This window comes from Spirillospora sp. CA-142024 (assembly GCF_050942325.1).
In the GTDB taxonomy this organism is placed as follows: Bacteria; Actinomycetota; Actinomycetes; order Streptosporangiales; family Streptosporangiaceae; genus Spirillospora.
This window is the reverse complement of record NZ_CP192077.1, coordinates 9,177,853-9,230,589: the sequence shown is the minus strand read 5'-3', so window position 1 is coordinate 9,230,589 and position 52,737 is coordinate 9,177,853. Positions and strand designations below refer to the sequence as shown.

The following is a 52,737-nucleotide window of genomic DNA, read 5'->3' as shown; positions in this document are numbered from 1 at the left end:
CAGGAGTCGACGATCACCTACTCGGACGGGTCGACGCTCGCGCGGATCGGCACGCACCGCGAGGACATCGCGCTGAACAAGGTGCCGAAGCACGTCCAGAACGCGGTGCTCGCCGCCGAGGACCGCAACTTCTGGAGCGAGCCGGGCGTTTCGCCCGCCGGCATCGCCGGCGCGATGTACCGGGCCGCGACCGGCGGGGAGGTCGCGGGCGCCTCGACGATCACCCAGCAGCTGGCCCGGAACTACTGGGCGAACCTCAGCCAGGACCGCACGGTCAGCCGCAAGTTCAAGGAAATCCTCATCTCCATCCGGATGGGCAAGGAGATGGAGAAGTCCAAGGTCTTGGAGCTCTACCTCAACACCGTCCCCTTCGGACGCCACGCGTACGGCATCCAGGCGGCGTCCCGCGCCTACTTCCACAAGCCCGTGACCGAGATCGACGAGTCGCAGGCCGCGATGCTCGCCGCGATGATCCAGCGGCCGGGCTACTTCGCCACCTACGGCCCGGCGTCCAACCCCGCCAAGCAGGCACTGATCAACCGCTGGAACTACGTCCTCGACGGGATGGTCGAGAAGGGCTGGCTCGACCAGGGCAAGCGCGCGCAGGCGAAGTTCCCGCAGACGCAGAAGAACTGGAGCGACGCCCCGGACGACCCGAACGCCGGCTACCTGCAGGACCGGGTGATCAACGAGCTGAAGACGCTCGGCATCGACGAGACGATGCTGGAGACCGGCGGCCTGAAGATCACGACCACCTTCGACAAGAACCTGCAGGACTACACCAACAAGGCCGTCAACCAGATCCGGAAGCAGAACGGGCTCCGCAGCGACATCCAGTTCGGGCTCGCCGCGGTCGACCCGAGGACCGGCGGGGTGGTGGCCGCCTACGGCGGCCCGAGCTACAAGAAGCAGCAGTTCGACAACTCCTTCCAGGGCAAGGTGCAGCCCGGTTCGTCGTTCAAGCCGATCGTCCTCGCCACCGCGCTCGACCAGGGCATCAGCCTGCAGACCACGATGGACGGCAGCTACAAGCGCAACATCGGCGGCGCGACCTTCACCAACGACAGCCGCTCCGAGAACGGGGTCTACAACCTCAAGCAGATGACGGCGATGTCGATCAACACCGCGTACGTGGACCTGGGCCAGAAGGTTCAGCTGGGCAACGTCGTGGACATGGCCGAGAAGATGGGCATCCCGAAGGGCACCCAGGACCTCAAGGACGACATCACGTCGCTCCCGCTGGGCGTCATCGACGCGAGCGCCGTGACGATGGCGTCGGTCTACTCGACCTTCGCCGCGGGGGGCAAGCACCGGCAGGCCCACGTGATCGCCAAGATCACCGACAACAAGGGCCGCGACGTCGTGAACAACCAGAACAAGGCGCTGGAGAAGCTGCCCTACGAGAAGCCCACGACGGCGTTCTCCGAGGGCGTCGCGGCGGACGCCACCGCCGCGATGCGGGCGGTCGTCACCTCCGGTACCGGTACCCGCGCCAGCCTCGGCGCCCGTCCCGTCGCCGGTAAGACCGGTACCACGGACGAGAACAAGTCCGCCTGGTTCGTCGGCTACACGCCGGAGCTCGCGACGTCGGCGGCGATGTGGCGGCAGGACAAGAACGGCAACCGCAAGTCGCTGATCGGCGTCGGCAACTACAGCCAGGTCTACGGGGGTACGGTGCCGGCCGAGCTCTTCAAGACCTTCATGCTGAAGGCGCTGGAGAACAAGGAGATCTCGCAGTTCCCGCCGGCGGTCAACGGCGGCCAGGTCGCCCCGTGGGCGAAGCCCAAGCCGACGCCGACCACGTCCGCGTCTCCGAAGCCGAGCACCACGCCGACCTGCCAGCCGGGCCAGAACCAGAACCAGAACCAGAACCAGAATCAGAATCAGCCGAACTGCCAGCCGCAGTCGCCGAACCCGACGGACACGCCGACGATCACGCCGCCGAACCAGGGCGTGCCCTGCGACCAGTACAACATGCCGCTCGGCTGCAATCCCGACCTTCCCCCGCAAGGCGACAAGAGCTGGTGGTGTGCAAAGCCCGAGCACAGGACCGACCCTGCCTGCCGGAAGGAAAACCAGAACAACCCGACCACCCAGTAGCGGCCTCTCCGTGACGGGACGGCCCGGAGCCTGCGGCGGCTCCGGGCCGTCCCTTCTTGATCAGAGTGCCGTTCGGGCGAATAGTCTTGCTGTCCATGTCGTCGTCTACTGAGAGGCTCGCGATGTCCGCCGACCGCCCCCCGGCGGACGGACCAGGCCGGCTGATTCGGCTCGCGCCGGTGCTGACGGGCCTCACCGCCCTGGTGTGCCTGCTCGGCTGGTTGCAGAAACAGCCGTGCGCGTCGGTCCGGTTCGACTTCCTCAAGACGACGTCGAGCGCCTGCTACACCGACATCTATCCGCTCTACTACGTGCGCGGGCTGAGCGACGGGAAGGTGCCGTACTTCGACTCGTTCACCGGCTCCGACATCCACTACGTCGAGTACCCGGTGCTGAGCGGCGGCTTCATGCAACTGGTCGCGTGGCTGGTCAAGCCGTTCGGGGTGGACGGGCGCGGGCTCGCCTTCTACAACGTCACCGTGCTGCTCCTCGCCGTTCTCGCGGTCGTCGCCGTCCTCGCCACGGCCTACGCGGCCGGACGGCGGTCGCTGCGCACCGGCCTGATGGTGGCGCTGTCCCCCGCGCTGCTCCTCACCGCCTACATCAACTGGGATCTGCTCGCGGTGGCGCTGTCGGCGCTGGCGCTGGCCGCCTGGTCGGCGCGGCGCCCGGCGCTCGCGGGCGGGCTGCTCGGCCTGGCGATCGCGGCGAAATTCTATCCGCTGCTGTTCCTCGGCCCGCTCGTCCTGCTGTGCGTCCGCGCGGGGCAGTGGCGCGCCATGGGGCGGATGCTCGCGGGCACCGCCGCCGGCTGGCTGCTCGTCAACGTCCCCGTGATGGCCTTCGCGTGGGACGGCTGGAAGGAGTTCTACACCTTCAGCCAGAAACGCGGCATCGACTGGGGTTCGATCTTCTTCGTCCTGCAGGACCACGGGCTGGAGAAGCCCTCGTCCGACACCGATCTGCTGAACCTCATCGGCACGGGGACGTTCCTCGTCCTCGCCGCGGGGATCGCCGTCCTCGCGCTCACCGCGCCGCGCCGGCCGCGCCTGCCGCAGCTGATGTTCCTGGTGCTGGTCGCGTTCATGCTGCCGAACAAGGTCTGGTCGCCGCAGTACGTGCTGTGGCTGCTGCCGCTCGCGGTGCTGGCGCGCCCGAAGCTGCCCGCGTTCGTCGTCTGGCAGCTCGGCGAGATCGCCTATTTCTTCGGCATCTGGTGGTTCCTGCTGTCGGTGTCGGGCCAGACGCCGGGCGCCGACCTGTCCGCGACGGTGTCGGCGGTGGTGAACCTGGACGCTCCGGAAGGCGGGATCAGCCAGGACGTCTACACCCTGGCGCTGCTCGCCCGGTTCGTGACCGTCCTGATGCTGGCCGCGCTGGTGGTGTTGGACATCCTGCGTCCGTCCATGGACCTCGTCCGGTCGGACGGGGTCGACGACCCGGCGGGCGGCGTCCTCGACGGGGCGGCCGACGTGGTGTCACTGCGCCGCTGGCGCGGCGCCCACCACGTCGGCGTCCCCTTGGCGTCCTAGTCGCGCAGTGCCTCGATGAACCATTCGAACGACGGGGTCATCGTGGGCCAGACAGGCCAGCCGTTGATGGTGGCGATCAGCTGCCAGTACCGTTCCGCGCGCCGGTCGGTACCGATCTCGGTCCGCCTCCGCAGCTCACGCCGGAACCCGGCGTCATACGTGGCGCCGAACGCCTCCGCGTAGGCGGCCACCAGCTCGTCGACGATGGGACGGGCCGCGTCCGAACGCGGCTCGATCCCGTCCGCGATCGCCGCCGCGATCTTCTCGCCCGTCAACCGGCCGAGTCGCTCCGGGTCCTCGGGGTAGGCGCCCTTCTCGATGTCGGCGGCCTGGTACTCGGCCATCCGCCGCACCGCCGCCCGGAAGTCCGGCTCGCCGACCAGCTCGGCCAGCTCGACCCAGGCGTCGACCTGCTCGGGTTCGGGGTCGTCGGGCAGTTCCGGCAGCGCGGACCGCATCTTCGCCTCGAAGTCGGGGTTCAGGTCGAGTCCGGCGAACGACTCGTCGATGAAGTCGGTGATGATCCGGCGCCGCTCCTCGTCGGACAGCCGGGCGAGCTTGTTCATGATTTCGATCTCCTCGGGACTGGATCCACGTTTCGCCACCGCCCGGAGCACGGCCCGGCGCAGCCGGAGCGTGCGGATCTGCACGTCCAGCGCCTCCGCGTGCGCCGCCGCGACGTCCCCGACGCCGACCTCCCGGTCCAGCACCCGCTGGACGGTGCCGAGGTCGACGCCGAGGTCCCGCAGCGTCCGCACCAGATCGAGGCGCGCGACGGCGTCCGCGTCGTACAGCCGGTAACCGGCCTCGGTGCGGCAGGTGGGCGGCACGACACCCTCGTCGGAGTAGAACCGGATCGTCCGGACCGAGAGCCCGGTGCGCCGCGCCAGTTCGCCGATCGTGTACAAGGTGTCGCCGTCCATGTCCCCCACCCTGCGGCCTCCAGCCACTGGAGACTCAACCCCGGATCCGCACACCGGGACCAGGTAAGCATGGCGGAGGCCCGTCCCGGCGGGACGGGCCTCCGGTGCGGGGCGGGTTCAGCCCTCGTGGGCGGGGTCGGCGACGCTCGGGGTCGTGCCGTCGCGGCGGGCGCGGCGGACGTCCTGCACGAACTCGCGGGAGAACATCGCGGACAGGGTGGCGACGCCGCCGCGGTGGACGCGGATCTCCCCGTGCCGGATCTCGCCGGTGATCCGGACCCGGCGGCCGCCGCCGTTCTCACCCGTCCAGTCCTTGACGCGGCCGCGGCCGGTGTAGCGCAGGTCCCAGTGCTCGATCTCGGCGTCCTGCGGGACGAGCAGCTTCACCATCGAGTGGTCGAGGTCGACCGCGATCTCGATGTCGCCGTCCGGGATCCGCGGCGAGCGCAGGTCCAGGACGACCATGCCGCGGCGGGCGCGCACCTCGAAGAGGCGGCCGGTCGTCCAGTGGCCGAGCTTCTTGATGTTCTCGTAGTGGGCGTGCACGCGGGTCGTGGTCTCGGCGGTGGTGGGCGTGGTGTCCATCTCTGTGTTCCTTTCGGAATCGGGCAACTACCTCGCTCCGAGAGTTGCTCGTCTTATGAGTATCTCTCTAAACGAGAGAATAGGAAACGGCGAGAGACGTTGTCAAGACCTTTCGGAGGCGGCGCGGATCGGGGCTGGTCAGCGCGTCGATGGCGGGATGAGCCGGGCCGCTGTGCGACGATCGCGGACGCGGCGCCGCAGGCCCTGGCCAGAATCTGCCGATATCAGGGGATTTCGCGGTGAGTGCCGGGGAAATGCTCGCGGCGGACGGGGCCGGTCGCCCCGGGACCCCGCGGACCGCGGGGACGCAGGAACTGCGGGGAGATGACGTGGACGCGAACCAAGCACTGACCGAGCTGCTCGCGGGACGGCTGGAGCCGGGCGTCTACCAGTGGCGGACGCCGCCCGTGCCGGGCGCGGTCGGCGACACGAGCTGGACGGAGCGCGCCGAGGAGGCCGGCTGGCGCGGGTTCCATCTCGACGGCCGCCGGGCCCGGGACGGCCGTTCGTTCCTGTGGCTGTGCGCCGGCGTCTTCGAGCTGCCCGACGGGGCGGGCGCGGACTGGGACGATCTCGGCGAGTGCCTGAAGGACCTGTCGTGGACGCCCGCGAAGAACGGCTACGTGGTGCTCTACGAGTCGTGGGCGGAACTCGCCGACGCGGACCCGGGGTCGCTGCGCGCCGTCCTGGACGTGTTCGCCGGCGCGGTGAAGGCCTGGCGGGACACCCCCACCCCCATGACGGTGCTGATGTCGAGCGTGGGCGTGGAGGTGGCGGGCGTCCCCCGGCTCGCCTGAAGGGGCGGCGGCCCGGCCGGTAAGGGGCGGCCTGGCCGGCCCCGGATCAGTAGGTGGTGGAACCGCTGCTCGCGGCGAACATCGCGATGCCCAGGATGTAGAAGAGCAGGATGAGCAGCCAGCCGGCGGAGATCAGGTAACCGAGGATCAGGCCGGTGACGGCCATCCCGTGACCGCCCTCGCCCGTCCGCTTGATCTGGCCCAGCGACACGTGCCCGAAGATGACCGCCAGAATGGACGTGATACCGCAGGCGAAGAAGCCGATGAGCCCGCACACCAGCGACGCCGTGGCCATGCCGTTGGTCGGGCGGGCGACCGGCATCGAGGGCCCGCCGTAGTAGTGGTGCTGGACCGCCGGGGGCTGGGAGTACTGCTGGGCGTAGGGGTCCTGCGAGCCGTAGCCGTAGGGGTCGTAAGGGGGCTGTGCCATGTGCTTCCCGATCGGTTCGCGCGCCCGCCGCCGGAGAGAACACGCGTGCGCTGAGGGCTGGGTTCCGGATTATGCCAGTGTGACGTGACCTTCGGATTTTGTCGTCAGGCCAGGGCTACGCGGTTTCTAAATCCACGCCCGGTTAGATGCCGGACCGCTCGCCGGGGTTCCCGGACACCGGCGATGATCGCCGACTCCGCGCCGTCAGAGCTTCGCACGCAACCACGAGATGTCGTCGGCCTGCCCAGCCGCGGGCGTCTCCACCACGACCGGGGCGCCCGCCGCCCGGACCACGGCCAGGATCAGCTCCGGGTCGATGCTGCCGCCGCCCAGGTTGGCGTGCCGGTCGGCGCCCGATCCGAACGCGTCCCGGCTGTCGTTGCAGTGCACCAGGTCGACGCGGCCCGTGACGGCCTTGATCCGGTCGACGGCGTCGACGAGCTCCTCCCCCGCCGCGTGCGCGTGGCAGGTGTCGAGGCAGAAACCGAGCTTGGAGTCCAGCCCCGGGACACCGGACAGCACCTCCCACAGCCGAGCGATCCGGTCGAACCTGCGCGCCATGGCGTTCCCGCCGCCCGCGGTGTTCTCGATGTAGACCGGAATCGGACACTCGATGCGTTCGAACACCTTGCGCCAGTTCTCGAAGCCGGTCTCCGGGTCGTCGTCCTTCAGCACGTGCCCGCCGTGGACGATCAGCGCCTTCGCGCCGATGGACGCGGCCGCCTCCAACTGCTGGGTGAGGTTCTTGCGGCTCGGGATCCGGATGCGGTTGTTCGACGTCGCCACGTTGATCGTGTACGGGGCGTGCACATACACGTCCACGCCGGAACCCTCCAGCGCCTCGACGCCCTCCGGCAGGACGGGCTTCTTCCAGCCCTGCGGATCGCCCAGGAAGAACTGGACGACGTCGGCGCCGATCGCGCGGGCGTTGTCGAGCGGGTTGTTCTGATCGACATGGGCTCCGATGCGCATGCCCACGAGCCTAGCCGCGCCCTACGACACCCGCGCGCACGTCAGAGCGAGAAGCCGCCGTTGCTCAGCGCGAAGCCGCCGCCGACGAACGCGGCGATCATGCCGATCACGTTCAGCCAGCGTTCGTTCGTCGTCGCGGAGATCATCTGGGAGTACAGCGCGAGCGGCAGGCCGACCGCGCCGAGGACCGCCCCGACGAAGTGGGTCGACGGAATCCAGCCCAGGATCAGCGCGGCGATCCCGATCGTGACCGCGGCCACCGCGAGCACGTCCTGCAACCGGTGCGGCTCGGCCTCGGCTTGGGCGCGGGTGGCGGGCTGACGCGCGCCGGTCGCCTCCTGCGGCATCGGGCTCCTCCTCCAGGTCGTGGCTCCCGCGCCTGGGGCACACGGTGAACGCGGGACCGGACGGACCATGCGGGTAAAGGAATGCCCAGCCGAGGCGAAGATCAACCGGCGCGGGGGTGCGGAAATGTCGGCGGCACCCGGTACTGTCGAACATGGATTCGAGAACACCGGCTCGGGTCCGAGGAGGTGCACCACCGTGACGAAAGCGGAGTTGGGGCTCATCGGTGACGCGGAGCTCGTCGAGGAGCTGACGCTGCTGACGACCCAGACCGCCCGCATGCGCGCCCGCATGGCCGACATCATGGCCGAACTGGAACGCCGGCGCTGTTCCCGTCCCGCCCAGCAACGTGCGAGACGCTGACCCCGGTCGGCCGCCGCAGGGCGCGGTACGGGCGGGCCTCCCTGCGGGAATGGGCCTGTGCGCTGCCGAGTGTTGGTAGCCTGTACCGGTCTCGCGGCAGGTGCGCCCGGCGATCCGGGGTCCGGCGCCGCCGCGGGAGACGCAAGAGCCCTCCTGTCACGGAGAGACCGTGACCGCATCAGTCCAGAGGAGGTAGGGACACAGCATGCGTCGTTACGAACTCATGGCCATTCTCGACCCCGCCGTCGACGAGCGCACCGCGAACGCCGCGCTCGACCCGTTCCTGAAGGTCGTCAAGGACGACGGCGGCAGCGTGGAGAAGGTCGACGTCTGGGGCCGCCGGCGCCTGGCGTACGACATCCAGAAGAAGTCCGAAGGCATCTACGCGGTGGTCGACCTGTCGGCTGAGCCTGCCACGGTCAAGGAGCTCGACCGGCAGCTCAACCTGAGCGAGTCGATCCTCCGTACCAAGGTCATCCGCCCCGAGGTCCACTGAGCCTGGCTCAGCCCTCTCAGCAGCCGGAGCGAGCCCCATGGCAGGCGACACCGTAATCACGATCGTCGGGAACCTCGTCGAGGACCCGAATCTGCGCTTCACGCCGAGCGGCCAGGCGGTCGCGTCCTTCCGCATCGCCTCGACCCCGCGGTTCTTCGACCGCCAGGCGGGCGACTGGAAGGACGGCGAGGCGCTGTTCCTGACCTGCAACGTCTGGCGGCAGGCCGCCGAGAACGTGGCCGAGACCCTGCAGCGCGGCATGCGGGTGATCGTGCAGGGACGCCTCAAGCAGCGCTCCTACGAGACCCGCGAGGGTGAGAAGCGCACCGTCTTCGAGGTCGAGGTCGACGAGGTCGGCCCGTCGCTGCGCAACGCCACCGCCAAGGTCAACAAGACCCAGCGGCAGGGCGGCAGTGGCGGCGGCTTCGGCGGCGGTGGCGGCCAAGGCGGTGGCGGCCAAGGCGGTGGCGGCCAAGGCGGTGGCGGCTTCGGCGGCGGTGGTCAGGGCGGCGGTTTCGGCGGCGGCAACCAGCAGGGCGGCGGCTTCGGCGGCGGCCAGCAGGGCGGCGCCCCGGCCGACGACCCCTGGGCCACCGGCGGTGGCGGCGGCGGAGGCGGAGGCTTCTCCGACGACCCGCCGTTCTAGACCGGCCGCCCCGGCGCGACCCGAGCAAGATCCAGTACACGTCCATTCCCGCGTGAGCGGGGCTCTCCCAAAGGAGCACCACGATGGCGAAGCCACCTCCCCGCAAGCCGAAGAAGAAGGTTTGCGTTTTCTGCCAGGAGAAGATCTCCTACGTCGACTACAAGGACACGGGCCTGCTGCGGAAGTTCATCTCCGACCGCGGCAAGATCCGTGCCCGGCGGGTGACCGGCAACTGCACCCAGCACCAGCGGGACGTCGCCACGGCGATCAAGAACGCCCGCGAGATGGCGCTGCTGCCGTACACCAGCACCGCGCGCTGAGGCAGGGGGAAAGATCATGAAGCTCATCCTGACCCAGCAGGTCTCCGGGCTCGGCGAGCCCGGTGACGTCATCGAGGTCCGCGACGGCTACGGCCGCAACTACCTCGTCCCCCGCGGATTCGCGATCAAGTGGACCCGGGGCGCCGAGAAGGAGATCGACTCCATCAAGAAGGCGCGTTCGGCCCGCGAGATCGCGACCGTCGAGCACGCCAAGGAGGTCGCCGACCGGCTCGGCGGCCTGCGCGTCACGCTGCGCACCCGCACCGGCAGCAACGGCCGCCTCTTCGGCGCCGTGACGGCCGCCGACATCGCCGAGGCGGTCAAGGCCGCCGACGGCCCCGACCTGGACCGCCGCCGCATCGAGATCGGCAACCCGATCAAGACCGTCGGCACCCACCGGGTCAGCGTGCGCCTGCACAGCGACGTCAACGCGACGATCGACGTCAACGTCCTCGAAGCCTGACACCCCGCTCCACCCAACGACCCCCGCACCCATCAGGGCGCGGGGGTCGTTGGTGTTTTGTCGCGCCGGTTCGCCTGGTGGCTCGCTGTGATTCGCACTTTTGGGGGGTGGTCGTGACGGTTGTTGGGGACTGAGCCGGGGGTGTTGCGGCTGTTCGGGCGTGTGTTGGGTGTTCTGCCAGCGGCTGTTTTGGCATTGATTACGGCCTCTTGTGGTGCGGAGGGGGCGGGTTCGGTGGTGTTTCTTGTGAAACGTCCGTGAATCGCCGTGTGTTTGAGAGATCAACTTTGCGGCGATTACGTTCCGTGATCACAGTGTCGCGGGACGAAGGGGGACGGTGGTGATCGCGCATTCGGGGGAGGGCGCGGACGACCGGGAACGGACGGGCAGGCTCGTGACGCGCCGGTCGGTCATCGGCGGTGTGGTGGGGGCCGGGATGCTGGAGATGCTGTCCTGGGGGGCGTTCCACCAGAATGAGGCCATGGCGGACGAGCTTCCCGCCGGGCCGCATCACGGGGCCGGCGACCGCGTCATGTTCACGGCCGAAGCCCCGCACGTGTACACGCGGGCGCAGTGGAACGCCAGGGCGCCCAGGCGTCCGGCCAAGGTCCGCAATCGGGCACCGGACCACATCATCGTGCACCACACGGCGACGGCGAACTCCAATGACCGTTCGCTCGCCCACGCGTTCGCCCTTTCTCGGGCGATCCAGAACATCCACATGAGAAAGAACCACTGGGACGACACCGGCCAGCAGCTGACCATCAGCCGGGGCGGCATCGTGATGGAGGGCCGCAACCGGAGCCTGAGGGCCATCCGCGCCGGCGACCTGGTGGTGGGAGCGCAGGTCCTGCACCACAACCAGCACACGATCGGCATCGAGAACGAGGGCACCTACACGTCCAGGGCGGTGCCGGGCAGCCTGTGGAGGTCGCTGACGGAGGTGTGCGTCTGGCTCTGCCGGATGTACAACCTCGACCCGGCCAGCGCCATCGTCGGGCACCGCGACTACAACAACACCTCGTGCCCCGGCGACGCCCTCTATGCGCGGCTGCCCGCGCTCAGAAGGTCGGTCGCCGACCGCATGGAGAGTGCCCCGAGTCCGCAGCCGAGCCCGAGCACCGGCGACAACGGCGACGATTCGTGGCTGCCGTTGTTCCCGTCGCTGGGCGACCTGGGCTGACCGCCGTCCGGTGGGGGCGCCGCCTCGTCCGGTTCAGGTCTCGGGGGTGGTGTAGCGGGTGCGGCGGCGTGCGATCTCGGGGTCGATGCCCTCGACGAGAGACCAGATGCCCGCCACCCGTTCCACCAGCGTCTCCGGGGGCAGCCCGGCGAGGCCTTCCGCCGCCAGGTCGTCGATCGCCTGCGTCAGCCGGGCCATCCGCTCGCCGTGTGTGGAACACATGTTCGAATCGTAGCGGGTGTGGCGAGCGTTGCGGGTGCGTTTCGCGACGCTCAATGAGAGGGCACGCGGGCAGGGCCGAACCAGCGCGTCAGGACCTCGTCGAGCGGGACCGGGTCGTCGGACGTCCACGCGACGAAACCGTCCGGCCGCAGGAGGATCTACGCGCCCGGAGCCAGGTCGCATGAACCGATGACGGTGTCGAGGCGGCCTCCCCATCCGCCGGCCGCCCCGTCGCGGGTGGCGATGAGCAGGGCGCGCCCTGAGCGCTGGAGTGCGGCGAGCCGCGGCTCCTCTCCGGTGGGAAGCCGGACGGTCAGGTCCGGTGGGTAGCAGCGTCCGACGAGGTCCTGCGCGGAGCCGAGGTCCTACCGGATGTCCGCGCCCGAGATCATTCCGGTCAGGTGGCGGTTCGCGCCGTCGTGGTGGAGCAGGAGGGAGAAGATCTCGCGGAGCGCGTCCACGTGGGCCCGGGCCACATCAGCGCGACCTGCGCGTGGGTGTTGTCCAGGACGCGCTCGGCGACCGGGTGCCGCTCCCGGGTGTAGGTGTCGAGCCTGCTGGACGAGGTCGGCTGGACGGGCTCAGCCTGCGCCGGCTCGCCAGGGAGTTGAACGTCCAGACAGCGGCGCTCTACCGGCACTTCGCGAACAAGCAGGAACTCCTCGACTGGCTCGCGGGCAGGGCGTGAGGCATGCGGGACGGACTCCGGGCCCACCGAGATGCGGTGCTCCTGACAGCCGGGTCTCGTCCCACAGCGGACCGGGCGTCCGCCATAGGGGGAATGCTGCAGGCCCTATGCGACGCGGGTTTCACCCCAGGCGAGGCCCTGCTCAACATCCTTGTCGTCACCGACTATGTCAGCGGGACCGTCCTCGAAGAACAGGCCGGACACTTCCGCGAGGACGACGCCGTCGAGCGGCTGGAGGGCGGCCCCGGCGGTGACGGCGTCTTCGCGGCGGCGATCGCCGAGGTCCAGGGGCGCGAGGACGCCTTCGAGTACGGGCTGGGACTCCTCATCGACGGAATGCGCGCCCGCCTGGCCGCCCGGTCCTAGCGGACGGCGCCGGTGACCATCCAGCGGTCGCCGCGGGCGCGAAGGCTCAGGGTGAGCATGCGTGTCAGCATCCACAGCCCGATCGCGACCCAGAGCCCGATCAGGCCCGCGTCCGTCCGGAAGAGCACGATGGCCGCGGGCAGGAAGACCGCCGTCGCTACAAGCGTCGTCACGGCGAGATAGGGGCCGTCCCCTGCGCCGATCAGGATGCCGTCCAGGACGAACACGACGCCTGCCACTGGCTGGAGCACGGCGACCAGAACGAGCGAGGCGAGCAGCATGTGCCTCACGTCGACGTCCTGCGTGAACAGCCCCGGCAGCCATGGACGGGCCACAAGGATCACCAGCCCGAAGACCACGCCGCAGCCGATCCCCCACCCCACCATCCGCCGGGTGACGGCCCGCGTGCCCGTGACGTCGGACGCGCCCAGATACCGGCCGGTGATGGCCTGCCCGGCGATCGCGATGGCGTCGAGCGCGAAGGCGAGCAACGTCCAGATCTGGAAGCCGACCTGGTACGCGGCGATCTCCGCGTCCCCCATCCGCGCCGCGATCGACGTCCCGACGATCAGGACGACGCGCAGCGCCGCCGTCCGGATGATCAACCCGACGCCGGCCGTGGCGGACGCCCTCACCCCGTCCAGGTCGGGGCGTACCGAGGCCCCGTGGCGCCGGGCCGCCCGGAGGACGACGGCCACGTAGACCGCCGCACTGCCCGTCTGCGCGAGCACGGTGCCCCACGCCGACCCGGCGATCCCCCACCCGAGACCGATCACGAACAGCACGTTGAGCAGCAGGTTCAGCGAGAAACCGCCGATCGAGACGACGAGCGGCGTCCGCGTGTCCTGCAGCCCGCGGAGCACACCCGTCCCGGCCAGGACGACCAGCATCGACGGGATCCCGAGCAGGCTGATCCTGAGGTACGTCTCGGCGTACGGCGCCACGACCGCGGATGCGCCGAACGCGTCCACGATCCAGGGGACCAGCGGCAGGCCGGCCACGATCAGCGCGGCCCCGATGGCGACCGCGAGCCAAATGCCGTCGATGCCCTGCCTGATCGCCCCCCGGAGATCGCCCGCACCGACCTGCCGGGCCACCCCGGCCGTCGTCCCGTATGCGAGGAAGACGCACAGGTAGACGAGCGTGGTCAGGGCCTGGCCGGCGACCCCGAGGCCACCCAGCGGCGCGGTGCCGAGGTGCCCGACGATGGCCGAGTCCGACAGCAGGAAGAGGGGTTCGGCGACGAGCGCGCCGAAGGCCGGCACGGCGAGGCGCAGGATCTCGCGGTCGTGCGCGGTCGCGAGCCGCCGGGGAGTGGTCACCGCGCAGAGGCTACCAGCCTGTAACCCATATAAGAAAATCAAGCATTACATGACCCCGGACGGCCGAGTTTCTTTTCCGCACACCCGGTGGACGACGTTCGCCCAGTTCAGCGAGCCCGCCCGGGAGTCGTCCACGAAGAATCCACAAAGTTGTCCACAGGTCGTGCACAACCGATCCGGCGTGTCTGCACAGGGCTTCCACAGGGTTGTCCACAGGCCGCTTTGCCCAGGGCGGCGCGGCCTCGCGAGAATGTCGGAGGCGGGAGATAGACGTGGGATGAACGGTCGGCGATGGGGCGGGCGACGACCAGGATGAAGGGGGTGCGCCGGTGAGCGTGGCGGATATCGGGCCGCAGGATCACGAGTTCGAGCGCACCCCGCCGCACGACATCTCGGCGGAGCAGGGCGTCCTCGGCGGAATGCTCCTCTCCCAGGACGCCATCGCCGAGGTCGTCGAGCTGCTGCGCACGCCCGACTTCTATCGTCCCGCGCACCAGATCGTCTACGACGTCATCCTGGACCTCTACGGCCGCGGCGACCCGGCCGACGCCGTCACCGTGGCCGGCGAGCTCACCAAGAACGGCGAGATCGGCCGCATCGGCGGCGCACCCTACCTGCACACCCTGATCTCCCTGGTGCCCACGGCGGCGAACGCCGGGTACTACGCCAAGATCGTCCATGAGCGGGCGATCCTGCGCCGCCTGGTCGAGACCGGCACCCGCATCGTCCAGATGGGCTACGCCGCCGACGGCGCCGACGCCGACGAGGTCCTCGACCGCGCCCAGGCCGAGGTCTTCGCCATCGCCGAGAAACGCGCCGGCGAGGACTACGTCGCCCTGAGCGAGATCATGCCCGGCGCCCTTGACGAGATCGAGGCGATCGGCAGCCGCGGCGGCCAGATGGTCGGCTGCCCCACCGGCTTCGCCGACCTCGACGCCCTCACCAACGGCCTCCACCCCGGCCAGATGGTGGTAGTCGCAGCAAGACCTGCGATGGGAAAAAGCACCCTTGCGCTCGATTTCGCCCGGGCTGCGTCCATTAAGCATGGTTTGACTTCAGCGTTCTTCAGTCTGGAGATGGGGCGGAACGAGATCACCATGCGGCTGTTGTCCGCCGAGGCGCGGGTGGCGCTGCACGCGATGCGGTCCGGCACCATGCAGGACGAGGACTGGACGCGTCTCGCGCGGCGGATGAGCGAGGTCGCCGAAGCGCCGCTGTTCATCGACGACTCGCCGAACATGTCGATGATGGAGATCCGCGCGAAGTGCCGCCGTCTGAAGCAGCAGCACGACCTGCGGCTCGTCATCATCGACTACCTGCAGCTGATGAGCTCGGGCAAGCGCGTGGAGAGCCGCCAGGTCGAGGTTTCGGAGTTCTCCCGGTCTCTGAAGCTGCTCGCCAAGGAACTGGGCGTCCCGGTCATCGCGTTGTCGCAGCTCAACCGTGGTCCCGAGCAGCGGACCGACAAGAAGCCCATGGTGTCCGACCTTCGCGAATCGGGGTGTGTCACCGCCTCCACCCGGATAATGCGTGCGGACACCAATGAGGAAGTCACCATGGGTGACCTCGTTGCGAATGGCACTCGCGATATTCCCGTGTGGGCTCTCGACGAGCGGCTCAAGTACGTGCCACGTACCATGACACACGCCTTCTCTAGCGGACGCAAGGAGGTATTTCGCGTCAAGCTGGCCTCTGGCAAGGAGATCGAGGCAACGGCCAACCATCCATTCCTCACCTACGCTGGCTGGACCGCTCTCCGTGAACTGAAATCGGGGTGCCGCATCGCTGCGTCCAGACATGTGCCACCCCCTCTCACGCCGGAACCCTGGCCCGAAGACCGCATCGTATTGCTGGCGCACCTCATTGGTGACGGTTCCTTCGTCAGGCGTCAGCCGATCCGCTACGCCAGCAAGGACGAAGCCTGCTTGAAAGCCGTCACCCGGGCGGCTGAACACTTCGGCATCAGCGCGATATGGGACGAGTATGAGGCCGCACGTGTCACCACGGTTCGTCTGCCGGCGCCCTATCGCCTGACCCATGGTCGGCGGAACCCCGTTGCTGAATGGCTCGATGGGCTGGGTCTCTTCGGCCTGCGTTCACATGAGAAGTTCATTCCGGCGCCAGTGTTCAGCCTTCCCAAGGAACAGGTGTCGCTGTTCCTTGGGCACCTGTGGGCTACTGACGGTTGTGTCCACTGGGATGCCAAGCACGGTCAGTGCCGACTCTACTACGCCTCAACGAGCAGGCGCCTCGTCGAGGATGTGTCGAGATTGCTTTTGCGATTCGGCATCCTGTCTCGCATTAAGACAGTGACGAAGGGTGACTACCGGCCTGGCTACCAACTTCATCTGTACGGTTCCGAGAACCAGCTTGCGTTCTTCAGGGCCGTCCAGGTGTACGGAGAGCGGGGTCTCATCGCGGCGACCGCAATGGAAAGACTGCAGGGAAAGCGGTCGAACATCAACCTCGATACCGTCCCTCATGCGGTCTGGGATGATGTCAGGAAGATTCTTGCGGACCGGGGTATGACTCACCGTGAGTTCTCTGCCGCGATCGGGACCGCATTCTGCGGCAGTGCCCTTTGGAAGCGGTCACCGAGTCGTGAAAGACTTGGCCGGGTCGCGGCAGTGCTCGACAACTCTGAACTTGCGTTGCTGAGCACTAACGATGTGTTCTGGGATGAGATCGTTGAAATTGAGAGTATTGGAGAGCAAGAGGTCTACGATGCGACCGTCATGGGCCTTCACAATTTTGTAGCGAACGGCATCGCCATCCACAATAGTATCGAGCAGGATGCGGACATGGTGATCTTGCTGCATCGCGAGGACGCCTACGAGAAGGAGTCGCCGCGCGCGGGTGAGGCCGACCTGATCGTGGCCAAGCACCGCAACGGCCCCACCGCCACCGTCACGGTCGCCTTCCAGGGCCACTACAGCCGCTTCGTCGACATGGCCCAGTGACCCCCATGCCGTGGAGCCGCAGGTGAGCATGCCCGCCGAGCCGCCTGAGCTGAGGCGTTTGGGACGCCGCCGTCGCCCCGGCGTGTCCGCGATCGTGTTCGTCGTAGTGATCTTCGTGTTCCCGAGCGTGCTGCTCGCAGCCGGAGCGGTGTACGAGGCGTCCAGGACGGCGGATGCCTATGAAGCCGCGCATGAGGGAGTCGCCGGAACCTTCACCGTGGAGTGGAGCGACCACAAACCCAAGGGCGGGTACAAGACGAGCGGCATGTTCGTCTCCTCCGCGGGTGCCGTCCCAGATGTCCTCTTGGACGGCGACCGCAGACATCGGTACGGCGAGCGGTTCCCGGTGCGGGCCTCCGGACCGCACCCGCACGAGGTCTACCGGAACGGCTCGAACCCTTGGGTCGGCGACCTCGTCGCGACCCTGCTCGCCGGGGCGCTTCCCGTCTGCGCACTGGTCATGGGGGTCGTCATCGTGATCAGGAGAGGTCGCCGCCGGTCGCCCGGGTGATCCCCGCGGGGTGAGGCCGACCTGATCGTGGCCAAGCACCGCAACGGCCCCACCGCCACTTGCCTTCTAGGGCCATCACAGCCGCTTCGTCGACATGGAGTAACCAGCGGCCCCTGCCACTGGCCGGGCGTCCCGGACGGTTATCACCAGCGACTGCCGGACATCGGTGTCGTCAGGCTCTCGGAGCCGTCACAGATCTGGACCCAACGAAAAGGAGAACCATGTCCGAACATGGTCCGAAGAAGATCACCTGGGAACGTCTGCGCGACCCGGGCCGCCACTCCGTCCCGTGGGCGGACGGCCCCTCCTACGTGATCGTGGGGGCGGTCAACGACGAGCTTGAGGGCGTAACACACCTGTTCGTCGTCATGGAGTCCGAGACGGAGCAGCCGTCCGTGCACCTGATGACCGAGTGGGGTGTCGCCGACCTCGACGACCTCCGCGGCATCGAGTCACTGATCGCGCGAGGAATGGGACTGGCGGTTTCGGCGGAGCGCTACCGTCGGCCGCTCAACGAGCTTTGCTGGTACGACCGGTGGAGGATTCTGCACTGGGATTACCGCGGGCTGGCCGGCGGAGTACGGCCGGAGGAGTTCGCCCATCTTCGTGAGTCCTCCGGGACCTGCGGGCTGAGCCTGAACGAGCTCGAAGCGCTCCGCTTGATCATTGACCGCTTCCGTACTGGCGGCGACGACCTGGAAGCGCTGTTGCGCGGGGATCACGGGCCGGACGGTGAAGGTGAAATCGGGACCTACTTCGGCCTCGGCTGCAACTGGCTGCGGTCGGAGACGCGGCGTCCGGCCACCGTCGGCGAACGAGGGCTGGCCATGACGCTGGCGGTCCTCCGGACACTGCAGAAGCTGCGGTTGCCCACCGGTCGCATGACGCGGGCCATCGAAGATCGCCTGCACCGCGATGTCGTGCTCGCGACGGTGGTCGGGTCCACGACGCTCCCCGAGATCGACAAGTAAGGGCCTGGGGGCATCTACCCCAGGCGCCAAGGCGCTCAGGGCCACCACACCGGGGCGTCGCCTCGACCGCGGCGGCCTCCCGTACCGGCAGCCTCCCCCATCGCAGAACGGGGGAGGCTGCCTCTTCTTGAATGTCCGGCGTGTCGATGGTCGTTCGCGCGTCCCGATGTCCAAGCCGCGCCGGTGGGTGGTCACAGGGTGCGGAGTGCTTCGGTGGGGGAGAGGCGGGCGGCTCGTAGGGCCGGGAGCAGGCCGGCGATCGCGCCGATCAGGATCGCGGCGCCGATCCCGCCGGCCCACGCCTGGACCGGGATGACCACTGCCCAGCCCTTCGTGGTCGCGTAGATCACGGTGGTCAGCGCCCCTGCCACGACTCCGGCCACGCCGCCGAGCAGTGCGAGCATGACCGCTTCGGACAGGAACTGGGTGCGGATGTGCCCGCGGGTCGCGCCGAGCGCCCGGCGCAGCCCGATCTCCGATCGCCGTTCCAGCACCGAGATGATCATGATGTTGGCGACCCCGACCGCGCCCACGATCAGCGCCACCAGTCCGAGCCCGAGGAACAGGCTGTTGAACGCGCCCTCCGCGGCGGCTCGCGCGGTGAGCGCGTCGGACGGCTGGCTGACGTCGACGTCGCTGGGCGACTCGGGGTTCGCGGTCTGCGCGAGCACCTCCTGCACCGAGTTCACCTTGTCCGTGCGGGCCCGCACGTACACCGTCGTCGGAGGTCCTGCCACCGCCTTGCCTCTGTCGACGGTCGCGTAGGCGAGGTAGCGCTCCGCGGCCGGGTAGCCGATCAAGGCACTGGTGTCGATGTCGGTCGACAGCGTCGCGGGCGCCAGGATGCCGGCGACGTAGAACCACTGGTTCTTCAGCCAGATCCGTTGCCCCGGGTAGACGCGGTCGATCCCGAGGCGCTGTGCGGCGAGCGCGCCGAGCACCGTGACCGGCCGGCGCTCGGTCGCCGTGTTCAGCCAGCGGCCCTGCGCCACCCCGGTCCCGATCACGTCGGGGAGGTTGAGGCTGGCGGCCCGTACCTTCAGGGAGTTGGTGTTGATCGCCGGGATCAGCGGGCTGCGGTACACGTTCGCGTCGTCGATGGCGCCGGCGTGCGCCACCTGTTCGACATCGGGCAGATGGGAGATCCGTTGCGGCGCGGCGACCGGGAGTTGTGCCGTACCGCCCGTGACCGACTGGCCGTTGTTCGCGGTCAGCAGGTTCGTGCCGAGCTGGTCGATCTGTGCCAGGAGCCCGGCCTGGGAGGACGCCGACAGGCCGAGCACCGCGACGATGGCCGCGGTGCCGATCGCGATCCCGAGCGCGGACAGGGCGGCGCGCAGGCGGCGAGCCCGGATTCCGATGCCGGCCACGCGCATCTGGTCGGACGGCCTCATACGCCCTCCATCGAACGCGTCGCGCTGTCGACCACGATCTTCCCGTCGAGGACGTGCAACTGGCGGGGCATCTGGGCGGCCAGCCCGGTGTCGTGGGTGATCATGAGGATGGTCGCCCCGCCGGCGTTGAGCTCGTGCAGCAGCTCGATGATCGCCGCGCCGGTCTTGCTGTCGAGGTTTCCCGTCGGCTCGTCGGCGAGCACGATGGCCGGGCGGCCGACCAGCGCGCGGGCGATCGCCACGCGCTGGCGCTGCCCGCCCGAGAGCTTGCCCGGGCGGAAGCCCGCCCGGTCCTCCAGCCCGACCCGGCTGAGCGCCTCGGCCGCGCGCTCGCGCCGCTCGGCACGGCCTGCGCCCCCGTAGAGCAGGCCGTCGGCGACGTTCTCCAGGACGGTGGTGTGCTCGGACAGGAAGAACTGCTGGAAGACGAAGCCGATGCTGCGCGCCCGCAGGGCGGCGAGTTCGCGGTCGGTGAGCGTCGCGACGTCCGCCCCGTCGATCCGTACCGTGCCCTCGCTCGGCCGGTCGAGCGTTCCGAGGATGTGCAGCAGCGTGGATTTGCCCGACCCCGACGGGCCGACGATCGCGACCAGTTCCCCGCTCCGAACGGTGAAGCTCACGCCGCGCAGCGCGTGGACGGGAGGCTGCGTGTCGTACGTCTTGGTGACCCGCTCCAGTTCGAGGACGTTCCTTTTGCTCATGTCGACGGCACCACCACTCGGTCCTTGGCCGTCAGGTCGCCGGAGACCTGCACCCGTCCGTTGGCGTTGTCGAACAGTCCCAGCGTGACCGGCACGATCCGGGTCCGGCCGGTGTCCCCCACCGCGGCCTCGACCGCGTATCCCCCGCCGGCCTGGCCGATGAGGGCGGTCACCGGCACGATCAGCGCGTGCTTGACGCCGCTCGTGGTGATCTGCACCTGGACCGGTGCCTGATCAAGGGTCCCGGCGTCCTTCGGGTGCTTGAGCGTGATGTAGACCGGCAGCGTTGCGGGCTTGTCCTTGTCGGCGGCCGCGACCGTGCCGATCCGGCTGACCGTGCCGGACGTGGTCCGGTTGTCCGGGAGCGTGATCTGCGCCTGGTCGCCCTTCTTGACCTCCGACTGCTGGGACGCGTCGAGCTTCACGACCACCTCGCGCCGGTTCGACGACGCCTCCATGATCGGATGGCCGGGGCCCGCGCCGGTGCCGTTCTTGGCCGTCACCTTGGTGATCCGCAACGGGCCGGGCAGGATCACCGCCTGACCGAGGTCCAGCCTGCCCGTCACGTCCGCGCCGCGTTCGTCCTGAAGCTTCTCCAGGGCTTCTGCGGTCTCCCAGCCGAAATGACCCCAATCGGAATCGAGTTCGGACTTGTCGGCGTAGCCCCCGTTCACCAGGGTCTTGTTCAGCGCCCGGGCATCCTTGCCGTCGTCGCCCACGGCCAGGTCCCGGTAGACGGGCGTGCTTCCGCAGATGAGGATCACCGGTTTCTGGTCGACCTTGTACAGCGTCTCGCCGCAGTCGATCTGGGTGCCCGCCGCCGGCAGCCGGGTGTACGTCCCCTTCGCCTGGTTGACCACCGGGTACGGGGTCCCGTCGGCGCCGCCCGCGTACGAGAGCGTCCCGCTCTGGTCGACCTGCGAGGAGAGCGGGCCCTCCTGGACCGCCGCGAGCGACGTCCCGCCACCGGCGTTCGTGGTCGCCTTGTCGTCGTCGCCGAACGGGCCCGTCATGGCGAGAGCCACGCCGCCGGTCGCGAGCACGATCGCGACGCAGCCGCCGAGTACTACGCGGCGATTCCTCCGTCGCCGTGGCCGTGCGGGCGTTCCTCGTGTCTCCAGGCCCGGTTCGGTCGTTCTGGTGCTCATCGAGTCCCTCGCTCAGCCGCCGTGGCCCTTGGCGCCGCCGACTTCGAGAGAGCGGCAGGCTTGTACGGCCTTCTTGAACTGCGGTGAGTTGCCGTCGATGCTGCCCTTCGGCTTTATCAGAATCTTCCCGTTCTGCGGGTCGGGGAAGTTCGGGACGCCGTTCGTGCGTATGCACTGGGCCCACTTCAGCATCTTTCGCTGGAGTTCTGCGTTCTCCGGCGTACCGGCCTGGTTCTCGGGCGGCTCCAGCGACTGGCACGCCCGCTCCGCCTTCTTGAACTCCGGAGAGTCGCGGTCCGGGAGGTTCGGCTCCTCCCCGCTGTCCTGGCCGGGATCGGGGTAGCCCGGGAGGCCGTTCTCACGCATGCACTGCGCGTGCTTCACTCCCTGGTCCGCCGACGCGTTCGCCTTCGCGCCGGACGAGCCGGCTTTCGCGTCGCCGGAGCCGCCGCATCCCGCGGCGGTGAGGGCTAGGGCTGCGGCCGAGGCGGCCAGCAACACGGAGGCCTTGTTCATCGTTCCCCTTTCCGGGGGGTATCGCTTACAAGGCCATTTCTAGAGAAGGGGCGGTCACATGACGGTGCGAGAGGCTGTGACCCCGCTGTGACCGCGACACGGGCATGCTGACGGCGATGAGAGTGCTGGTGGCCGAGGATCACGAGGAACTGGCGGACTCGGTGGCCCGGGTCCTGCACCGCGAGGGGATGGCGGTCGACATCGCCCTTGACGGCCAGGCCGCGCTCGACCGCACGGCGCTGACCGACTACGACGTGGTCGTGCTGGACCGCGATCTCCCCGGAGTGCACGGCGACGACGTCTGCCGTGCGCTGGTGGCCGGGCCGGCCCGCCGGACACGGGTCCTGATGCTCACCGCGTCGGGCACGATCGCCGACCGGGTCGATGGGCTCAGCCTGGGGGCCGACGACTACCTGCCGAAACCGTTCGCGTACGCCGAGCTGGTCGCTCGGATCCGCGCCCTCGGGCGGCGGGCGCAGCCGGCGCTGCCGCCGATCCTGGAACACGGCGACCTGCGGCTCGACCCGGCGCAGCGGGTCGTCACCCGCGCCGGGCTGCGCCTGGCGCTGAGCCCGAAGGAGCTGGCGGTGCTGGAGTACCTGCTTTCCGCGGGAGGGCGCGTCGTGTCCGCCGAGGAACTGCTGGAACGCGTCTGGGACGAGGCGGCCGACCCGTTCACCACCACGGTCAAGGCGACGATCAACCGCCTGCGGGCCAAGCTGGGGTCTCCGCCCGTGATCGAGACCGTCCCGCAGAGCGGTTACCGGATATGAGGTCCCTCATCGGGAAGGTGCCGCGGACGGTCCGGATGCGACTCACGCTGCTGTACGGGGCGTTGTTCACCGTCTCCGGCGCGGCCCTGCTGGCGATCATGTTCCTGCTCTTCCGGAGAAAAGCGATCTTCATGGTGCTGGTGCCGTGCTACGGCATCAAGGAGGAGGACTGTCCGTATCTGCCCGGCTCACGCCCCAGAACGATCAATCCGATGGTCTTGCTGGAGCAGCAGCAGGATGCGCTCAAGCACGAGTTCCTCGTCCAGTCGGGGATCGCACTGGCGATCATGCTGGTGGTCTCGCTGCTGCTCGGCTGGTTCGTCGCGGGGCGGGTGCTGCGCCCGCTGCGCACGATGACGACGACCGTCCAGCACATCTCGGCGCGCAACGTGCACGAGCGGCTGGCCTTCGCCGGCCCCCGCGACGAGCTCAAGGACCTCGCCGACACCGTGGACGGCCTGCTCGGGCGCCTGGAGGCCGCGCTCGACGCGCAGAAGCGCTTCGTCGCCAACGCCGCGCACGAACTCCGCACCCCGCTCACGCTCGAACGCGCGCTGCTGGAGGAGACGCTCACCGACCGCCGGGCGACCATCGAGGCGTTCCGCGCGACCTTCGAGCGGGTCGTGGCGATCAGCGACCAGCAGGGACGGCTGCTGGAGTCCCTGCTCACGCTGGCGACGAGCGAGCGGGGGCTGGAGAGCCGCGTCCCGGTGGACCTCGCCGCGCTCACCGAGCGGGTGCTGGCGGCCCGGCCGGAGCCGGCCGCCGGCGACCCGCGCCTGTACCCGCGGATCGAGCCCGCCGCGACCGCGGGTGATCCCGCCCTGGTCGAGCGCCTCGTGGCCAACCTCGTTGACAACGCCGTCCGGTACAACGTGCCTGGGGGGAGCGTCGACGTGGTGACCGGATCGCGGGACGGGCAGGCCGTCGTCAGCGTGAGCAACACCGGACCGGTCGTCCCGCCCGAGCAGGTGGCCCGGCTGCTGGAACCGTTCCAGCGGCTGGACCGGTCCGCACGCGGCGACGGGCATCACGGGCTCGGCCTGTCCATCGCGCACGCGATCGCGCTCGCGCACGGCGGGACGCTCAGCGCGCTCCCCCGCCAGGACGGCGGTCTCGTCGTCCAGGCCGCCTTCCCCGCCGAGCTCGGCCTCGGCGAAGCGGATCGATCGGTCAGGCTGGAGCGCGGCACCGCAGCCTGATGGATCCCGCGCCGCTGAACCCGGTGGGGGCGGGTGGACGTACCGGGAGCAAGGACTTGGGCGGGGAAGTCGCAATGGGGGCTGGACAAGGCGGCGTACTCGTGCGGCACTGAGGTGAGCGGGCGGCCCCGGACGGGCGGGGGACGGGTGATGCGGCATGCGGCTGCGGGAGTACGGGCCGACGGCGCCGGGCGACGGTGCCAGGCTGCTCGCCGGGATGGGCAGCGGGCTGGTGTCGGGGCTGGCGGTCGGCGGGCTGATGGCCTGGCAGAACCTGCTGGCGGTCCACGGCGCGTACGGGTGGGCGGTCTTCGCCCTGTACGCGGCGGTCACCGGTGAGCTGCTCGGCGGGTTCGTGGGGCGGCGGCCGGCCGGCCCGGCCGTTTCGGCGGCGGGCGGGCTGCTGCTCGGCCTGCTCGGCTGGACGTTCTGGTGGCTGACCGTGGACTCGCTCATCCGGGGCACCACGCCGACCTGGTCGATCGCGGCGGCGACGGACGTCTACCCGGAGCTGATCGGCTCGCTGCTGCAGGGCACGCTGGCCGGGCTGCTCTTCCACATCGTCGTGCGGCGGTTCGGGGAGCGGTCCGTCAAGCAGACGCCCCGCGCGCCGCGCGTGGTCATCGTCGGAGGAGGCTTCGGCGGTGTCGGTGCCGCGCGCCGGTTCGAGCGGCTGAATCTGCGGGGGCACCGCATCGACGTGACGCTGGTCAGCGACTCCAACCATCTGCTGTTCACGCCCATGCTGGCCGAGGTCGCGTCGGGCGGTCTGGAGGAGCGGCACATCAGCTCGCCGGTGCGGGCCGCCGTGACGCACACGCGGTTCCGGCACGGGCGGGTCGCCGAGGTCGATGTGACGCAGCGGGTCGTCCGGCTGGAGGCGGACGGTGAGGCGATGCCGTACGACCACTTGGTGCTCGCGGTCGGGTCGGTCCCGGGCTTCCCGGATCTGCCGGGCGTACCGGAGTACGCGTGCACGCTCAAGTCGCTCGCCGACGCCGTCCGGCTCCGGGACCGGGTGCTGACGCTGCTGGAGCGCGCCGACCAGGAGGACGATCCCGCCGAGCGCGCCCGGCTGCTGTCCTTCGTGGTGGCGGGCGGCGGGTTCGCCGGGACGGAGGTGATCGCCGAGCTGTACGACCTCACCCACGACGTGCTCCACTTCTACCCGGGCATCGACCCGGGCGAGCCGCGTTTCGTCCTGGTCCATTCCGGCGAGCGCATCCTGCCGGAGCTGTCGGAGCGCCTCGGCGACTACGCGCTGGGGAAGCTGCGGGCACGCGGGATCGAGTTCCGTCTCGGGGTCCGCCTGAGCGCCGCCACCGGGGCGGACGTGCGGCTCGACGACGGCGCCGTCATCCCGGCCGGGACGCTGGTCTGGGCGGCGGGCAACCGGCCGGGCCCGCTGCTGCGGACTCTTCCGGGCGAACACGCCGCCAACGGTTCGGTCGTCGTGGACAGGACGCTGCGGGTGTTCGGGCTGGACGGCGTCTGGGCGATCGGCGACTGCGCCCGGATCCCCGACGAGAACGGCGCGCCGTACCCGCCGACCGCCCAGCACGCGGCGCGGGAGGGCCGGGCCGTCGCCGACAACATCGCGGCCGTGCTGAAAGGGGGCCGGCCTCGGCCGTTCCGTTTCCGGACGCTGGGCGTGTTCGTCGCGCTCGGTCATCGCACCGCCGCCGGGGAGATCCGCGGACGCCCCTTCTCCGGGTTGAGCGCGTGGCTGCTGTGGCGCGGCATCTACCTGGCCAAACTTCCCGGCATCGACCGGCGCGTCCGGGTCCTTCTCGACTGGGGGCTCGACCTCGTGTTCCCCCGCGACATCGTGGTCACCGGCCCGGCGGAGGCGCCGGTGCCCGCGCGGGACGTCCGGTGACGGCCGAGGCGGTCCGCCGCGCGCCGGGCCTGCTGCGCGGGGCGGGGACCGGTGGCGTCGCGGGGCTGGCCGGAGGGCTGGTCCTCGGGGCGGCGATGCGTTCGCTCGGCATGCTCCCGGCCGTCGCCGTGCTCGCCGGGTCGGGGTCGCCGGGCGTCGGGTTCGCGTTGCACATGGCGATCTCGGTGCTGGTCGGCGCCGGGTTCGGGCTGCTGGCGGTGCGCCAGCGGATCCGGTCGAGCGAGCTCGTGTTCTGGGGGCTGGCCTACGGGGTGTTCTGGTGGTTCCTGGGGACGCTGACCCTGCTGCCACTGCTTACCGGCGTCCAGATGACGTGGAGCCTGGAGAGCGCGCAGGCGGCCTTGCCGAGCCTGCTCGGGCATCTGTACTACGGCGCGGTCACCGCGGTCGGTTTCGCCCTCCTGCACCCGGACGGCCGGTTCGCGGTCAGGGATCATCTGCGGCCGAAACCGCTGCTGCGCGGGCTGATCGCCGCGGGGATCGTGGCGGGCGTCCTCGTCCTGGCGTTCGGCGTGGGCGCGGGGGCGCGCCTGGGGTGGCTGCCCGCCGTCGCCGTCTGCATGGGGGTCGGCTACCCCCTCGTGTTCACCGGACGTCCTGAAGGGACGGGGCCGGCGCTCGTCCGCGGCACCGCCTACGGGTTCCTGTGGTGGATCGCGGTGGAGTCGACGCTGCTGCCGCTGGTCGAGGACGGCGCGCTCGGCTGGTCCCAGCCGGCCGTGGCGGAGGCGACGGCGCGACTCCCGGCGTACCTGCTGGCGGGTGCGGGCATCGCGGCCGTGTTCGGCTGGCTCGGCTCGCTCGCGCGCGGCCTGTTCGTGGACGACGTCCGGCTCCTGCACCACGGGATCGGGACGCGCGGGCTGCGGGCCGTCGGCTACGGCGCGCTGGCCGGGCTCGCCGGCGGGGTCGTGTTCGGTTTCCTGTGGGGGAGCGTGGACGTGCTGCCCACCGTCGCCAGGCTGGTCGGAGCGCGCGGCGCCGTGGCGGGGTGGGTCGTTCATCTCGTGATCGCCCAGATCATCGGGGTGTCGTACGCGCTGTTCTTCCGCGGGCGCAGCTATGACCTGGTTTCCGGGGTGGGCTGGGGGCTGTCGTACGGCTTCTTCTGGTGGGTGCTCGGTGCGCTGACGCTACTGCCCGTCCTGCTGGGGCAGCCGCCGCGCTGGAGCGCCGCCGCGATCGCCGCGGCCTTCGCGAGTCTCGTCGGGCATCTCGCCTACGGCGCGGCGCTGGGCACCGTCTACGCCTGGCTGGAGCATCGGGAGAATCCGTGGTGGGTCGCGCGCAGCGACATCGAGGCGGTCCGCGCGACGGCCCGCCGCGAGCAGATCCTCGGGTCGGCTCCCGCGCTGTGGACGCTGACCGTCCTGATCGCGCTGGCCGTCCCGGTCATGGTGGCGTGACGCCGGCTCACTCCGCGCGGACGCGGGATTCGGCGCGCCGGTCGAGGATGGCCAGGGTCTCCCGGCACCAGCGGAGGTTCTCGCGTTCGAACGCGAGCCCGCGCATCAGCGTCAGGTAGGGGCCGATGCGGTCGGCGGTGGACAGGTGCTCCTCTTCGGTGCGGCCGTCCAGGAACCGGGCGCGGATCCGCTCGAACCGGGCGATCTTGGATTCGGCCCACGTCATGCGTTCCCGGATGGCGTTCATGACGGCCTGCACGTCCCCCGCGTCCACGGCCTGGACCTGCACCATCAGCTCTTCGCGCATCGCGCCGGGGCGCGGAGGGGCGGCGGTGAACTCGTACAGGGCGCGGCGCCCCGCGTCGGTCAGGGAGAACAGGCGTTTGTTGGGACGGCGTTCCTGCTGGACGACCCGTGCCTGGATCAGGCCCTCGGCCGCCATCCTGTCCAGTTCCCGGTAGAGCTGCTGGGGCGTGGCCATCCAGAAGTTGGCCACCCCGGCGTCGAAGCTCTTGGACAGGTCGTAACCGGACGCTTCGCCTTCCAGAAGCGTGGCCAGGACCGCGTTCCGCAACGACATGATCCGAGCGTAGCGACCTGCGAGGTTCCTCTCACCTCCGGGCGATTATGTGACCATCGCCACGGTTCTGGACGGTGGCTCCGGCTACTCTTAGTGTCATCCGCACTTAATCAACAAGTTGCCTATTGGAGGTGCTGCATGCATCCGTTCCGGCGCGCGGTGGAGACCGGGGACACATCGGCGATCGAGGGCCTGCTGGCGGACGACGCGGTGTTCACCAGCCCGGTGGTCTTCAAGCCGTACCAGGGGAAGGCGATCACGGCCGCGATCGTGCGGGGCGCCGCGCGGGTGTTCCAGGACGTCCGCTACGTCCGGGAGATCGTCAGCGCGGACGGCCGCGACCACGCGCTCATGTTCCAGGCGATGGTGAACGGCCGCCAGGTGCACGGGTGCGACTTCCTCCACCTCGACGAGGACGGCCTGATCGACGACCTCACCGTCATGGTGCGCCCCCTGTCGGCCGCCAACGCCCTGGCCGAGGCGATGGGCGCCCAGTTCGAACAGATCCAGCGCGAGGCTTTCGGCGCACAGACCCACTGACAAAGCTCCAGTAGCCCCCCGCCGCCCCCGCACGCCCGCTTTCCTGGGACCACCGGTACCAGGCAGGCCAGTGCGGGGGGCGGCCCTGCGGGTGTTCCGCCGGTATTCCGGTTACGCTGCGGACATGCGGGGAGACGAGCGCCCTGCCCGGGTCGAGGACGTGCACGACCTGGCCCTGGGCATGCCCCATGTCACGGTCGTCCACGGATCGAGCGGCAACCCCGTCTACCAGGTCGGGGGCAAGTCATTCGTGTTCTTCCGCACCCCTCGTCCGGACGCGGTCGACCCGGTCACGGGCGAACGCTACCCGGACGTGATCGTGTTCTGGGTGCCGTCCGAGTCCGACAAGCTGGCGCTCATTCAGGACGAGGCGTCGCCGTTCTTCACGACGCCGCATTTCAATGGGCATCGCTCAGTGCTGCTGCGTGCGTGCCGGGTCGGCGAACTCACGCAGCGAGAACTCGCCGAGATCGTCCAGGACGCATGGCTCTCCCAGGCCTCCCGCAGGCGAGGCGAAACATGGCTGCGCGACAACCCCGGCCCGGAGTCCTAGATCGTTCACCCGGCCAGGTTGCCGATGATCGAAAACCCCGGACAGTTCCGGTTGCTGGGTTCTCGGAACTCGGCTACCCCCGCGCCAACGGGCGCGGGGGCAAACAAAATCCTTCTACTGACGGTTGGCCCTGCGGCCGATCGTTCTACTTGGACTGGTCCGCACCGCGAGTGTAGGACCGGTTTTCTTTTTGTGGGGCCCATTGCCCCGGCCGCCGTCACGGTGGAGGCCATGACAGCCGGTCGCGTTCGTGTGGATCATTCTCCCGTGGCGCCGTCGATGGCTTCGCGCAGAAGGTCGGCGTGACCGTTGTGGCGCGCGTACTCCTCGAACATGTGGAGGTAGACCCAGCGCAGATTCAGGGTGCCGCCCCTGCCGGGGAACTCCTCGTCCAGCGACCGTCCCGCCGCAGTCGCGCGTGCCAGCTCGACCTCGCGGGCGTAGGTGGCGAAGTCGGCTTCGGCGCCGGCGGCGTCGCCGAGATCGAAGTCACCGTCCGGGTGTTCCTCGCTGCAATACAGGTCGCCGAGCTCGGCGTTCTGGTCGAACCTGCGACGGAACCACCACCGCTCGTTCTCGGCGAGGTGGCGCACAAGACCCAGAAGGCTCAGCGTCGTGCTCGGCAGCGGCCTTGACGCAAGCTGCTCACCGTTCAGCCCGCTGCACTTGAGCAGCAGGGTGTCGCGATGAAAGTCGAGAAAAGCCGCCAGCGATGCCTGTTCGTCGCCGACAGCCGGGAAGTCGCCGCGTTCCACGGCAGGCGCAATCCATACCATGCCGGGATCCTGGCCACCCCAGACCAGCCGGTCAAAGGATTTAACGGCCTCCGGCATCTGGCCTGGACGAGGCCAGGTCCGCCAAGGTCAGCGCTTCAGGCCCTCCACCAACTCACGGAAGGCATCGCGGGTGACGACCAGCTTGGGCCCCTCCGGGTCCTTGGAGTCACGGAAGGCGATCGCCTCGGGGAAGCGGCCGACCTCCACGCACTCACTCCCCGACTGGGTTCCACTGTGACTGCTCTTGCGCCACGTCGTTGTCACTGAACGCCTCCATGGCCTTCTTGATCAGGTCCTTGGACCTGTGCTCGGGGAGTGCCTTCGCGCTAATACGCGCGAATAGGATCGCGTACTCCGCTACCTCTGTGGGAGACGATACAAGTCGCCCGCCCCCGATCGACTCGGTGTAGGCCACCTCACCGAAATCATCCCCCGTGACGAGCTTCAGGCCACCGTCCAGCCCTGGATAGGCACCGGTTTCGAAGTTCTGCGGGATCACGTGGAGGACGACGTTCGGCCGCTCCGCCACTTCAAGGACATGTGCGAGTTGCTCCCGCATGACCCTGGGGCTCCCCACCGGCCAGCGCAACGTGGTCTCGCTCAGCAGCACCATGACGAAGGCATGGTCGAGGATGCCCTGTCGTTCTATCCGCTCAGCGACGTCCGGCTCGGGGTCTGGCACGCCACCACCGGTCAGGAGCGCTCGGGCGTACTCCTCGGTCTGCAGAAGACCGGAGATCACAAGCGGCTCGAAGATCCGGATGATGCGCGCCCGCTGCTCGAACGTCTTGTACTGGGCCAGCCATTGCGGATCGTGGCCGATGCTGGCGTACCAGACCAGGAGAGCGAAGACCCCGCCGGTCTCCCAGGTCTTGTCCAGAAGGGCCGCGCGTGGCCCGTCGAGGCGGTCGATGCCGTTCTCGATGCGTGAAACGGTCGCCTTACTCGCGTTGAGCACGCGCCCGACGGCCTCGCCGGACAGTCCTCGCTGGTTGCGGCAGAAACGCAGGTAGTAGGCGATGAACGCCCACATGCCGTCCTTGGGATCGGGTGACGCATTGGTGGCCATGGGGGGTGAGCCTCCGCGTTCCGTGTTGTTGCGACTGCGCTGCGTACACAAGCCAACTTAGCTTCGCGGTGTGACTCTGTGTCGTGGTTCGAACACATCTCCGGACTCCGAAGGTCGTAGCGATGCGCACTGCACTTGTCCCCGAGGTCCCGACACTCGTCCTCGATCCGACTGATCAGGCTCCTCGTCTCGCGCGGGGGTTTCTGGCTGAGCGGTTCGCTGAGTGGGGCATCGCTGACGACTACGTGGGGCGGCTCGTGGTGTGCGAGCTGGTCACCAACGCCTACCGGCACGGGGAGGGGGCGATCGTCGTGCGGGTGTTCCGGGACGAGCGCGACGGCCTCGTGGTCGTGGAGGTGTGGGACGGCGGAGAGGGACAGCCGATGATCCCGGCGGAGAACTACGCCGCGACGTCCGGCCGGGGGCTGATGCTCATGGCGGAACTGGTGCAGGCATGGGGCGTCCGCCCCCTGAACGAAGGCGGAAAGGCCACCTGGGCCAAGCTCCGCTGCTAGTGCCGCATCAGACAACCTTCGCCCTGTTGCGCGGTTGTGACCTGTATGACCCCCGGATCGGGAGAGTAGGTCCGACTTGTGCGGTCGAGTCCTAATTACTGGTTCCGTAGGCGGCCATGAACATGTCCAGCAGTCCGTCGACCGCGTCCTCGTCGATGGGGCGGGTTGACAGCAGGCTGCGGTAGTACAGCGTGCCGCACAGCACCTCGGCGGCGAATTCCAGATTCGCTTCCGCGGTCAGTTCACCGGTGCGCTGGGCGCGGGTGATTCGGTCGAGGGTGCTCTGCTCGACGGTGACCAGGAATCGTTCGTGCAGGGTCGCCCGCAGCATTGAATCGGCCTGCGCCTCGGCGATGACTGCGCGGTAGACGGGGCCGATCGGCGGGCTGGAGAGGGCGAGGCCCGAGCGTAGGAACTGTTCGCGCAAATCCGCGCGGACGTCCCCGGTGTCGCGGTAGTCCAGGTCGCTGGTCCACACGCGGCTGAGCGCGTCGAGCAGCAGCGCCGACATGGACGGCCAGCGCCGGTAGATCGTGTGTTTTCCGACCCCGGCCCTTCGGCCGACCGCCTCGATGCTCAGGCCCGCGTATCCGACCTCCGCAGCCAGATCGAGGGTTACCTGCAGCAGTTCTTCGGTGCGCGCGGCGCCTCGGCGCCTCGGCGCGGCGGGCGTGCCGGTCATGCCGCCATCCTAACGGCACACGGCGTGCCGTTGACAGTGTCGAGGGCTGCGTGCAGTATTCATACTCGATCGGCACGTGGCGTGCCGATGTCGGATGTGGCGGCACGTCGCCACCCACGCGCCCAAGAATCAGCGCATCAGACCCTCAAAGGGAGATCTCCATGAGCAGCACCGAAAGCAGCACGCACGAGGGATTCACGGCCGAGGAGAGGGCCGCGATGAAGGACCACGCCCAAGAGCTGAAGACGGCAGTCCGCCGCAGCTCGCGCGCGGACAAGGCGGCAGAGGCGGAGCGGGACGTGCTCGCGAAGATCGCCGAGATGCAGGACACGGACCGGATCATGGCTGAGCGGGTCCATGCCGTCATCACAACCAGCGCCCCGGCCCTCGCGCCGAAGCTCTGGTACGGGATGCCCGCCTACGCGCTGGACGGCAAGGTCGTGTGCTTCTTCCAGAGCGCGGAGAAGTTCAAGGCGCGCTACGCGACACTCGGGTTCAGCGACCAGGCGAAGCTGGACGAGGGCACGATGTGGGCGGCCGGTTTCGCCCTGACCGAGGTGACGGCCGAGGTGGAGGCGCGGATCGGTGCGCTCGTGAAGCAGGCGGTGAGCTAAGGCGCGCCACCACGCCAGCCACAAGGAGCAGGACAGCATGATCCGCCGCTACATCATCTGGCGGAACAAGCACGCCAGGGACGAGCGCCTACGCGCTGCCGTCGACAGGGCAAACGTTGCCTGACGCGGCACTACCTGTCGCGGGTCATGAGGTTGGTGATGGGCCCACGAGTTCGGCTTGGTTGTCGGCGGCCCACTGGGCGAGCTGAGCCAAGGGCCCGTTCGCGAAGGACTCACCGAGCGGTGAGAGCCGGTAGACCGCGCCTCCACGGGCAGACGCTTCCTCGGCGCGGCGCGTCTTGGTGACGAGCCCACGCGATTGCAGACGTCGCAGGGCCTGAGTCAGCACCTTGTCGCTGACTCCCGCGATGCGCAGGAGGAGTTCGTTGCGTCGCGTTGGCCCCAGACGCAGGGCGGAGAGCACGACGGGATCCCAGGTGTGGTTGATGAGTTCGGCCGCCGCGCGCACATGGCAGTCGGACACGAACGTCTGGCAGGTCTCCTCGATCACGGAATCCAGTGTCACATCGGTCGCCTACCAAACGGTAGGAGCCACGTTCATAGCGTGCCCGAAGGCATTGCTTCACGAAGGAGATCGCTGTGAACGTAGGAATCCTGGGCACCGGCGACCTGGCCGTGGCACTCGGTCGAGCTTGGGCCACGGCCGGCCACTCGTTGTCGGTGACAGGGCGGAACGCGCTGCACGCAGGCCAGGCCGCTGACCAGATCGGCCACACTGCGAAGACGGTCGACCCTGCGGACTTCGCGACTCAGGCCGACGTGGTCGTGGTCGCGGTCTCCTGGGAGGGCTTGGAGACGGGGCTGTCTCTCGTCGGTGGCCCTCAGGGGGCGCTGGCCGGCAAGACCGTGCTCGACTGCACCAACGCGGTCGACTACCAGACCGGGGAACTCAAGCCGGCGACCGGCTCAGCGGCAGAACGTGTGGCCCGCGCGGCCGCGGGGGCGCATGTGGTGAAGGCACTCCACCTGTTCGCAGGCGCCTCATGGCCGTACGCGGGACCGCGAGACTCAGCGCCGGTCGTGGCCGTATGCGGTGACGAGCCAAGCGCACTCGATCGCGCTGCGGCGCTGATCCGGGACCTCGGCGGGCAGACCGCTGTGATCGGAGGCCTCGACGGCTCACGGCAACTGGAGGAGGCCGCGGGATTCGTCATGAGAGTGGTGGCCGCGGGTCACAACCCCAGGCTCGCCGTTCCCGATGTTGACCCGGTGGCCCTTCGAGCCGCCCAGGCCGTGACCGACTGAACCAGCCGTCCACCCGAGGGCCGTGATGTCGCAGTCACGGCTCTCTCGTACTGGCGGCCGACAGGAGTGCGAGGGCGGCGTCGCGGGCGTCGCTGCCCGCCGCGCCGGTGTTGTCGACCAGGCCGCGCGCCTTGACCCCGTCGTAAATGACAAGGAGTTGCCGCGCCAGGCCGGTGGGACGCATCGCCCCGGCCTCGGCGGCGAGCCGCTCGAACAGTTCGAGCATGCGTTCGTCGTGCGTGGCCAGCGCGGCGTGGGCCGGATGCTCGGCAGACAGGAACGATGCGGCGCTGTTCACCAGGATGCAGCCGTGGTAGTCCGGGTCGGGCAGGCTCGCCGCCAGGAGGTCGAATGGGGCCAGGAGCCGTTGGACCGGGTCCCCGGCGCGCCGCTCCAGCTCGGCGTCCAAGTCGGTGAACCACTCCTCGCACGCCGCGGTGAGCATGGTGCCGATCAGGGCGTCCTTGGATTCGAAGTGTGCGTACACGGTCGGCTTGGCGACGCCGGCACGCTGGGTGACGGCGTCGATCGAGACGCTGTAGCCCTCGGTGTAGAACAGCTCGCGGGCCGCTTCCAGCATCCGGTCGCGGGCGGGTGAGCGGGATGGCATGGACAAATCCTAACCGGTTAGTTCAGTCTGTTATATTCCCTACCAATCTAACTGGTTAGTTCGATCGGAGGAGTGTGCATGCGTGCGCTGGTCTATGACCCCGACACCGTGCGAGGCGTCCGTTTCGACGAGCTCGACGAGCCATGCCCGACGCCGTCGCAGGCGCTGATCAAGGTCGAGGTGGCCTCCCTGAACTTCGGTGAGCTCGCCTTCGCGGCCCGCCAACTGCGCCCGGGGCAGGTCTTCGGCAAGGACGCGGCGGGTGTGGTGGTGCGCGCCGCCGCCGATGGGTCGGGGCCGCCGGCGGGGACGCGGGTCGTCTCGTTCGCGGGCACCGGCGGGTGGGCGCAGATGCGTGCCGTCGAAACCGCGGACCTGGCGGCCGTGCCCGACTCCGTTGAGCTGGGCGAGGCGGCCGCGCTCCCGGCCGCGGGCGTCACCGCGCTTCAGGCGGTGCGGCGGCTGGGTCCGGTGCTGGGTCGGCGGGTGCTGGTGACAGGGGCGTCGGGCGGCGTGGGCCGGTTCGCCGTGCAACTGGCGGCGCGGGCCGGCGCACATGTGATCGCCTCGGTGGGAAGGCCCGAGCGCGCCGAGGGGCTCGGCCGGCTCGGCGCCGCCGAGATCCTCACCGGGTCGGCGTTGCCCGGTAATCGGGTGTTCGGCGTGCTGGACAACGTCGGCGGCCAGGTCTTGGCGGAGTCGCTCGGTCTACTGGAACCCGGTGGCGTCGTGCTCTCCATCGGATGGGCGTCGCGTGAGCCGACCGTCATCGACTTCGAGGAGGCACGAATGCGCGGCGGCCACGGACGGATCGAGCCCTTCACCGTCTCCGCGCCGTTCGGGCCGGGCATCGCGTACCTGCTTCACCTGCTGGAACGAGGCGAAATGGATTCGCAGATCGGGTGGCGCGCGTCCTGGGCGAAGGTGGACGAGGCGGTGGAGGCTCTGCTCGGCCGCCGCATCCTCGGCAAGGCCCTTCTTGAGGTGACCTGATCGGGTGTGGTCAGCGGGCCGGGCGTTCGTAGATTAGTTCGCGGCCGTCGGCTTCGTCCCATTGTTCGCCGATGTGGGTGAAGCCGTTGCCTGCGATCGTGGCGAGGGACGCGTTGTTCTCCGGGCTGATCGTGGCGCGGACGGTCGTGACGGAGGGTTCGGCGGCGGCCCGCTCCAGGAGGGCGGCGAGCATCGCGCGGGCGTAGCCCTTGCGGCGGTGGGCCGGGTCGATGGAGTAGGCGATCTCGACCGTTCCGTTCGCGTTCGGGGCGCCGTGGAAGCCGGCGTGGCCGACGACCACGCCCTCGGGTTCTGCGACTGCGGCGCGCACGATCCAGGGGGCGTGGGACGGGTCGCGGTCCAGCTGGGCGAGGCGGAAGCGCCAGAGGAACTTCGCCTCGTCGGTGACGAAGTAGGCGGTGAGGGGGATGCCGGCCGCGTCGCCGGCGGCGGACAGGTCGTCGTCCAGCAGGGCTTTCATGGCGGCGGGGGGCAGTTCGACGAAGCGGATCGCGGGCGGCACGGGGCGGCTCCTCAGGGTCGGTGGCTCTTGGCGTGGTGGTCGGCGAGGCGGGTCAGCAGGTCGGTCAGCCGGCGGCGTTCGGCGGGTGAGAGCGGGGCGAGCAGGTCGTCCTGGATGCCGGACACGACCTTGTCCAGCTCTTCCAGATGGCGGGAGCCGTCCGGGGTGAGGGTGACGATGTTGCGGCGCCGGTCGGACGGGTCGGCGGAGCGGGCGATCAGGTTCTTGGCGGCGAGTTCGTTGAGGGCGGCGACGACGTCGCTGCGGTCGATGCCCGCGCGGCGTCCGAGGTCCGCCTGGCTGGACGGGCCGTACTCGTCCAGCGTGGCCAGCAGCCGGTAGTGGTAGCCGCGGGCGCCGGCGGCGGCGAAGCCGTCGGCGACCAGGCGGTGGCTGTGCGCGGAGACCAGGTTGATCAGCCAGCTCGCGGCGCCCCGGAGCCGCGCGGGTGTCTGGGCGTCGGCCGTCGTCATGCGGATCAGTGTACGGGGTTGTTGGACCACCCAACGATTGGCTATTGTTGGGTGCGCCAACGTTGGTAGCTCCAATGAATGGAGGGGTCGTGGACGATCGCTATGAGGTGTCCGTACTGGTCAGCCGGCTCGGGCTGTGGCTGGACGAGCAGAGCCCCGACGAGGGCCGCTCCCTCTTCACCGACGACGCGGAGGCGCACACGCCGGGCGGGGTCGCGAAGGGAGCCGACGCCCTCGTCGAGCAGGCGCGAAGAAACCACAAGGTGCCGACCCAGCACCTCATCACCAACCCGATCATTCACGTGGACGGCGACCAGGCCACGATCGGCGCGAATCTCATGGTCGTGTTCGCGCACGAGGACGGGCCGCGGCTGCTGGGCGAGCGGTATGCGCTGGAGGCCCGCCGGACGGAGGACGGCTGGCGCATCTCGCGAGTTCAGGCCCGGCCGATCTGGGAGGTCGCGAACGCCTGAGATCACGCCGTGGCCGGGGATGATGCGGATCTCCTTGATCTGCTGCTCCGGCCAGTCCCCCGGCGCGACGACCGAGATGCCGGGTCGAGGTCCAGGACGACCGTCCGGGCGCCGGGGAGGCGCCGCGAGATCCAGAAGATGAGGCCGTTGTCCTGCGGGACGCCGCGGTCCCAGCCGCGCCGCTCCATCCCCTGCACCGCGCCGGTCGTGACGGTGAGGCCGCGGAACCGGTCGAGCGCGTCCCCGGTGCACTCGCCCTCGGTCAGCGCGTGGACCGGGCGGCCGAGCTGGGGGAACGGCTGGACGATCTCGTAGTCGGCGAAGATGTCGGACCACGCGGCCAGCTCGTCCGCGGGCACGTGCAGGGGGTGGACGATCCCGACCTCGTCGGTGCCGTCCAAAATCGGCTCGGCGTCGTCGATGTCGGCGAGCGAGCGGTCCTCGGCGATCCGGAACGTGCGGCCCCCGGCCGTCCACAGCAGCCGGCGGGCGATGTGCCAGATCAGGGGATGCCCGACGATGAGCTCGCGGAACTCGTCCGTGCTCCAGCGCCGCCCGGCGACCATCGCCCGCTCCAGCCGCTCCAGTTGTGCGGCCGCGGTGGCCCGCACCTCCTTCTTCAGCTCGGTGAACCGCTTGTGCGCCGCCGGGGCCAGCTCGGCGTCATCGCGCGCGCCGGGCTTGGGGAGGCCCGCCCGCCGCTTGCCGTCCTCGTCGAGCACGAACGGCTTGAGCTGCTCGTCGAACCCGACCGTGAACCGGCGCGGGCCGTAGTCGAGGACGAGCGTCCCCGCCGCGTCCAGCCCCAGGTCGGGGACGAGCCGCTCGGCGGTCAGCCCGCGGTCGGCCGCGAGCGCGGCGATCCGGTCCCGCGCCTGACCCTGCAGCCCCTTGTACTTGATCCGTTCGGCGATGCCGTTGAGCCCGCCGAGCGCGGTGTCGGTGCCGATCGCGACCAGCGCGTCGAGGCCCGCGACGGCCATGCGGTTCGCGTTCATGCCCGGCCACCTGCGGATCACCGGGGTCAGATCACGGGCCGTGGAGTCGTCCCCGAGCAGGCCCAGCGCGGCCATGACCCAGCCCTCGTTCTCCAGGCCGCGCCCGCCACCGCGCTCGCGAAGACCGGACAGCTCGAAGATCTTCCAGGCGAACGCGGCGAGGGACCCGGGGTCGCACGCCTCCCGCACCGCCTCCACGCCGGGGTGGACGTCGTCGAACTCGGACACGGCGAGGAGCGTGACCAGGTGGCCGACGGCCGCGCCGGGCAGCGCCCGCCCATCCCGCAGCAGCACCTGGGGGATCGGGTGCGGGTCCAGCCGCGCCGGTGGGGTTCGCAGGGCCGTCCAGGTGGGCGCGGGCGGGTTCGACCAGTTCGGGAGCGCTCTCCCCCTGGCTGAGCAGCCGTTCGGCCCTCTCCCGCGACTCCGCCAGGGCCTGGCGCAGCCGTTCGGCGGCCCCCGGGTCGATGGCGGCGGGCGCCGCGGGGATGGGGGCGGCGTCTGGGGTCACGCCGCGCCGAGGACACCCCTGGGAGATGGGCGCCGGCGCGACGGTGCGTGATCTCGACCGGAAACGAGGCACGTTCGCCGGCCGGGATGGGTCCGCCCTCAGCCGTTCTGAGGGCGATGTTGGCACCGCCGACCAGGTCGCGATGCCCAGTGAACCCGCAATGCGGGCAGGAGAAGCCGCGCCCCCGCGGTTTGGGGACGCGCCGACGGCAGGCGGGGCAGGTGGAGGAGGTGCCGCGCTCGTCCACCAGCATGGTGGTGATGCCCGCTTGTTCGGCCTTGTCCTGCAGGCAGCGGATCAGGTGCCCGATCCGCCAGGCCCGGACCCGCCGGTTGTGCTGCCGCCCGGCCTTCAGGGTGAGGACGCCGCGCGGGTCGCCGATCTTGACCGTGCCGACCCGATGCCGGAGGCACCAGTCGACGACCATGCCGGCGGCCTCATGCTGGGCCTGTTTCACTCGCCGCTTGTGCCTGGCCTCGGCTCTACGCTGGCGGCGCCGGTGCTGCTTCCACCGCCGCGACCCCACCTGTCCAGGTTTGGGCGCCCGGTGCGCCGTCTTGCGCCGGCGGTGTTGGGTGTCGCGCAGGTGCAGGTGGGTCTCGGCGCGGATCGCCCGCCCCGACACCAGCAGCCCGCGGCCGTCGGGCCCGGCCACCGCAAAGGGATGGATGATGCCGGGATCGACCCCGGCCACCCGTCCCGGGTCGGGGCCCTGGCCGGGCGGGTGGACGGCGACCGGGATCTCGGCGGTCACCTCCACCAGCAACCTGCCGGCCTCATTCAGCAGCGTGACCGAGCGGATCTGCTCGCCCGGGTAGGGCGGGTCGCGGTCCAGCCGCACCCACAGCGGCGGGCACCCGCGCGCGACCGGCAGCCGCAGCCGCCGCCCGTCCAGCGTGAAGGTGCCGTAGTAGTACCGCACCGGCATCAGCCGCCGCTTGCGGCGCGGGTAGCGGGCCGAAGCGTCACCGCCGCGGCGGCGCCGGGCGGTAGCGAACCAGGCATCGGAGTAACGGCGCAGCACCGACCGCGCCCCGGCAGTCTCCAACTCCTCGAACGTACCCGGCCCCGCCCTGGCCAGCTCCCGGCACAGCTCCTGGTAGCCGGCCAGCGGGGGCAGGCCGTCCTGCCGCCGCCACCGCGCCAGGTCCAGCACACGCCCACACGTCCCCCGCCGACCCCAGCAAACCGAAGCAGCGGCGCCGCTGCGCCGGGGTGGTGCGCAGCCCGATGCGGGCGGTCCGGTGGACCACCCACGGAGCGTCCGGTTCGTGACAGCGAGGCACTAGGCGACTACACCATGCAGCCACGACACTTTGCAGCCCATCAGCTCACATCGACACCGCAAACCACATGACCGCCTCACTCAAAACAGGGCAAAAGTTGCCGGATGCGGCACTAGCGCCGCCGACCGACACTGACGCTGCTTCAGGGAGAGGTGAGTTCGTCCGAGAGAGCCCTGAGGCGGGCGCGGGCATCGGGGTCGTATGCCTGGGGGTCCGCGCGCGATTCGCGGAGGCCGTCGAAGAAGCGGCCGGACACGTCGTCCAGCGCCGGATCGGTGACGAGGCGGTGCGTCGCGCGGACGCCTTCCTCCAGGGTGCTGATGGGCGAGGGGACCATCTTGGTCGGCATGTAGGTGGCCGGGTGCAGGGCGTTCGCGGTGACGCCCGTCCCCGCCAGCTCGTCGGCGAGGTCGATCGTGAACAGGATCTGGGCGAGCTTGCTCTGGCAGTACGCCCGCGTCCCGCCGTACCCGCGGTTGATCATGACGTCGGCGAAGTCGATGGCCTGCTGGCCGAGGCTGCTGACGTTGACGATCCGCGCGGGCGCCGACGCGACGAGGGTGGGCAGCAGCAGCCGGGTGAGCAGGTAGCCGGACAGGTAGTTGACCTGGAACGTCAGCTCGTGCCCGTCGGCGCTCTCCTGCCGCGGGCCCGCGCTGCCGATCCCGGCGTTGTTGACGAGCACGTCCAGGCGCGGATGGTCGGCCCGGACGGCCTCGGCCAGGGCGCGGGTCTCGGCGAGTGACGACAGGTCGGCGCGGTACCAGGAGGCGCGGCCGCCGATCTCCTGAAGGGTCGCCTTGCCGCGCTGGTCGTCCCGTCCGTGGACGAGCACCGTGGCGCCTTCGGCGGCGAGTTCGGCGGCCAGGGCGCGACCGAGCCCGTCGGTCGCGCCCGTGATGAGAATGGTCTGCTGGTCGATGGGACGCATGTCCCCCATCGTGCTCGGCGCGCGCGCCCGGTAACCAGGGCTGGCCCAGCCTGGTATGCGGAGTAACAGGCTCCGCCTACGCCTGGTGCAGGAAGTCCCGGACGAGCTTGGCGAACTCGTCGGGCCGCTCCGCCATCGCCACGTGGCCGGTGTCGAGTTCGGCGTAGGCGCTGCCGCGGATGCCCGCGAACAGCTCCCGGTGGTTCTCGACCGGGACCGTCTGGTCCCGGGTGGCGCCGATGACCAGGGTGGGCGCCTCGATCCGGGGCAGCAGCGGCCGGATGTCGACCCGCCGGACGAGGTCGATCTGGCGCAGCAGGCCGTCCGTCGGACGCATGAACGCGTGCGCCTGCTCGACCGCGTCGTGCCCGATCTGGTTGAGGAACGGTCTGCTGTAGGCGGTGACCGTCGCGAAACGGCCGAAACCCTCCGGGGTCCCGGCGAGGTTCAGCCAGGCGGTCATGTACTGCCGGACGTACTCGTCGCCCGCGTGCGACAGGCCCGCGACGGGCACCAGCCGCCGGACGAGGTCCGGGCGCAGCGCCGCGGCGGCGGCGACGGTCGGCGCGCCGAGCGAGAACCCGACCACGTCGGCGGGGCCCGTCCCGGAGTCCTCGATCACCGCGGCGACCTGGCCGGCGAGCGCCTCGATCGTCAGCGGGGAGCCGTCGTCCTCGGCCGGGTCGCTGCCGGCGAGGTCGGGCAGGAGGACGGTGTGGTGGCCGGTGAACCGGTCGAGCACCCCGTCCCACATGATCGAGCCGGGCCCCGCGCCGTGCACCAGGACGAGCGCGGGACCGGAGCCTTCGACGCGGTAGGAGATGGTCGCGTTTCCAACGGTGAGCTTCGGCATGATCGGTGGTCCTTTCATCTTTCCGGACACCGACGACGCTGCCAGCGTGCGGCCGCGATGAGGAGCGGACCGTTCTGGCTAGGACAACCGGTCCCAGCCTCCGCTCTTCGGGCATACCGGCCGGCGAGGAATCATGGGGGCATGGACATGGACCGCAAGGAGCTCGCCGACTTCCTCCGGCGTTCCCGCGAGCGGCTCCGCCCGCAGGAGGTCGGCCTGACGACCGGCCCGCGGCGCCGCACGCCGGGGCTGCGGCGCGAGGAGGTCTCGCAGCTCGCCGGGATGTCCGCGGACTACTACATGCGGCTTGAGCAGGCCCGCAGCCCGCAGCCGTCCACCCAGATGCTCGGCGCGCTGGCGCGGGCACTGCGGCTGACCATCGACGAGCGCGACCATCTGTACGTCCTCGCCGGTCACCGCCCGCCCGCCGGGCCGTTCGCGGGCGAGTTCGTCCGGCCGAGCATGCTGTACCTGCTGGACCGGCTGCACGAGACACCGGCGCAGATCATCGGTGACCTCGGCGACCTGCTGGCGCAGAACGCGCTGGCCGAGGCCCTTTTCGGGTGTGTCTGCACGGTCGAGGAGCCCGACCGGAACATCGTGCTGCGGTGGTTCACCGACCCGTTCGTCCGGGAGGCTTATCCGGAGGACGAACACGAGCGGCACAGCAGGCGGCACGTCGCCCACCTGCGCGCCGCCGTCGCCCGCCGCGGCAACGACGCCGCCGCGTCCGCCCTGGTCAAGCGGCTTCACGCGGCCAGCGCCGAGTTCACGCGGCTCTGGGAACTGCACGAGGTCGCCATCCACCGCACCAGCCGGATGAAGGTGCTGCACCCCGAGGTCGGCCTCATCGAGTTCGACACGGAGGCACTGCTGACTCCGGCCGAGGACCAGCGGCTCTTCGTCTTCACCCCGCCGCCCGGAACCGGCGCGATCGAGGCGGTCGAGCTTCTGCGCGTCATCGGCCCCGAGACCGCGCATCGCAGTCACCGCGCCTGACCCAGGGCCGTCACCGGGCGGTGAGCCGCCAGAGGGAGGTCACCTCGGCGGCGCGGGCCGCGTGGAGCGGGTCGTCGGGGTCGGTGGCGCGCGGATGGCGCGGCCTGGTGTCGAGCCTGCCGGCGACCTTCAGGCCGGACGCCTCGAACAGCGCCAGGAGGTCGTCCCGGGTCCGCAGGCCCAGGTGTTCGGCCAGGTCGGAAAGGATCAGCCAGCCCTCGCCGTCGGGTTCGAGATGGCCGGCGAGGCCGGAGAGGAATCCGCGCAGCATCCGGCCACCCGGATCGTAGACGGCGTGTTCGAGGGGCGAGCTGGGTTTGGCCGGTACCCAGGGCGGGTTGCAGACGATGAGGCCGGCGTGTCCGTCCGGGAAGAGGTCGGCCTGGATGACCTCCACCTCCGCACCCAGCCGCTTGAGGTTCTCTTGGGCGCAGGCAAGCGCGCGCGGGTCCTGGTCAGTGGCGACGACATGGTCGATACCGCGGCGGGCCAGGACGGCCGCTAGGACGCCCGTACCGGTGCCTACATCAAACGCTGTTTTCGTCGGCGGCAAGGGTGCCTCGCCAACGAGGTCCACGTATTCGCCCCTGATCGGTGAGAAGACGCCGTAGTGCGGGTGTATCCGGTCGCCGCCCAATGCGGGGATCGGGACGCCCTTCTCGCGCCATTCGTGGGCGCCCACCAGGCCGAGCAGTTCGCGCAGTGAGGTGACGTAGGGCTGGTCGTCCTGGCCGTAGGCCTCGGTGCAGGCGTCTTGGACGTCCGGTGCACGCCGCAGCGGAATGACGTGCCCCGGTGTGAACGGTATGAGCAGCATGCCGAGCGTCCGCGCGCGCTGGGCGCGTGCCTGACGGTGAAGGTGGAACGCCTGCACCTGGGAGGGTTCCGGCTTGTTGCGGCGCCGGCGCGGGGGACGGTCGATCCGCCGCGCCATCGCCTGGAGGAGTTGCCGCGCGTTCTGGAAATCGCCGCGCCACAACAGGGCAGTGCCTTCGCTGGCCAGGCGGAACGCGTCGTCCGCGCGCGTCTCGTCGTCGGCGATCACCACGCGGCGGGGAGGCGGCGCGCCGCTCTCCGAACGCCAGCGGACGCGATGGTCCCGGCCGTCCTCCTGCCAGGAGATCTCGTCCACGAGTAGTACCGTATCGGCGTGCGTCTACCTGGGCCATTGCATGCCCTGAACGAGGGCCTCGCCTTCGTACTGGAGATCGTGGCCATCATCGCGCTCGCGTGGTGGGGCTTCACGACCGGCGGGAACATCCTGGTCAACGTCGTCCTGGGCGTGGCGACGCCGGTGGTGGCGATGGTCCTGTGGGGCCTGTTCGCGGCGCCCCGGGCCCGTTTCAAGGTCGCGCTCCCGCTCGTCCTCCTGGTGAAGGCCGTCGTGTTCGGCGCCGGCGCGCTCGGGTTCTACGGCGTCGGCCACCCGGGCTCCGCGCTCGCCTTCGCGGTGATCACCCTGATCAACACCGCTCTGGCGACGGCGGACCGCGAAGCCCACTTCCGCAGGGCCGCCGGATGAGCCAGTACTTCCAGAACGGCGACGACGTCCTCTGGAACCCGGCCACCAGGGTCGCCGGGCTCTTCATGGACATGGCCGCCGCCCACGCGCGGCTGCTCGGGACGCCGTCGGGTCTCGGCCCGATGGAGTTCGACGAATGCCAGGTGGACGTCCCCGTGTTCGCCGCCTTCACCGACGCGGTCATCCGGGACTACGCCCGTTCCCATCACATGATCAAGAGGTCGATGACGGCGGGTTTCGCGGCGACCGCGCTGGCCGTCGCGCGATTCGGCGGCGGCACCGTCCCGGCGGTCGAGGAGTTCGCGGACGATCCCGCCGTCCGCCGCCTCGTCGAGACGGCCCGCGAGCACGCCGCGGCCATGCCGCGTTAGGCCAGGTCGGCGCTGGAGAGGCAGCCGGACGTCGCGGCCAGTTCGCGGAGGGCGGCCTCCGAAGGAGATCCGGGTTCGGCCGCGTAGAGCATCAGGCGGCTGAGGTCGGGATCGCCGGGCAGGTGCAGCGTCTCGAACGGCAGGACGAGGCGTCCCACCTGGGGGTGGTCGATGCGGGCCTCGCCATGGGTCAGGTCGGTGACATGGTGCGCCGACCACATGTCCTGGAAGTCGGGGCTTCGCTCCCGCAGGCAGTCGATGACCGCGCGCAGGTTCGGGTCGTCCGGGTCCTGTCCGGAACGGAACCGCAGGTAGGCGGCGTTGCGCCGGGCCACGGCCGGCCAGTTGTCGCCGAGCCGGGCCTTGTAGTCGCCGTTCAGGTGGATCTGGTGCGACCAGGTCCGCTCGTCCGGCGGGACGTTCGCCAGGTCGACGAACACCGCGGCGGTGAGCCGGTTCCAGGCGACCACGTTCGTGTAGTGGCCGACGACGTACGCGGGCGCGTGGGTGAACGAGTCGAGCAGGTGCTGGAGCGGGGCGCGCAGCCGGGGAGGGCCGGTGAGGGGCGCCCGGCGCGGCGGGTGAGCGAGCCGGTGCAGGTGGGCGTGCTCGTCGCCGTCGAGCCGCAGCGCCCGCGAGATCGCGTCCAGCACCTCGGCGGACACGCCCTCGGCCGTTCCCTGTTCGAGCCGGATGTAGTACGCGACGCTGACGCCGGCCAGTTGCGCCAGCTCCTCGCGCCGCAGCCCGGGCACGCGCCGCCGCGTCCCGAAGGAGGTGACGCCGACGTCCTCGGGACGCAGCCGCGCGCGCCGCGACCTGAGGAACTCGCCGAGGTCACCGTTCCGTGCCATGCCGCCGAGGCTATCCGGCGGTTTCGTCGAGGCCCTCCCCCGGCAGCCTGCTACTGGGGGTAGTACGAAGAGGCGGGGGCTGGGTAGCCGCGTTCTGCGCAGCGATGGTCTGTGGCATGACCGCACTCACCACCGCCGTGTCCGCTCCTTCTGAGCGGATGTCGTCGCGGCACAAGCTGATACTGATCCTTCTCCTTGGCGCGCAGTTCATGCTCGCCATCGACTTCTCCATCCTGAACGTGGCGCTGCCGGTCGTCGGCCGGGGACTGGGCTTCGGGCTGGACGAGCTGCAATGGATCGCCACGGCGTTCGCCCTTCCCGCCGCAGGATTCACGTTGCTGTTCGGTCGCGTGGCCGATCTGTTCGGACGGCGCCGGATGCTGCTCACGGGCATGGCCCTCCTGGCCGGAGGGTCGCTGGTCGGCGGGCTGGCCACATCGCCGGCGATGCTGCTCACCGGACGGGTCCTGCAGGGGCTGGCCACGGCGATCGCCACGCCGGCCGCGCTCTCGCTCCTCACCACGTCCTTCCCGGAGGGGCCGCTGCGGACGCGGGCCCTCGGGCTGAGCGGCGCGCTGATGTCGGCCGGGTTCACCGTCGGCGCGATCCTCGGCGGCCTGCTCACCGACCTGCTGAGCTGGCGCTGGGCCTTCCTGATCAACGTGCCGGTGGCGGTGCTGATCTTCGCCGTCACGCCCGCGGTGGTCGCGGAGAGCCGGTCCCGGGACGGGGCGAGGCTGGACGTTCCGGGCGCGGTGACCGTGACCGGCGGGCTGCTCGCCCTCGTCTACGGGATCACGTCCGCCGGATCGGAAGGCTGGGGCTCGCCGCTCGCGCTCGGCGCGCTGACCGGCGCCGCCGTCCTGCTCGTCGCGTTCGTGCTGGCCGAGCGGCGGTCACCGGCCCCGCTCGCGCCGCTGAACGTCCTGACGCGGCGGACCGTCACCTGGGGCAACGTCGGCGGGTTCGTCGCCTTCGCCACCGAGACGTCGCTGGTCTTCCTGATGACGCTCTACCTCCAGAAGATCCTGGGCTTCTCGCCGCTGACGACCGGGCTCGCGCTCGGCGTCCTCGGTGCCGGGACGTTCGCCGGCGGCGTCGCCGCGCCCCGGATCATGGGGCGGCTCGGCGGCCGGGCGGCACTCGTCTCCGGGCTCGTCCTCCAGGCCGCGGCGACGGCCGCGCTGCTCGGGCTCGGGGAGTCGCGCGACGGCCTCGGCCTGATGCTCGCCGCGACCGCGATCGGAGGCTTCGGGAACCTCGTCGCGATCGTCGCGTTCATGGGGACCGCCACGTCCGGGCTGCCGGACGGCGAGCAGGGCCTCGCGACCGGCCTCGCCACGATGACGCAGCAGGTCGCCATCACGCTCGGCATCCCGGTGATGAGCGCCGTGGCCACCGCGAACGCGTCCGTCCTCGGCGGCGTCCACACCGCGACGGCGGTGAACGTCGCGATCGTCCTCGCCGGCGCGGCCCTCGTCGGGTCGTTCCTCCGCCGCTCCTGAAGGGGCCCGCCATGGATCTCGGACTTGAGGGCAAGGTCTACATCGTGACCGGTGCGTCCGCCGGAATCGGTGACGCGGTCGTCCGGGTGCTCACCGGCGAGGGCGCCTCCGTAGTCGGCGTATCGCGTTCCTCCCCCGACATCGCCGCCGATCTCACCGACCCTGGCTCCGCCCTACGCGTCGTGGACGTCGCGCTGGAGCGGCACGGACGGCTCGACGGCCTGGTCAACAACGCGGGTGCGCTCGAATCCCGGATCGGGTTCCTCGACGTCACCGACACCCAATGGCACGCGACGTTCGAGCTCAACTTCCACGCGGCCGTGCGCATGGCCCGTGCCGCGCTGCCGGCGCTGATCGACCAGGGGGCGGGGAGCATCGTGCATGTCTCCAGCGAGGCCGGACGGTTTCCTGACACCCCGCTGGTCGACTATGCCGCGTCCAAGACCGCTCTGTTGTCGGTGTCCAAAACGCTGGCGGGGGAGTTCGGCCGCTGCGGCATCCGCTCCAACGTGGTCACGCCCGGCCCCACGCGAACACGGCTGTGGGACGAGCCGGGAGGGTTCGCCGACCAGCTGGCCGCCCAGTACGACCTACCGGTGGAGGAGGCGATCGACCGGTTCGTCCGTGAGGAGAGGCGGCTCCCGACGGGACGCCTCGGCACGCCCCAGGACGTCGCACGGGTCATCGTCTTCCTGCTGTCCCCGTTGTCCGCCCAGGTGACGGGCGCCGAATGGGCCGTGGACGGGGGAGCGCTGCGGCAGCTGTGAAACGGTGGCGTGCCGGACGCCCGGCACGCCACCCCCGTATCTCAGGCGGGCACCTTGTCGAGGAACCCGGTCACCCGGTCGAAGCGGCCGTCGTCGTCGAACGTCGCCACGTCGAAGCCGACCACGATCGCCTCGCCGCCCTCGGGGCCGAGCTCCCAGGTGAAGCGGGCCACGTTGTGGTGGGCGTCCACGGTCCCCGCCGCGCGGAAGACGAGGCCGGGGAACTGCTGCTGCGCCCCGGCGACGAACGCGTCGATCGCGTCCCGGCCCTCGGCCACGCCGAGGGGGTCGACGTAGACCGGGTTCTCCGTCCACACCTCGGCGATCGCGGCACGGCGCGCGGCCGGGTCGGTCTCGTTCCAGATGGCCAGGTAACGCTCGACCCGCTGCTGAACATCGCTCATTTCAAGACTCCCGTCTGATCGTTCGGGTTCGTCGTCCGATGTCCCCTACGCTGCCGGTCCGGGCGCGGAAGATCGATTACCTGGGACGTCATGCCCGTCCCCCGGCTCTCCCGGGATGGCCCGCCCCCAGGATGATGTCGTTTTTTCGCTAGTGGTGGCGAGGGTCCTCCGTGGATGCTGGGAGGCATGCACGAGGACGTGGAAAGGTGCGTGCGGGCCGTCCAGGCGAAGGACGCCCGCTTCGACGGATGGTTCTTCATCGCGGTCGTGACCACCGGGATCTACTGCCGCCCCAGCTGCCCGGTGGTGGCGCCGAAGCCGGAGAACATGCGGTTCTATCCGAGTGCGGCCGCCGCCCAGCAGGCCGGTTTCCGTGCCTGCAAGCGGTGCCGGCCTGACACGTCCCCGGGCTCGCCCGAATGGAACCATCGCGCGGACGTGGTCGCCAGGGCGATGCGCCTCATCGCCGATGGCGTCGTCGACAGGGAGGGCGTCCCGGGCCTGGCCGGACGCCTCGGCTACAGCACACGCCAGCTGGAGCGCCAGCTCAACGCCGAACTGGGCGCCGGCCCGCTCGCCCTGGCGCGGGCCCAGCGCGCCCAAACGGCGCGGCTCCTGATCGAGACGACCGTCCTTCCCATGGGGGACGTCGCGTTCGCCGCCGGGTTCGCAAGCATCCGTTCGTTCAACGACACCGTCCGCGAGGTGTTCGCGCTGACCCCGAGCGCTCTGCGCGACCGTGTCGCGAAGGGACATCCGCCCGCCGGGTCGGGCGCGCTGTCGCTGCGGCTGCCGTTCCGGGCGCCGCTGTGTCCCGACAATCTGTTCGGGCATCTCGCGGCGACCGCCGTCCCCGGCGTGGAGGAGTGGCGGGACGGCGCGTTCCGCCGCGCCATGCGGCTGCCGCACGGGCATGGGATCGCCACCCTGCGCTTCCGGCCCGACCACGTCGCCTGCACGCTCCACCTCAGCGACCTGCGCGACCTCACCATCGCGATCAGCCGCTGCCGCTGGATGCTCGATCTCGACGCCGACCCCGTCGCCGTGGACGACCTGCTCCGCGACGACCCCGTCCTCGCGCCGCTGGTCGACAAGGCGCCCGGACGGCGTGTCCCGCGCACCGTGGACGCCCCGGAGTTCGCCGTCCGGGCCGTCCTGGGGCAGCAGGTGTCGACGGCGGCGGCCCGAACCCATGCAGGGCGTCTGGTCACCGCCTACGGCGAGCCCATAGACGACCCAGGCGGCGGACTAACGCACCTCTTCCCCACACCGTCCGCTCTCGCCGAACTGGACCCGGAGGACCTCGCCTTCCCGAAGACCCGGCGCACCACGCTGACGACCCTCGTCGACGCACTCGCCACAGGGGAGATCGACCTCGGGGTAGGGAGCGACTGGGACGAGGCCCGCGCCCGCTTGTCCACCCTCCCCGGATTCGGTCCCTGGACCATCGAGACCATCGCGATGCGCGCTCTCGGTGACCCGGACGCGTTCATCCCAAGCGACCTGGGGATTCGTGCGGCGGCGCGTTCACTCGACCTCCCCACCACACCGGCGGCCCTCACACGACGCGCCGCCCAATGGCGCCCTTGGCGCGCCTACGCCGTCCAGTACCTGTGGGCCACCGGCGACCACGCCATCAACCTGCTTCCCGCGAACTGAAGGACTCCCTGTGGAACCAACGCACGCCGTCATAGAAAGCCCTGTCGGCCCCCTCACTTTGGTCGCGACCGACGGCGCTCTTTCCGGTCTCTACATGGACGTGCAGCGCCACCGTCCGCCAGAGGAGACCTTCGGTGCGCCGGACGACCCTGAGGCCAAGCCCTTTGCGCCCGTCGCCGAACAGCTCGCCGCGTACTTCACCGGCGAACTGACGGAGTTCGACTTGCCGCTCCACCTCGCCGGCACGCCCTTCCAGTTGCGCGTCTGGGCGGCGCTCCAGGAGATCTCCTACGGAGAGACCACCACCTACGGTGAACTCGCCGCCGAGATCGGCAGACCGTCCGCGTCCCGTGCGGTCGGCCTCGCCAACGGACAGAACCCGGTCAGCGTCATCGTCCCCTGCCACCGCGTGATCGGATCCACCGGCTCCCTCACGGGCTACGGCGGCGGCCTCCCCCGCAAGCGCTACCTCCTCGACCTCGAAAGCAGGACCCGGGTGACCGAAGACGCGCTGTTCTGAAACTGTCGGAGCCCGGGGATAACGTGCCTGTCATGGCCGGGTCTCCGGCCGTCAAGCAGTCGCGGAAGGGCTGATCGAGGTGGAGTTCCGAGTCGACCGCCAGACGTTCGCCGACGCGGTGGCGTGGGCGGCGCGGACGCTGCCGGCCCGCCCCGCCCTCCCCGTCCTCGCGGGCATGCTCATCGAGGTCACCGGCGAGGGAGAGCTCACCCTGGCCGGGTTCGACTACGAGGTGTCCGCGCACGCACGGGACGAGGCGGCCGTGGCCGAACCGGGCCGCGCCCTCGTCCCCGGGCGGCTGCTGTCCGACATCGTCCGGAACCTTCCGGCGGAGCCCGTGGACGTCTTCACGAAGGGCTCCGAGGTGGTCGTCCGCTGCGGCCCCGCCGAGTTCGGCCTCCAGACCATGCCCGTCGAGGACTACCCCACCCTCCCCGACCCGCCCGCGCGCGCCGGAACGATTCCGGGCGACCTCTTCGCCGCCGCCGTCGCCCAGGTCACCCCGGCCGCCGGACGCGACGACACCCTCCCCATGCTCACCGGCGTCCGGATCGACATCGAGGGCGACACGATGTGGCTCGCCTGCACCGACCGCTACCGCATCGCCGCCCGCGAGCTGACCTGGGTGCCCGACGACCCCGAGTTCACCGCCGGCGTCGTCGTGCCCGCCCGCACCCTCGCCGACACGGCGAAGGCGATCAAGCGCGGGGCGGACGTCGCCATCGACCTCGGCGGCACCGCCGACACCCTCATCGGCATCTCCGGCGGCGGCCGCAGGATGACCAGCCGCCTCCTGGACGACCAGTACATCAACTACCGGTCACGCCTCACCGGCACCTGGACGTCCGTCGCCGAGATCCGCGTCGCACCCTTCGTCGAGGCGATCAAGCGCGCCGCGCTCGTCACCGAACGCGGCACCCCGATACGGCTGGCCTTCACCGCCGACGAGGTCCGCATCCGCGCCGCCACCGGCGACTCCGCCCGCGCCAACGAGAGCCTCGGCGCCCATCTCACCGGCGACGACATCGACATCGCGTTCGCCCCGCAATACCTCCTGGACGGTCTCGCCGGCATCGACACCGAATCCGCCCGTCTCGAATTCGCCGGCCCCACCAAGGCCGCCCTCCTCACCGCCGTCCCCGACAAGAAGGACGACGAGGACGCCCCGGCGGAGTCCGACACCGGCTACCACTACCTCGCCATGCCCGTCCGCCTGACCTCCTGATACGCGGGCGGGCCGGCGCCGCTCAGAGGTCGAGCACGGCAAGGACGAAACGGACATCGGCGTCGCCGCCATTGCCGTACGAGTGGGCGCGGTCACCGGCGAACACGGCGGCACTCCCTTCCTCGACGAGGTCGGTACGGCCGTCCACGCTCAGGGTCAGCGTGCCTTCCTCCACGAACACGATCTCCTTGGTACCCGGTACGTGCGCGTCGCTCTCCCGCGTCTCGCCAGGCCGGAGCACCCAGTTCCACAGCTCCAGCGACGGCCGCGGATCGCTGCCGGCGAGCAACGTCCCCGTCCCGCCCTGCTCCCCTTCCCACAGGACGACATGCCGCTCTGGCCGGAACAACCGCACCGGCGGCTCCTCCTCCACCTGCACCAGCCGCGTCAACGGGACCCCGAGCGCGTCCGAGATCCGGATGAGCGTCCCCAGGTTCGGGTTGCCGCGGCCCTGCTCCAGCCCGACCAGCACCCCTTTGCTCACCCCGGCGCGCCCGGCCAGCTCGTCCAGGCTCCACCCGTGCCCGGCCCGCAGCGCCCGCACCGTCCGCGCCACGGCCTCCCCGATCGCGTCCTGCCCGCCCAACCGTCCTCCGCTCATCAGTTCGCCCTCGACGCTACCGCCTTGCCAGAACCGCAAGATTTCGTGCGAGATCGTGGAGGCCCTGGAAGCTTCGAAGAGCACCACCGGAAGGAGAGCACGATGCCCACCGCTTCCCGCCGCAGTGACACCCCGCCGCCCCGGACCGGAAGCGGCGAGGCCGAGGTCCTGCGCGGCTTCCTCGACTACCTGCGGACCTCGATCGCCGCGAAGGTGGACGGCGCCCCGGAACCGCAGGTCCGGACTGCCGGAGTGCCGTCGGGCACGAACCTGCTCGGCCTGCTCAACCACCTGACCTTAGTCGAGCGCTCGATGTTCCTCGGGGACAAGGTCACCGACTGGCAGGCGACGTTCCAGGCCGCACCGGCGGACAGCGTCGCCGACGTCGTCGCCCGCTACCGGGAGGCGGTTGAGCGTGCGAACGAGGTCCTCGACGGGTGCACCGACCTCGGGGCCCCGGTCCCTCGCCCGGGAAGGCCCGCTCCCAGCATCCACTGGGCACTCACCCACATGATCGAGGAGACCGGCCGCCACGCCGGCCACGCGGACATCCTCCGCGAACAGATCGACGCCATCACCGGCCGCTGACTCCGACACCCACTCCAGGGCCGCTTCTAGGCTTCCCCGATGAACGTGGAACGCGGCCTCGATCTCCTCGCCCAGTGCGCCCATCGATTCTGGGACGACCACGGCACCGATGAGATCGGTGTGCTCCTCGGCGAGGCGCGTGCCTGTTACGAGGGCGCCGAGCCCGCGACGGCGGCCATCGGGCGCTCGCTGATCGCGGCGTTCGAGTTGCGCCTGTGCACCGATGTGGAGCACGAGGTGA

General features: G+C 70.2%; 63 protein-coding genes and 1 pseudogene (2 of these 64 cut by a window edge). 35 read left to right on the top strand and 29 right to left on the bottom strand.

The genetic code is table 11. The annotated features are described in order from the left end of the window. Together ACQPZP_RS43875 and ACQPZP_RS43870 are read left to right on the top strand one after the other, a co-directional pair. Positions 1-2,100: the 3' portion of a transglycosylase domain-containing protein gene (locus ACQPZP_RS43875; RefSeq protein WP_433475508.1), read on the top strand. It extends 360 nt beyond the left edge of the window; only the last 2,100 of its 2,460 coding nucleotides appear in the window; the start codon falls outside the window, past its left edge; its stop codon occupies positions 2,098-2,100. A gap of 95 nt (positions 2,101-2,195) precedes the next feature. Further along, complete coding sequence (locus ACQPZP_RS43870; RefSeq protein WP_433475507.1) at positions 2,196-3,632, top strand: glycosyltransferase family 87 protein; 1,437 nt, start codon at positions 2,196-2,198, stop codon at positions 3,630-3,632. Here ACQPZP_RS43870 and ACQPZP_RS43865 read toward each other — a convergent pair. After that, positions 3,629-4,555 carry a MerR family transcriptional regulator gene (locus tag ACQPZP_RS43865; protein WP_433475506.1) on the bottom strand — a complete coding sequence of 309 codons (927 nt, stop codon included), beginning with the start codon at positions 4,553-4,555 and terminating at the stop codon, positions 3,629-3,631. The genes ACQPZP_RS43870 and ACQPZP_RS43865 overlap by 4 nt on opposite strands. 117 nt (positions 4,556-4,672) lie before the next feature. Beyond that, positions 4,673-5,140 carry a hypothetical protein gene (locus tag ACQPZP_RS43860; RefSeq protein ID WP_433475505.1) on the bottom strand — a complete coding sequence of 156 codons (468 nt, stop codon included), beginning with the start codon at positions 5,138-5,140 and terminating at the stop codon, positions 4,673-4,675. A gap of 239 nt (positions 5,141-5,379) precedes the next feature. On the opposite strand from ACQPZP_RS43860, the gene ACQPZP_RS43855 reads away from it, so the two are divergent. Further along, complete coding sequence (locus ACQPZP_RS43855; RefSeq protein WP_433475504.1) at positions 5,380-5,937, top strand: barstar family protein; 558 nt, start codon at positions 5,380-5,382, stop codon at positions 5,935-5,937. A gap of 46 nt (positions 5,938-5,983) precedes the next feature. Here the strand turns inward: ACQPZP_RS43855 and ACQPZP_RS43850 are convergent, their stop codons facing one another. From ACQPZP_RS43850 to ACQPZP_RS43840, 3 genes are all read right to left on the bottom strand, one after another. Further along, the gene (locus tag ACQPZP_RS43850; RefSeq protein WP_433475503.1) at positions 5,984-6,367 is read right to left on the bottom strand and encodes a DUF4190 domain-containing protein; all 384 of its coding nucleotides are present in this window, start codon (positions 6,365-6,367) and stop codon (positions 5,984-5,986) included. Positions 6,368-6,571: 204 nt separating this feature from the next. Then, a complete protein-coding gene (locus ACQPZP_RS43845) occupies positions 6,572-7,339 on the bottom strand; it encodes a deoxyribonuclease IV (protein WP_433475502.1) in 768 nt (255 codons plus the stop codon). A 41-nt stretch (positions 7,340-7,380) separates the two neighbouring features. Beyond that, complete coding sequence (locus ACQPZP_RS43840; RefSeq protein ID WP_433475501.1) at positions 7,381-7,686, bottom strand: hypothetical protein; 306 nt, start codon at positions 7,684-7,686, stop codon at positions 7,381-7,383. A 196-nt stretch (positions 7,687-7,882) separates the two neighbouring features. On the opposite strand from ACQPZP_RS43840, the gene ACQPZP_RS43835 reads away from it, so the two are divergent. The 6 genes from ACQPZP_RS43835 to ACQPZP_RS43810 all read left to right on the top strand — a co-directional run bounded on the left by ACQPZP_RS43835 (position 7,883) and on the right by ACQPZP_RS43810 (position 11,155). Continuing rightward, entirely contained in the window at positions 7,883-8,047 is a 165-nt protein-coding gene (locus ACQPZP_RS43835) for a hypothetical protein (RefSeq protein ID WP_433475500.1), read from the top strand. Between the two features lie 205 nt (positions 8,048-8,252). Further along, complete coding sequence (gene rpsF, locus ACQPZP_RS43830; protein WP_433465445.1) at positions 8,253-8,543, top strand: 30S ribosomal protein S6; 291 nt, start codon at positions 8,253-8,255, stop codon at positions 8,541-8,543. Positions 8,544-8,580: 37 nt separating this feature from the next. Next, complete coding sequence (locus ACQPZP_RS43825; RefSeq protein WP_433475499.1) at positions 8,581-9,189, top strand: single-stranded DNA-binding protein; 609 nt, start codon at positions 8,581-8,583, stop codon at positions 9,187-9,189. Positions 9,190-9,272: 83 nt separating this feature from the next. Continuing rightward, the gene (rpsR, locus tag ACQPZP_RS43820; RefSeq protein ID WP_019631633.1) at positions 9,273-9,509 is read left to right on the top strand and encodes a 30S ribosomal protein S18; all 237 of its coding nucleotides are present in this window, start codon (positions 9,273-9,275) and stop codon (positions 9,507-9,509) included. A gap of 16 nt (positions 9,510-9,525) precedes the next feature. Beyond that, the gene (rplI, locus tag ACQPZP_RS43815; RefSeq protein WP_433465443.1) at positions 9,526-9,972 is read left to right on the top strand and encodes a 50S ribosomal protein L9; all 447 of its coding nucleotides are present in this window, start codon (positions 9,526-9,528) and stop codon (positions 9,970-9,972) included. Positions 9,973-10,312: 340 nt separating this feature from the next. Continuing rightward, positions 10,313-11,155: a peptidoglycan recognition protein family protein gene (locus ACQPZP_RS43810; RefSeq protein WP_433475498.1), complete on the top strand. Its 843-nt coding sequence runs from the start codon at positions 10,313-10,315 to the stop codon at positions 11,153-11,155. Positions 11,156-11,188: 33 nt separating this feature from the next. On the opposite strand, the gene ACQPZP_RS43805 is transcribed toward ACQPZP_RS43810, so the two are convergent. Then, a complete protein-coding gene (locus tag ACQPZP_RS43805; protein ID WP_052357975.1) occupies positions 11,189-11,377 on the bottom strand; it encodes a hypothetical protein in 189 nt (62 codons plus the stop codon). A 50-nt stretch (positions 11,378-11,427) separates the two neighbouring features. Further along, entirely contained in the window at positions 11,428-11,529 is a 102-nt protein-coding gene (locus tag ACQPZP_RS43800; protein ID WP_433479773.1) for a hypothetical protein, read from the bottom strand. 341 nt (positions 11,530-11,870) lie between these two features. Between ACQPZP_RS43800 and ACQPZP_RS43795 the strand changes: the two genes are divergently transcribed. Together ACQPZP_RS43795 and ACQPZP_RS43790 are read left to right on the top strand one after the other, a co-directional pair. Next, positions 11,871-12,065, top strand: a complete 195-nt coding sequence (locus tag ACQPZP_RS43795; protein ID WP_433475497.1) for a helix-turn-helix domain-containing protein — start codon at positions 11,871-11,873, stop codon at positions 12,063-12,065. A gap of 3 nt (positions 12,066-12,068) precedes the next feature. Then, a complete protein-coding gene (locus ACQPZP_RS43790; protein ID WP_433475496.1) occupies positions 12,069-12,431 on the top strand; it encodes a TetR/AcrR family transcriptional regulator C-terminal domain-containing protein in 363 nt (120 codons plus the stop codon). Here ACQPZP_RS43790 and ACQPZP_RS43785 read toward each other — a convergent pair. Further along, positions 12,428-13,753 (bottom strand): MATE family efflux transporter, encoded by a 1,326-nt coding sequence (locus tag ACQPZP_RS43785; protein WP_433475495.1) that lies wholly within the window; start codon positions 13,751-13,753, stop codon positions 12,428-12,430. The two genes, ACQPZP_RS43790 and ACQPZP_RS43785, sit on opposite strands and share 4 nt — an antisense overlap. 329 nt (positions 13,754-14,082) lie before the next feature. Between ACQPZP_RS43785 and ACQPZP_RS43780 the strand changes: the two genes are divergently transcribed. From ACQPZP_RS43780 to ACQPZP_RS43770, 3 genes are all read left to right on the top strand, one after another. Continuing rightward, entirely contained in the window at positions 14,083-16,713 is a 2,631-nt protein-coding gene (locus ACQPZP_RS43780) for a replicative DNA helicase (RefSeq protein ID WP_433475494.1), read from the top strand. A 22-nt stretch (positions 16,714-16,735) separates the two neighbouring features. Beyond that, on the top strand, positions 16,736-17,224 hold the full coding sequence (locus tag ACQPZP_RS43775; protein ID WP_433475493.1) for a hypothetical protein: 489 nt from the start codon (positions 16,736-16,738) through the stop codon (positions 17,222-17,224). A gap of 221 nt (positions 17,225-17,445) precedes the next feature. Next, positions 17,446-18,195, top strand: a complete 750-nt coding sequence (locus tag ACQPZP_RS43770; RefSeq protein WP_433475492.1) for a hypothetical protein — start codon at positions 17,446-17,448, stop codon at positions 18,193-18,195. A gap of 191 nt (positions 18,196-18,386) precedes the next feature. Here ACQPZP_RS43770 and ACQPZP_RS43765 read toward each other — a convergent pair whose 3' ends face one another. The 4 genes from ACQPZP_RS43765 to ACQPZP_RS43750 form a co-directional block, all read right to left on the bottom strand. After that, on the bottom strand, positions 18,387-19,589 hold the full coding sequence (locus ACQPZP_RS43765) for an ABC transporter permease (protein ID WP_433475491.1): 1,203 nt from the start codon (positions 19,587-19,589) through the stop codon (positions 18,387-18,389). Beyond that, on the bottom strand, positions 19,586-20,290 hold the full coding sequence (locus ACQPZP_RS43760) for an ABC transporter ATP-binding protein (RefSeq protein ID WP_433475490.1): 705 nt from the start codon (positions 20,288-20,290) through the stop codon (positions 19,586-19,588). The genes ACQPZP_RS43765 and ACQPZP_RS43760 overlap by 4 nt, the downstream gene beginning before the upstream one ends. After that, positions 20,287-21,333, bottom strand: a complete 1,047-nt coding sequence (locus ACQPZP_RS43755; RefSeq protein ID WP_433475489.1) for an efflux RND transporter periplasmic adaptor subunit — start codon at positions 21,331-21,333, stop codon at positions 20,287-20,289. Before ACQPZP_RS43755 ends, ACQPZP_RS43760 begins: the two co-directional genes overlap by 4 nt. 117 nt (positions 21,334-21,450) lie before the next feature. After that, entirely contained in the window at positions 21,451-21,954 is a 504-nt protein-coding gene (locus ACQPZP_RS43750) for a hypothetical protein (protein ID WP_433475488.1), read from the bottom strand. Positions 21,955-22,070: 116 nt separating this feature from the next. Here ACQPZP_RS43750 and ACQPZP_RS43745 point away from each other — a divergent pair, with 116 nt between their 5' ends. The 4 genes from ACQPZP_RS43745 to ACQPZP_RS43730 all read left to right on the top strand — a co-directional run bounded on the left by ACQPZP_RS43745 (position 22,071) and on the right by ACQPZP_RS43730 (position 27,235). Further along, positions 22,071-22,727 (top strand): response regulator transcription factor, encoded by a 657-nt coding sequence (locus ACQPZP_RS43745; RefSeq protein ID WP_433475487.1) that lies wholly within the window; start codon positions 22,071-22,073, stop codon positions 22,725-22,727. A gap of 35 nt (positions 22,728-22,762) precedes the next feature. Then, a complete protein-coding gene (locus ACQPZP_RS43740; RefSeq protein WP_433475486.1) occupies positions 22,763-23,929 on the top strand; it encodes a sensor histidine kinase in 1,167 nt (388 codons plus the stop codon). 157 nt (positions 23,930-24,086) lie between these two features. Further along, a complete protein-coding gene (locus ACQPZP_RS43735) occupies positions 24,087-25,808 on the top strand; it encodes an NAD(P)/FAD-dependent oxidoreductase (RefSeq protein WP_433475485.1) in 1,722 nt (573 codons plus the stop codon). Beyond that, complete coding sequence (locus ACQPZP_RS43730; RefSeq protein ID WP_433475484.1) at positions 25,805-27,235, top strand: hypothetical protein; 1,431 nt, start codon at positions 25,805-25,807, stop codon at positions 27,233-27,235. Before ACQPZP_RS43735 ends, ACQPZP_RS43730 begins: the two co-directional genes overlap by 4 nt. A 7-nt stretch (positions 27,236-27,242) precedes the next feature. Here the strand turns inward: ACQPZP_RS43730 and ACQPZP_RS43725 are convergent, their stop codons facing one another. Continuing rightward, the gene (locus ACQPZP_RS43725) at positions 27,243-27,815 is read right to left on the bottom strand and encodes a PadR family transcriptional regulator (protein WP_433475483.1); all 573 of its coding nucleotides are present in this window, start codon (positions 27,813-27,815) and stop codon (positions 27,243-27,245) included. Between the two features lie 138 nt (positions 27,816-27,953). Between ACQPZP_RS43725 and ACQPZP_RS43720 the strand changes: the two genes are divergently transcribed. Together ACQPZP_RS43720 and ACQPZP_RS43715 are read left to right on the top strand one after the other, a co-directional pair. After that, positions 27,954-28,355: a nuclear transport factor 2 family protein gene (locus ACQPZP_RS43720; RefSeq protein ID WP_433475482.1), complete on the top strand. Its 402-nt coding sequence runs from the start codon at positions 27,954-27,956 to the stop codon at positions 28,353-28,355. Between the two features lie 124 nt (positions 28,356-28,479). Beyond that, positions 28,480-28,908: an MmcQ/YjbR family DNA-binding protein gene (locus tag ACQPZP_RS43715; protein ID WP_433475481.1), complete on the top strand. Its 429-nt coding sequence runs from the start codon at positions 28,480-28,482 to the stop codon at positions 28,906-28,908. Positions 28,909-29,165: 257 nt separating this feature from the next. On the opposite strand, the gene ACQPZP_RS43710 is transcribed toward ACQPZP_RS43715, so the two are convergent. The 3 genes from ACQPZP_RS43710 to ACQPZP_RS43700 are packed head-to-tail and all read right to left on the bottom strand — an operon-like array spanning position 29,166 to position 30,753. Beyond that, positions 29,166-29,741 carry a DinB family protein gene (locus ACQPZP_RS43710; protein ID WP_433475480.1) on the bottom strand — a complete coding sequence of 192 codons (576 nt, stop codon included), beginning with the start codon at positions 29,739-29,741 and terminating at the stop codon, positions 29,166-29,168. A gap of 30 nt (positions 29,742-29,771) precedes the next feature. Continuing rightward, positions 29,772-29,891 carry a DUF397 domain-containing protein gene (locus ACQPZP_RS43705; protein WP_433475479.1) on the bottom strand — a complete coding sequence of 40 codons (120 nt, stop codon included), beginning with the start codon at positions 29,889-29,891 and terminating at the stop codon, positions 29,772-29,774. Positions 29,892-29,895: 4 nt separating this feature from the next. Beyond that, a complete protein-coding gene (locus tag ACQPZP_RS43700; protein WP_433475478.1) occupies positions 29,896-30,753 on the bottom strand; it encodes a helix-turn-helix domain-containing protein in 858 nt (285 codons plus the stop codon). Between the two features lie 122 nt (positions 30,754-30,875). Between ACQPZP_RS43700 and ACQPZP_RS43695 the strand changes: the two genes are divergently transcribed. After that, positions 30,876-31,268, top strand: coding sequence for an ATP-binding protein (locus tag ACQPZP_RS43695; RefSeq protein WP_433475477.1), 393 nt, complete (start codon positions 30,876-30,878; stop codon positions 31,266-31,268). A gap of 91 nt (positions 31,269-31,359) precedes the next feature. Here the strand turns inward: ACQPZP_RS43695 and ACQPZP_RS43690 are convergent, their stop codons facing one another. Further along, the gene (locus ACQPZP_RS43690) at positions 31,360-31,950 is read right to left on the bottom strand and encodes a TetR/AcrR family transcriptional regulator (protein ID WP_433475476.1); all 591 of its coding nucleotides are present in this window, start codon (positions 31,948-31,950) and stop codon (positions 31,360-31,362) included. A 161-nt stretch (positions 31,951-32,111) separates the two neighbouring features. Between ACQPZP_RS43690 and ACQPZP_RS43685 the strand changes: the two genes are divergently transcribed. Further along, positions 32,112-32,564 (top strand): iron chaperone, encoded by a 453-nt coding sequence (locus ACQPZP_RS43685; RefSeq protein WP_433475475.1) that lies wholly within the window; start codon positions 32,112-32,114, stop codon positions 32,562-32,564. 145 nt (positions 32,565-32,709) lie between these two features. On the opposite strand, the gene ACQPZP_RS43680 is transcribed toward ACQPZP_RS43685, so the two are convergent. After that, positions 32,710-33,075: a winged helix-turn-helix transcriptional regulator gene (locus ACQPZP_RS43680; protein ID WP_433475474.1), complete on the bottom strand. Its 366-nt coding sequence runs from the start codon at positions 33,073-33,075 to the stop codon at positions 32,710-32,712. An 89-nt stretch (positions 33,076-33,164) separates the two neighbouring features. On the opposite strand from ACQPZP_RS43680, the gene ACQPZP_RS43675 reads away from it, so the two are divergent. Then, positions 33,165-33,830 (top strand): NADPH-dependent F420 reductase, encoded by a 666-nt coding sequence (locus ACQPZP_RS43675; protein ID WP_433475473.1) that lies wholly within the window; start codon positions 33,165-33,167, stop codon positions 33,828-33,830. 34 nt (positions 33,831-33,864) lie between these two features. Here ACQPZP_RS43675 and ACQPZP_RS43670 read toward each other — a convergent pair whose 3' ends face one another. After that, entirely contained in the window at positions 33,865-34,440 is a 576-nt protein-coding gene (locus ACQPZP_RS43670; protein ID WP_433475472.1) for a TetR/AcrR family transcriptional regulator, read from the bottom strand. Positions 34,441-34,518: 78 nt separating this feature from the next. Here ACQPZP_RS43670 and ACQPZP_RS43665 point away from each other — a divergent pair, with 78 nt between their 5' ends. Next, positions 34,519-35,433: a zinc-binding dehydrogenase gene (locus ACQPZP_RS43665; protein WP_433475471.1), complete on the top strand. Its 915-nt coding sequence runs from the start codon at positions 34,519-34,521 to the stop codon at positions 35,431-35,433. A gap of 10 nt (positions 35,434-35,443) precedes the next feature. Here ACQPZP_RS43665 and ACQPZP_RS43660 read toward each other — a convergent pair whose 3' ends face one another. Both ACQPZP_RS43660 and ACQPZP_RS43655 read right to left on the bottom strand, forming a co-directional pair. Then, the gene (locus tag ACQPZP_RS43660; RefSeq protein WP_433475470.1) at positions 35,444-35,956 is read right to left on the bottom strand and encodes a GNAT family N-acetyltransferase; all 513 of its coding nucleotides are present in this window, start codon (positions 35,954-35,956) and stop codon (positions 35,444-35,446) included. 11 nt (positions 35,957-35,967) lie between these two features. Then, complete coding sequence (locus ACQPZP_RS43655; protein ID WP_433475469.1) at positions 35,968-36,429, bottom strand: MarR family winged helix-turn-helix transcriptional regulator; 462 nt, start codon at positions 36,427-36,429, stop codon at positions 35,968-35,970. A gap of 89 nt (positions 36,430-36,518) precedes the next feature. Here ACQPZP_RS43655 and ACQPZP_RS43650 point away from each other — a divergent pair, with 89 nt between their 5' ends. Further along, a complete protein-coding gene (locus ACQPZP_RS43650; protein WP_433475468.1) occupies positions 36,519-36,902 on the top strand; it encodes a nuclear transport factor 2 family protein in 384 nt (127 codons plus the stop codon). Between the two features lie 2 nt (positions 36,903-36,904). Here the strand turns inward: ACQPZP_RS43650 and ACQPZP_RS43645 are convergent, their stop codons facing one another. From ACQPZP_RS43645 to ACQPZP_RS43630, 4 genes and pseudogenes are all read right to left on the bottom strand, one after another. Next, positions 36,905-38,194: a DUF4132 domain-containing protein gene (locus ACQPZP_RS43645; protein WP_433475467.1), complete on the bottom strand. Its 1,290-nt coding sequence runs from the start codon at positions 38,192-38,194 to the stop codon at positions 36,905-36,907. Positions 38,195-38,532: 338 nt separating this feature from the next. Then, positions 38,533-39,435 (bottom strand): annotated as a pseudogene (locus tag ACQPZP_RS43640) (RNA-guided endonuclease InsQ/TnpB family protein); the annotation flags it as partial. Positions 39,436-39,839: 404 nt separating this feature from the next. Beyond that, positions 39,840-40,628, bottom strand: a complete 789-nt coding sequence (locus ACQPZP_RS43635) for an SDR family NAD(P)-dependent oxidoreductase (protein ID WP_433475466.1) — start codon at positions 40,626-40,628, stop codon at positions 39,840-39,842. Positions 40,629-40,704: 76 nt separating this feature from the next. Then, entirely contained in the window at positions 40,705-41,481 is a 777-nt protein-coding gene (locus ACQPZP_RS43630) for an alpha/beta fold hydrolase (protein WP_433475465.1), read from the bottom strand. Positions 41,482-41,622: 141 nt separating this feature from the next. Between ACQPZP_RS43630 and ACQPZP_RS43625 the strand changes: the two genes are divergently transcribed. Further along, on the top strand, positions 41,623-42,480 hold the full coding sequence (locus tag ACQPZP_RS43625) for a helix-turn-helix transcriptional regulator (RefSeq protein ID WP_433475464.1): 858 nt from the start codon (positions 41,623-41,625) through the stop codon (positions 42,478-42,480). A 10-nt stretch (positions 42,481-42,490) separates the two neighbouring features. On the opposite strand, the gene ACQPZP_RS43620 is transcribed toward ACQPZP_RS43625, so the two are convergent. Beyond that, on the bottom strand, positions 42,491-43,612 hold the full coding sequence (locus ACQPZP_RS43620) for a methyltransferase (RefSeq protein ID WP_433475463.1): 1,122 nt from the start codon (positions 43,610-43,612) through the stop codon (positions 42,491-42,493). An 18-nt stretch (positions 43,613-43,630) separates the two neighbouring features. On the opposite strand from ACQPZP_RS43620, the gene ACQPZP_RS43615 reads away from it, so the two are divergent. Both ACQPZP_RS43615 and ACQPZP_RS43610 read left to right on the top strand, forming a co-directional pair. Then, on the top strand, positions 43,631-44,002 hold the full coding sequence (locus tag ACQPZP_RS43615; RefSeq protein WP_433475462.1) for a YrdB family protein: 372 nt from the start codon (positions 43,631-43,633) through the stop codon (positions 44,000-44,002). Next, positions 43,999-44,373: a DUF6086 family protein gene (locus ACQPZP_RS43610; RefSeq protein ID WP_433475461.1), complete on the top strand. Its 375-nt coding sequence runs from the start codon at positions 43,999-44,001 to the stop codon at positions 44,371-44,373. Before ACQPZP_RS43615 ends, ACQPZP_RS43610 begins: the two co-directional genes overlap by 4 nt. Here ACQPZP_RS43610 and ACQPZP_RS43605 read toward each other — a convergent pair. Then, positions 44,370-45,227: a helix-turn-helix domain-containing protein gene (locus tag ACQPZP_RS43605; RefSeq protein WP_433475460.1), complete on the bottom strand. Its 858-nt coding sequence runs from the start codon at positions 45,225-45,227 to the stop codon at positions 44,370-44,372. The two genes, ACQPZP_RS43610 and ACQPZP_RS43605, sit on opposite strands and share 4 nt — an antisense overlap. Positions 45,228-45,343: 116 nt before the next feature. Here ACQPZP_RS43605 and ACQPZP_RS43600 point away from each other — a divergent pair, with 116 nt between their 5' ends. Then, on the top strand, positions 45,344-46,732 hold the full coding sequence (locus ACQPZP_RS43600) for an MFS transporter (protein WP_433475459.1): 1,389 nt from the start codon (positions 45,344-45,346) through the stop codon (positions 46,730-46,732). 11 nt (positions 46,733-46,743) lie between these two features. Further along, entirely contained in the window at positions 46,744-47,499 is a 756-nt protein-coding gene (locus ACQPZP_RS43595) for an SDR family NAD(P)-dependent oxidoreductase (RefSeq protein ID WP_433475458.1), read from the top strand. A 41-nt stretch (positions 47,500-47,540) separates the two neighbouring features. Here the strand turns inward: ACQPZP_RS43595 and ACQPZP_RS43590 are convergent, their stop codons facing one another. Next, complete coding sequence (locus ACQPZP_RS43590) at positions 47,541-47,903, bottom strand: nuclear transport factor 2 family protein (RefSeq protein WP_433475457.1); 363 nt, start codon at positions 47,901-47,903, stop codon at positions 47,541-47,543. A 186-nt stretch (positions 47,904-48,089) separates the two neighbouring features. Here ACQPZP_RS43590 and ACQPZP_RS43585 point away from each other — a divergent pair, with 186 nt between their 5' ends. The 3 genes from ACQPZP_RS43585 (at position 48,090) to dnaN (ending at position 51,307) form a co-directional block, all read left to right on the top strand. Continuing rightward, a complete protein-coding gene (locus ACQPZP_RS43585) occupies positions 48,090-49,562 on the top strand; it encodes an AlkA N-terminal domain-containing protein (protein ID WP_433475456.1) in 1,473 nt (490 codons plus the stop codon). 10 nt (positions 49,563-49,572) lie between these two features. After that, complete coding sequence (locus ACQPZP_RS43580; RefSeq protein ID WP_433475455.1) at positions 49,573-50,082, top strand: methylated-DNA--[protein]-cysteine S-methyltransferase; 510 nt, start codon at positions 49,573-49,575, stop codon at positions 50,080-50,082. 79 nt (positions 50,083-50,161) lie between these two features. Next, positions 50,162-51,307 carry a DNA polymerase III subunit beta gene (gene dnaN, locus ACQPZP_RS43575; RefSeq protein WP_433475454.1) on the top strand — a complete coding sequence of 382 codons (1,146 nt, stop codon included), beginning with the start codon at positions 50,162-50,164 and terminating at the stop codon, positions 51,305-51,307. A gap of 22 nt (positions 51,308-51,329) precedes the next feature. Here the strand turns inward: dnaN and ACQPZP_RS43570 are convergent, their stop codons facing one another. Beyond that, positions 51,330-51,908: a helix-turn-helix domain-containing protein gene (locus tag ACQPZP_RS43570; protein WP_433475453.1), complete on the bottom strand. Its 579-nt coding sequence runs from the start codon at positions 51,906-51,908 to the stop codon at positions 51,330-51,332. A 102-nt stretch (positions 51,909-52,010) separates the two neighbouring features. On the opposite strand from ACQPZP_RS43570, the gene ACQPZP_RS43565 reads away from it, so the two are divergent. Together ACQPZP_RS43565 and ACQPZP_RS43560 are read left to right on the top strand one after the other, a co-directional pair. Continuing rightward, positions 52,011-52,496 (top strand): DinB family protein, encoded by a 486-nt coding sequence (locus ACQPZP_RS43565; RefSeq protein WP_433475452.1) that lies wholly within the window; start codon positions 52,011-52,013, stop codon positions 52,494-52,496. 39 nt (positions 52,497-52,535) lie between these two features. After that, a protein-coding gene (locus ACQPZP_RS43560) for a tetratricopeptide repeat protein (protein WP_433475451.1) crosses the window boundary here: on the top strand, positions 52,536-52,737 show its 5' end (the start). Its footprint extends 668 nt past the window's final position; only the first 202 of its 870 coding nucleotides appear in the window; its start codon is at positions 52,536-52,538; its stop codon lies off the right edge, out of view.

What these genes read in the sequence shown, in the direction of transcription:
- ACQPZP_RS43870 (WP_433475507.1), top strand. Translation starts at nt 2,196, where the DNA reads ATGTCGTCGTCTACTGAGAGGCTCGCGATGTCCGCCGACCGCCCCCCG.
- ACQPZP_RS43865 (WP_433475506.1), bottom strand. Translation starts at nt 4,555, where the DNA reads ATGGACGGCGACACCTTGTACACGATCGGCGAACTGGCGCGGCGCACC.
- ACQPZP_RS43860 (WP_433475505.1), bottom strand. Translation starts at nt 5,140, where the DNA reads ATGGACACCACGCCCACCACCGCCGAGACCACGACCCGCGTGCACGCC.
- ACQPZP_RS43850 (WP_433475503.1), bottom strand. Translation starts at nt 6,367, where the DNA reads ATGGCACAGCCCCCTTACGACCCCTACGGCTACGGCTCGCAGGACCCC.
- ACQPZP_RS43845 (WP_433475502.1), bottom strand. Translation starts at nt 7,339, where the DNA reads ATGCGCATCGGAGCCCATGTCGATCAGAACAACCCGCTCGACAACGCC.
- ACQPZP_RS43840 (WP_433475501.1), bottom strand. Translation starts at nt 7,686, where the DNA reads ATGCCGCAGGAGGCGACCGGCGCGCGTCAGCCCGCCACCCGCGCCCAA.
- rpsF (WP_433465445.1), top strand. Translation starts at nt 8,253, where the DNA reads ATGCGTCGTTACGAACTCATGGCCATTCTCGACCCCGCCGTCGACGAG.
- ACQPZP_RS43825 (WP_433475499.1), top strand. Translation starts at nt 8,581, where the DNA reads ATGGCAGGCGACACCGTAATCACGATCGTCGGGAACCTCGTCGAGGAC.
- rpsR (WP_019631633.1), top strand. Translation starts at nt 9,273, where the DNA reads ATGGCGAAGCCACCTCCCCGCAAGCCGAAGAAGAAGGTTTGCGTTTTC.
- rplI (WP_433465443.1), top strand. Translation starts at nt 9,526, where the DNA reads ATGAAGCTCATCCTGACCCAGCAGGTCTCCGGGCTCGGCGAGCCCGGT.
- ACQPZP_RS43805 (WP_052357975.1), bottom strand. Translation starts at nt 11,377, where the DNA reads ATGTGTTCCACACACGGCGAGCGGATGGCCCGGCTGACGCAGGCGATC.
- ACQPZP_RS43790 (WP_433475496.1), top strand. Translation starts at nt 12,069, where the DNA reads ATGCGGGACGGACTCCGGGCCCACCGAGATGCGGTGCTCCTGACAGCC.
- ACQPZP_RS43770 (WP_433475492.1), top strand. Translation starts at nt 17,446, where the DNA reads ATGTCCGAACATGGTCCGAAGAAGATCACCTGGGAACGTCTGCGCGAC.
- ACQPZP_RS43765 (WP_433475491.1), bottom strand. Translation starts at nt 19,589, where the DNA reads ATGAGGCCGTCCGACCAGATGCGCGTGGCCGGCATCGGAATCCGGGCT.
- ACQPZP_RS43760 (WP_433475490.1), bottom strand. Translation starts at nt 20,290, where the DNA reads ATGAGCAAAAGGAACGTCCTCGAACTGGAGCGGGTCACCAAGACGTAC.
- ACQPZP_RS43750 (WP_433475488.1), bottom strand. Translation starts at nt 21,954, where the DNA reads ATGAACAAGGCCTCCGTGTTGCTGGCCGCCTCGGCCGCAGCCCTAGCC.
- ACQPZP_RS43745 (WP_433475487.1), top strand. Translation starts at nt 22,071, where the DNA reads ATGAGAGTGCTGGTGGCCGAGGATCACGAGGAACTGGCGGACTCGGTG.
- ACQPZP_RS43740 (WP_433475486.1), top strand. Translation starts at nt 22,763, where the DNA reads ATGCGACTCACGCTGCTGTACGGGGCGTTGTTCACCGTCTCCGGCGCG.
- ACQPZP_RS43735 (WP_433475485.1), top strand. Translation starts at nt 24,087, where the DNA reads ATGCGGCTGCGGGAGTACGGGCCGACGGCGCCGGGCGACGGTGCCAGG.
- ACQPZP_RS43725 (WP_433475483.1), bottom strand. Translation starts at nt 27,815, where the DNA reads ATGTCGTTGCGGAACGCGGTCCTGGCCACGCTTCTGGAAGGCGAAGCG.
- ACQPZP_RS43720 (WP_433475482.1), top strand. Translation starts at nt 27,954, where the DNA reads ATGCATCCGTTCCGGCGCGCGGTGGAGACCGGGGACACATCGGCGATC.
- ACQPZP_RS43715 (WP_433475481.1), top strand. Translation starts at nt 28,480, where the DNA reads ATGCGGGGAGACGAGCGCCCTGCCCGGGTCGAGGACGTGCACGACCTG.
- ACQPZP_RS43710 (WP_433475480.1), bottom strand. Translation starts at nt 29,741, where the DNA reads ATGCCGGAGGCCGTTAAATCCTTTGACCGGCTGGTCTGGGGTGGCCAG.
- ACQPZP_RS43700 (WP_433475478.1), bottom strand. Translation starts at nt 30,753, where the DNA reads ATGGCCACCAATGCGTCACCCGATCCCAAGGACGGCATGTGGGCGTTC.
- ACQPZP_RS43695 (WP_433475477.1), top strand. Translation starts at nt 30,876, where the DNA reads ATGCGCACTGCACTTGTCCCCGAGGTCCCGACACTCGTCCTCGATCCG.
- ACQPZP_RS43690 (WP_433475476.1), bottom strand. Translation starts at nt 31,950, where the DNA reads ATGACCGGCACGCCCGCCGCGCCGAGGCGCCGAGGCGCCGCGCGCACC.
- ACQPZP_RS43685 (WP_433475475.1), top strand. Translation starts at nt 32,112, where the DNA reads ATGAGCAGCACCGAAAGCAGCACGCACGAGGGATTCACGGCCGAGGAG.
- ACQPZP_RS43670 (WP_433475472.1), bottom strand. Translation starts at nt 34,440, where the DNA reads ATGCCATCCCGCTCACCCGCCCGCGACCGGATGCTGGAAGCGGCCCGC.
- ACQPZP_RS43665 (WP_433475471.1), top strand. Translation starts at nt 34,519, where the DNA reads ATGCGTGCGCTGGTCTATGACCCCGACACCGTGCGAGGCGTCCGTTTC.
- ACQPZP_RS43655 (WP_433475469.1), bottom strand. Translation starts at nt 36,429, where the DNA reads ATGACGACGGCCGACGCCCAGACACCCGCGCGGCTCCGGGGCGCCGCG.
- ACQPZP_RS43635 (WP_433475466.1), bottom strand. Translation starts at nt 40,628, where the DNA reads ATGCGTCCCATCGACCAGCAGACCATTCTCATCACGGGCGCGACCGAC.
- ACQPZP_RS43630 (WP_433475465.1), bottom strand. Translation starts at nt 41,481, where the DNA reads ATGCCGAAGCTCACCGTTGGAAACGCGACCATCTCCTACCGCGTCGAA.
- ACQPZP_RS43625 (WP_433475464.1), top strand. Translation starts at nt 41,623, where the DNA reads ATGGACATGGACCGCAAGGAGCTCGCCGACTTCCTCCGGCGTTCCCGC.
- ACQPZP_RS43610 (WP_433475461.1), top strand. Translation starts at nt 43,999, where the DNA reads ATGAGCCAGTACTTCCAGAACGGCGACGACGTCCTCTGGAACCCGGCC.
- ACQPZP_RS43605 (WP_433475460.1), bottom strand. Translation starts at nt 45,227, where the DNA reads ATGGCACGGAACGGTGACCTCGGCGAGTTCCTCAGGTCGCGGCGCGCG.
- ACQPZP_RS43600 (WP_433475459.1), top strand. Translation starts at nt 45,344, where the DNA reads ATGACCGCACTCACCACCGCCGTGTCCGCTCCTTCTGAGCGGATGTCG.
- ACQPZP_RS43595 (WP_433475458.1), top strand. Translation starts at nt 46,744, where the DNA reads ATGGATCTCGGACTTGAGGGCAAGGTCTACATCGTGACCGGTGCGTCC.
- ACQPZP_RS43590 (WP_433475457.1), bottom strand. Translation starts at nt 47,903, where the DNA reads ATGAGCGATGTTCAGCAGCGGGTCGAGCGTTACCTGGCCATCTGGAAC.
- ACQPZP_RS43585 (WP_433475456.1), top strand. Translation starts at nt 48,090, where the DNA reads ATGCACGAGGACGTGGAAAGGTGCGTGCGGGCCGTCCAGGCGAAGGAC.
- ACQPZP_RS43570 (WP_433475453.1), bottom strand. Translation starts at nt 51,908, where the DNA reads ATGAGCGGAGGACGGTTGGGCGGGCAGGACGCGATCGGGGAGGCCGTG.
- ACQPZP_RS43565 (WP_433475452.1), top strand. Translation starts at nt 52,011, where the DNA reads ATGCCCACCGCTTCCCGCCGCAGTGACACCCCGCCGCCCCGGACCGGA.